This is a genomic window from Paenarthrobacter sp. R1 (assembly GCF_030264015.1).
Lineage (GTDB): Bacteria > Actinomycetota > Actinomycetes > Actinomycetales > Micrococcaceae > Arthrobacter > Arthrobacter ureafaciens.
In genome coordinates this window covers 171,625-228,964 of the sequence record NZ_CP127115.1, presented here as the reverse complement: position 1 = coordinate 228,964, position 57,340 = coordinate 171,625, and the positions used below count along the sequence as shown (strand labels likewise).

53 protein-coding genes, 1 tRNA gene and 1 pseudogene (2 of these 55 running past the window's edge) are annotated in these 57,340 nt (G+C 63.8%); 43 read left to right on the top strand and 12 right to left on the bottom strand.

What is annotated here, in order from left to right; all coding sequences use genetic code 11:
- Positions 1–215 carry the 3' portion of an NlpC/P60 family protein gene (locus QN084_RS01095; RefSeq protein WP_069694923.1) on the top strand. Its footprint begins 553 nt before the window's first position, so 215 of the gene's 768 nt are visible here — the last part of the coding sequence; its start codon lies off the left edge, out of view; its stop codon occupies positions 213–215.
- A gap of 77 nt (positions 216–292) precedes the next feature.
- Here QN084_RS01095 and QN084_RS01090 read toward each other — a convergent pair whose 3' ends face one another.
- Genes QN084_RS01090 through QN084_RS01080 form a run of 3 tightly spaced genes read right to left on the bottom strand, consistent with a single transcriptional unit; the run spans position 293 to position 3,151 of the window.
- Positions 293–2,515, bottom strand: coding sequence for a heavy metal translocating P-type ATPase (locus QN084_RS01090; RefSeq protein ID WP_083261895.1), 2,223 nt, complete (start codon positions 2,513–2,515; stop codon positions 293–295).
- A 59-nt stretch (positions 2,516–2,574) separates the two neighbouring features.
- Positions 2,575–2,802: a heavy-metal-associated domain-containing protein gene (locus tag QN084_RS01085; protein ID WP_069694921.1), complete on the bottom strand. Its 228-nt coding sequence runs from the start codon at positions 2,800–2,802 to the stop codon at positions 2,575–2,577.
- Positions 2,803–2,818: 16 nt separating this feature from the next.
- Positions 2,819–3,151 (bottom strand): metal-sensitive transcriptional regulator, encoded by a 333-nt coding sequence (locus QN084_RS01080; RefSeq protein ID WP_069694920.1) that lies wholly within the window; start codon positions 3,149–3,151, stop codon positions 2,819–2,821.
- A 217-nt stretch (positions 3,152–3,368) separates the two neighbouring features.
- Between QN084_RS01080 and QN084_RS01075 the strand changes: the two genes are divergently transcribed.
- The 6 genes from QN084_RS01075 (at position 3,369) to QN084_RS01050 (ending at position 7,201) form a co-directional block, all read left to right on the top strand.
- Positions 3,369–3,638: a metal-sensitive transcriptional regulator gene (locus QN084_RS01075; RefSeq protein WP_210731156.1), complete on the top strand. Its 270-nt coding sequence runs from the start codon at positions 3,369–3,371 to the stop codon at positions 3,636–3,638.
- A gap of 183 nt (positions 3,639–3,821) precedes the next feature.
- Positions 3,822–4,094, top strand: coding sequence for an SHOCT domain-containing protein (locus tag QN084_RS01070; protein WP_210731157.1), 273 nt, complete (start codon positions 3,822–3,824; stop codon positions 4,092–4,094).
- On the top strand, positions 4,094–5,572 hold the full coding sequence (locus tag QN084_RS01065) for a multicopper oxidase family protein (protein WP_069694917.1): 1,479 nt from the start codon (positions 4,094–4,096) through the stop codon (positions 5,570–5,572). Before QN084_RS01070 ends, QN084_RS01065 begins: the two co-directional genes overlap by 1 nt.
- Before the next feature lie 56 nt (positions 5,573–5,628).
- Positions 5,629–6,039, top strand: coding sequence for a DUF302 domain-containing protein (locus tag QN084_RS01060; RefSeq protein ID WP_069694916.1), 411 nt, complete (start codon positions 5,629–5,631; stop codon positions 6,037–6,039).
- Positions 6,040–6,264: 225 nt separating this feature from the next.
- Entirely contained in the window at positions 6,265–6,711 is a 447-nt protein-coding gene (locus QN084_RS01055; protein WP_069694915.1) for a universal stress protein, read from the top strand.
- A 49-nt stretch (positions 6,712–6,760) separates the two neighbouring features.
- Positions 6,761–7,201, top strand: a complete 441-nt coding sequence (locus QN084_RS01050; protein ID WP_069695208.1) for a hypothetical protein — start codon at positions 6,761–6,763, stop codon at positions 7,199–7,201.
- Between the two features lie 72 nt (positions 7,202–7,273).
- Here QN084_RS01050 and QN084_RS01045 read toward each other — a convergent pair whose 3' ends face one another.
- Positions 7,274–7,618, bottom strand: coding sequence for a heavy-metal-associated domain-containing protein (locus QN084_RS01045; protein ID WP_069694914.1), 345 nt, complete (start codon positions 7,616–7,618; stop codon positions 7,274–7,276).
- Between the two features lie 157 nt (positions 7,619–7,775).
- On the opposite strand from QN084_RS01045, the gene QN084_RS23970 reads away from it, so the two are divergent.
- The 22 genes from QN084_RS23970 (at position 7,776) to QN084_RS00940 (ending at position 35,108) form a co-directional block, all read left to right on the top strand.
- Complete coding sequence (locus tag QN084_RS23970; RefSeq protein WP_083261866.1) at positions 7,776–8,156, top strand: DUF2933 domain-containing protein; 381 nt, start codon at positions 7,776–7,778, stop codon at positions 8,154–8,156.
- A complete protein-coding gene (locus QN084_RS01040; protein WP_259362393.1) occupies positions 8,044–8,817 on the top strand; it encodes a methyltransferase family protein in 774 nt (257 codons plus the stop codon). The genes QN084_RS23970 and QN084_RS01040 overlap by 113 nt, the downstream gene beginning before the upstream one ends.
- Positions 8,818–8,860: 43 nt before the next feature.
- On the top strand, positions 8,861–9,967 hold the full coding sequence (locus QN084_RS01035; RefSeq protein ID WP_069694913.1) for an ABC transporter permease: 1,107 nt from the start codon (positions 8,861–8,863) through the stop codon (positions 9,965–9,967).
- Positions 9,964–10,692 (top strand): ABC transporter ATP-binding protein, encoded by a 729-nt coding sequence (locus tag QN084_RS01030; RefSeq protein ID WP_069694912.1) that lies wholly within the window; start codon positions 9,964–9,966, stop codon positions 10,690–10,692. The genes QN084_RS01035 and QN084_RS01030 overlap by 4 nt, the downstream gene beginning before the upstream one ends.
- Positions 10,689–11,366 carry an LOG family protein gene (locus QN084_RS01025; protein WP_069694911.1) on the top strand — a complete coding sequence of 226 codons (678 nt, stop codon included), beginning with the start codon at positions 10,689–10,691 and terminating at the stop codon, positions 11,364–11,366. Before QN084_RS01030 ends, QN084_RS01025 begins: the two co-directional genes overlap by 4 nt.
- 386 nt (positions 11,367–11,752) lie before the next feature.
- Positions 11,753–12,013 carry an SHOCT domain-containing protein gene (locus QN084_RS01020; protein WP_069694910.1) on the top strand — a complete coding sequence of 87 codons (261 nt, stop codon included), beginning with the start codon at positions 11,753–11,755 and terminating at the stop codon, positions 12,011–12,013.
- 143 nt (positions 12,014–12,156) lie between these two features.
- Positions 12,157–13,515, top strand: coding sequence for a phenylacetate--CoA ligase family protein (locus QN084_RS01015; protein WP_069694909.1), 1,359 nt, complete (start codon positions 12,157–12,159; stop codon positions 13,513–13,515).
- 510 nt (positions 13,516–14,025) lie between these two features.
- Complete coding sequence (glgX, locus tag QN084_RS01010) at positions 14,026–16,173, top strand: glycogen debranching protein GlgX (protein WP_069694908.1); 2,148 nt, start codon at positions 14,026–14,028, stop codon at positions 16,171–16,173.
- Positions 16,174–16,281: 108 nt separating this feature from the next.
- Positions 16,282–16,734 carry a hypothetical protein gene (locus tag QN084_RS01005; protein WP_069694907.1) on the top strand — a complete coding sequence of 151 codons (453 nt, stop codon included), beginning with the start codon at positions 16,282–16,284 and terminating at the stop codon, positions 16,732–16,734.
- 220 nt (positions 16,735–16,954) lie between these two features.
- The gene (locus QN084_RS01000) at positions 16,955–19,450 is read left to right on the top strand and encodes a heavy metal translocating P-type ATPase (protein WP_069694906.1); all 2,496 of its coding nucleotides are present in this window, start codon (positions 16,955–16,957) and stop codon (positions 19,448–19,450) included.
- A 54-nt stretch (positions 19,451–19,504) separates the two neighbouring features.
- Entirely contained in the window at positions 19,505–21,934 is a 2,430-nt protein-coding gene (locus QN084_RS00995) for a phosphoketolase family protein (protein WP_069694905.1), read from the top strand.
- Between the two features lies 1 nt (position 21,935).
- Entirely contained in the window at positions 21,936–25,196 is a 3,261-nt protein-coding gene (locus QN084_RS00990; protein ID WP_069694904.1) for a beta-phosphoglucomutase family hydrolase, read from the top strand.
- Positions 25,189–26,253 carry a type II glyceraldehyde-3-phosphate dehydrogenase gene (locus QN084_RS00985; RefSeq protein WP_069694903.1) on the top strand — a complete coding sequence of 355 codons (1,065 nt, stop codon included), beginning with the start codon at positions 25,189–25,191 and terminating at the stop codon, positions 26,251–26,253. The genes QN084_RS00990 and QN084_RS00985 overlap by 8 nt, the downstream gene beginning before the upstream one ends.
- Positions 26,250–26,546: a DUF2933 domain-containing protein gene (locus tag QN084_RS00980; RefSeq protein WP_083261865.1), complete on the top strand. Its 297-nt coding sequence runs from the start codon at positions 26,250–26,252 to the stop codon at positions 26,544–26,546. Before QN084_RS00985 ends, QN084_RS00980 begins: the two co-directional genes overlap by 4 nt.
- On the top strand, positions 26,536–27,213 hold the full coding sequence (locus QN084_RS00975) for a methyltransferase family protein (RefSeq protein ID WP_069694902.1): 678 nt from the start codon (positions 26,536–26,538) through the stop codon (positions 27,211–27,213). The genes QN084_RS00980 and QN084_RS00975 overlap by 11 nt, the downstream gene beginning before the upstream one ends.
- Before the next feature lie 257 nt (positions 27,214–27,470).
- Positions 27,471–27,929 (top strand): hypothetical protein, encoded by a 459-nt coding sequence (locus tag QN084_RS00970; RefSeq protein ID WP_069694901.1) that lies wholly within the window; start codon positions 27,471–27,473, stop codon positions 27,927–27,929.
- A 7-nt stretch (positions 27,930–27,936) separates the two neighbouring features.
- On the top strand, positions 27,937–28,542 hold the full coding sequence (locus QN084_RS00965) for a cytochrome b N-terminal domain-containing protein (protein WP_206599671.1): 606 nt from the start codon (positions 27,937–27,939) through the stop codon (positions 28,540–28,542).
- Positions 28,543–28,658: 116 nt separating this feature from the next.
- Complete coding sequence (locus QN084_RS00960; RefSeq protein WP_352231309.1) at positions 28,659–29,045, top strand: hypothetical protein; 387 nt, start codon at positions 28,659–28,661, stop codon at positions 29,043–29,045.
- A 480-nt stretch (positions 29,046–29,525) separates the two neighbouring features.
- Entirely contained in the window at positions 29,526–30,383 is an 858-nt protein-coding gene (locus QN084_RS00955) for a DMT family transporter (RefSeq protein WP_069694899.1), read from the top strand.
- Positions 30,384–30,485: 102 nt separating this feature from the next.
- Positions 30,486–32,150 carry an ABC1 kinase family protein gene (locus tag QN084_RS00950; protein ID WP_069694898.1) on the top strand — a complete coding sequence of 555 codons (1,665 nt, stop codon included), beginning with the start codon at positions 30,486–30,488 and terminating at the stop codon, positions 32,148–32,150.
- Positions 32,151–32,286: 136 nt separating this feature from the next.
- Positions 32,287–34,428, top strand: coding sequence for an NUDIX domain-containing protein (locus tag QN084_RS00945; protein ID WP_069694897.1), 2,142 nt, complete (start codon positions 32,287–32,289; stop codon positions 34,426–34,428).
- 185 nt (positions 34,429–34,613) lie between these two features.
- Positions 34,614–35,108 carry a universal stress protein gene (locus tag QN084_RS00940; RefSeq protein ID WP_259362372.1) on the top strand — a complete coding sequence of 165 codons (495 nt, stop codon included), beginning with the start codon at positions 34,614–34,616 and terminating at the stop codon, positions 35,106–35,108.
- Between the two features lie 596 nt (positions 35,109–35,704).
- On the opposite strand, the gene QN084_RS00935 is transcribed toward QN084_RS00940, so the two are convergent.
- A complete protein-coding gene (locus tag QN084_RS00935; RefSeq protein ID WP_170828543.1) occupies positions 35,705–36,055 on the bottom strand; it encodes a transposase in 351 nt (116 codons plus the stop codon).
- 208 nt (positions 36,056–36,263) lie between these two features.
- Here QN084_RS00935 and QN084_RS00930 point away from each other — a divergent pair, with 208 nt between their 5' ends.
- From QN084_RS00930 to QN084_RS00910, 5 genes and pseudogenes are all read left to right on the top strand, one after another.
- Positions 36,264–36,581, top strand: coding sequence for a hypothetical protein (locus tag QN084_RS00930; RefSeq protein ID WP_069694895.1), 318 nt, complete (start codon positions 36,264–36,266; stop codon positions 36,579–36,581).
- Positions 36,582–36,887: 306 nt separating this feature from the next.
- A pseudogene (locus QN084_RS00925) lies at positions 36,888–37,757 on the top strand (YifB family Mg chelatase-like AAA ATPase); the annotation flags it as partial.
- Positions 37,754–38,983 carry a DNA-processing protein DprA gene (gene dprA, locus QN084_RS00920; RefSeq protein WP_069694894.1) on the top strand — a complete coding sequence of 410 codons (1,230 nt, stop codon included), beginning with the start codon at positions 37,754–37,756 and terminating at the stop codon, positions 38,981–38,983. The pseudogene QN084_RS00925 and the gene dprA, both read left to right, overlap by 4 nt.
- Positions 38,984–39,045: 62 nt before the next feature.
- The gene (locus tag QN084_RS00915; protein ID WP_062097027.1) at positions 39,046–39,972 is read left to right on the top strand and encodes a tyrosine recombinase XerC; all 927 of its coding nucleotides are present in this window, start codon (positions 39,046–39,048) and stop codon (positions 39,970–39,972) included.
- 290 nt (positions 39,973–40,262) lie between these two features.
- Complete coding sequence (locus tag QN084_RS00910) at positions 40,263–40,766, top strand: DUF3145 domain-containing protein (RefSeq protein ID WP_021474391.1); 504 nt, start codon at positions 40,263–40,265, stop codon at positions 40,764–40,766.
- A 99-nt stretch (positions 40,767–40,865) separates the two neighbouring features.
- Here QN084_RS00910 and QN084_RS00905 read toward each other — a convergent pair whose 3' ends face one another.
- The 6 genes from QN084_RS00905 to aceE form a co-directional block, all read right to left on the bottom strand.
- On the bottom strand, positions 40,866–42,101 hold the full coding sequence (locus QN084_RS00905) for a beta-ketoacyl-[acyl-carrier-protein] synthase family protein (protein ID WP_062097025.1): 1,236 nt from the start codon (positions 42,099–42,101) through the stop codon (positions 40,866–40,868).
- Between the two features lie 133 nt (positions 42,102–42,234).
- The gene (locus QN084_RS00900; protein WP_011692310.1) at positions 42,235–42,480 is read right to left on the bottom strand and encodes an acyl carrier protein; all 246 of its coding nucleotides are present in this window, start codon (positions 42,478–42,480) and stop codon (positions 42,235–42,237) included.
- A 107-nt stretch (positions 42,481–42,587) separates the two neighbouring features.
- Positions 42,588–43,649, bottom strand: coding sequence for a beta-ketoacyl-ACP synthase III (locus QN084_RS00895; RefSeq protein ID WP_021474394.1), 1,062 nt, complete (start codon positions 43,647–43,649; stop codon positions 42,588–42,590).
- A complete protein-coding gene (locus QN084_RS00890) occupies positions 43,646–44,575 on the bottom strand; it encodes an ACP S-malonyltransferase (protein ID WP_021474395.1) in 930 nt (309 codons plus the stop codon). Before QN084_RS00890 ends, QN084_RS00895 begins: the two co-directional genes overlap by 4 nt.
- An 88-nt stretch (positions 44,576–44,663) precedes the next feature.
- Positions 44,664–45,908, bottom strand: a complete 1,245-nt coding sequence (locus QN084_RS00885; protein ID WP_021474396.1) for a PucR family transcriptional regulator — start codon at positions 45,906–45,908, stop codon at positions 44,664–44,666.
- Between the two features lie 201 nt (positions 45,909–46,109).
- The gene (gene aceE / locus QN084_RS00880) at positions 46,110–48,908 is read right to left on the bottom strand and encodes a pyruvate dehydrogenase (acetyl-transferring), homodimeric type (RefSeq protein WP_285751750.1); all 2,799 of its coding nucleotides are present in this window, start codon (positions 48,906–48,908) and stop codon (positions 46,110–46,112) included.
- Between the two features lie 383 nt (positions 48,909–49,291).
- Here aceE and QN084_RS00875 point away from each other — a divergent pair, with 383 nt between their 5' ends.
- The 7 genes from QN084_RS00875 (at position 49,292) to QN084_RS00845 (ending at position 54,243) form a co-directional block, all read left to right on the top strand.
- Positions 49,292–49,711: a DUF3052 domain-containing protein gene (locus QN084_RS00875; RefSeq protein ID WP_021474829.1), complete on the top strand. Its 420-nt coding sequence runs from the start codon at positions 49,292–49,294 to the stop codon at positions 49,709–49,711.
- Positions 49,708–50,202: a peroxiredoxin gene (locus tag QN084_RS00870; RefSeq protein WP_062097019.1), complete on the top strand. Its 495-nt coding sequence runs from the start codon at positions 49,708–49,710 to the stop codon at positions 50,200–50,202. The genes QN084_RS00875 and QN084_RS00870 overlap by 4 nt, the downstream gene beginning before the upstream one ends.
- Positions 50,203–50,284: 82 nt before the next feature.
- Positions 50,285–51,181, top strand: coding sequence for an NAD-dependent protein deacetylase (locus QN084_RS00865; RefSeq protein WP_256869849.1), 897 nt, complete (start codon positions 50,285–50,287; stop codon positions 51,179–51,181).
- Between the two features lie 54 nt (positions 51,182–51,235).
- Positions 51,236–51,311, top strand: a tRNA-Val gene (locus tag QN084_RS00860).
- 93 nt (positions 51,312–51,404) lie between these two features.
- Positions 51,405–51,695 carry a hypothetical protein gene (locus QN084_RS00855; RefSeq protein ID WP_062099226.1) on the top strand — a complete coding sequence of 97 codons (291 nt, stop codon included), beginning with the start codon at positions 51,405–51,407 and terminating at the stop codon, positions 51,693–51,695.
- A 252-nt stretch (positions 51,696–51,947) separates the two neighbouring features.
- A complete protein-coding gene (locus QN084_RS00850) occupies positions 51,948–52,742 on the top strand; it encodes an IclR family transcriptional regulator (RefSeq protein ID WP_021470736.1) in 795 nt (264 codons plus the stop codon).
- A gap of 142 nt (positions 52,743–52,884) precedes the next feature.
- Positions 52,885–54,243: an MFS transporter gene (locus tag QN084_RS00845; RefSeq protein WP_069696364.1), complete on the top strand. Its 1,359-nt coding sequence runs from the start codon at positions 52,885–52,887 to the stop codon at positions 54,241–54,243.
- A 271-nt stretch (positions 54,244–54,514) separates the two neighbouring features.
- Here QN084_RS00845 and QN084_RS00840 read toward each other — a convergent pair whose 3' ends face one another.
- A complete protein-coding gene (locus QN084_RS00840) occupies positions 54,515–55,582 on the bottom strand; it encodes a D-2-hydroxyacid dehydrogenase (RefSeq protein WP_062097015.1) in 1,068 nt (355 codons plus the stop codon).
- A gap of 67 nt (positions 55,583–55,649) precedes the next feature.
- Here QN084_RS00840 and QN084_RS00835 point away from each other — a divergent pair, with 67 nt between their 5' ends.
- Positions 55,650–56,609 carry an NAD(P)-dependent oxidoreductase gene (locus QN084_RS00835; protein WP_069696365.1) on the top strand — a complete coding sequence of 320 codons (960 nt, stop codon included), beginning with the start codon at positions 55,650–55,652 and terminating at the stop codon, positions 56,607–56,609.
- Positions 56,610–56,676: 67 nt separating this feature from the next.
- Positions 56,677–57,340, top strand: the 5' portion of a protein-coding gene (locus QN084_RS00830; protein ID WP_021470732.1) for an SDR family oxidoreductase. The gene runs 107 nt beyond the window's last position; only the first 664 of its 771 coding nucleotides appear in the window; its start codon is at positions 56,677–56,679; its stop codon lies beyond the right edge, outside the window.

Here is a 57,340-nt window from a genome sequence, read left to right as displayed (position 1 = left end):
GAGACCTCGGCCCGATGCAGTTCATGAACTACGGCACCGTTGTTGCCGATCCCCAGCCCGGCGACATGGTGATGCAACCCGGGCACGTGGGAATTTATGTTGGCAACGGCCAGGTCCTCAGCTCCGGCCTGAACGGCAAGAACGAAACCGCCGTCCACCCGCTGACCTGGATGACCTCCAAGGGCGCCGTCACCTTCGTCCGGGCCGGCAAGTAAAGCGCTGAGGGGCCTGTGAGTCACTGCCTTGGGGCGGTGACTCACAGGCCTTCAGCATCCCTTGCTGACACCGGGGACTACACCTTGTGACGCCGCCCGAAACGGCGCAGCCGCAGTGAGTTGCAGACCACCAGAACTGAACTGGCTGCCATCGCGGCCCCCGCAATCATCGGGTTGAGCAGCCCCAGGGCGGCGACCGGGATGCCGACGGCATTGTAGAAAAATGCCCAAAACAGGTTGGTCTTGATCGTCCCCAAGGTTCGACGGGACAGTTTGATGGCCTGCGCGACCTGGCCCAGGTCACTTCCCATGACCGTAAGATCCGCGGCAGCGATGGCGACATCCGTCCCGCTGCCCATGGCAATGCCAAGGTCGGCCTGGGCCAGCGCCGCCGCATCATTCACCCCGTCCCCGGCCATGGCAACAGTGGCCCCGCTGGCCTGCAGCCCGCGGATAGCCTCAACCTTGCCTTCGGGAAGCACGCCGGCGAGCACGTCTTCTGCGGGGATGCCCACTTGCGCTGCCACTGCCGAGGCAGCCGAGGCGTTGTCGCCGGTCAGCAGTATCGGCCTAAGTCCCAGCTCCTTGAGTTGCGCGATCGCGGCGGCAGAGCCGGGCTTGAGGGTGTCCTTCAGCGCAATGAGGCCTGTTGGCTCCCCGTCTACGCCGACCCAGATGACAGTCGCTCCGGACTGCTCCTGGGCGGACAGAGCTTCGTAGTGGTCCGGCGCCGGGTTAATACCGTTCTCCACCAGCCAGGCCGCCCGGCCGGCAACGACCGACCGGCCGTTGACGGTTCCTCGGACGCCCCCGCCGGGTGCACTGTAAAACCCTGCGACAGGCAGCAGAGGCGCCTTCTCAGTCGCTGCGCGTGCGATGGCATGAGCAATGGGGTGTTCGCTGGCAACCTCGACTGCTCCGGCCAAGGAAAGGATCTCTTCTTCGGTGGCCGAAGTAAAGGAGTGCACTCCGGAAACGGAGAGCTGGCCTGTGGTTACGGTGCCGGTCTTATCCAGCACGATGGTGTCTACGGTCCGAGTGTCTTCCAGGACCTGTGGGCTCTTAATGAGTATGCCCAACTGAGCGCCACGGCCGGTCCCCGTGAGCAATGCGGTCGGCGTGGCCAGCCCTAACGCGCAGGGGCACGCAATCACCAGAACCGCCACCGCAGCAGTAAAGGAGTGCTGCAGATCAGTAGTGGAAAAGAACCATGCGCCGAAGGTCACTGCGGCGAGAACCAGCACGACGGGGACAAAAACAGAGCTGATCCGGTCCGCCAGCCGGGCAATCGGGGCCTTTCCGCTCTGGGCCTGGCTTACCAGCCGCCCCATCTGCGCGAGAGTCGTTTCACTGCCCACCCGGGTTGCCTTGACCAGCAACCGCCCGTTGGCATTGATCGTTGCGCCGATCACGGTGTCATCAACACCTACATCGACCGGCAATGATTCTCCGGTGATCAGGGATGTATCCACCACACTTTGGCCTTCGACAACGAAACCATCGGTGGGTATTTTCTCGCCGGGGCGGACGACGAACACGTCACCGGGCTCGAGACGGTCCGCCGGAATCCGGGACTCGACGCCGTCCCGGAGGACCGTAGCCTCCTTCGCCCCGAGGTCCAGCAAGGCATGAAGTGCGCTTCCTGCCCGCGACTTCGCGTTTGCTTCCAAAAAGCGGCCGAGCAGCAGGAAAGTGGTCACGACGGCCGCGACTTCGAAGTACAGGGCATGGGCATCCATCGCCATTCCCGTGTGCGCGGTCAGGTTTGGGTCAGCGAACAGCTGCCATGCAGAGAATAGAAAAGCAGCACTGACCCCGATGGAAACCAGCGTATCCATCGTTGACGCAAAGTGGCGCGCGTTGACAGCCGCAGCATGGTGGAACGGCCATGCAGCCCAGCTGACGACGGGAAGGCTCAGTGCGAAGACGGCCCATCCCCAATGCGGAAACTGTACTGCCGGGACCATCGAGATGACGACGACCGGTAATGTGAGGGCCGCAGCGAGCAGCAGCCGCGGAAGCAGCACCGACCCGGCCGACCTGGTTTCCCGGTCTCCTTCGAGCAGTCCCTCCGCCATGGTCGTCCCGGCGTCGGCGTCCTGTACATCCCGGGAGCCTCCTGATGCCTTCAGCGCCGCCGAATAACCGGTTGCCGTTACGGTGTCCAGGATTTGCTGGTCCGTGATGGAGTCCGGGACAGTGACCTGCGCGGACTCCAGCGGAAGGTTCACGCTCGCCTCGACGCCGTCAAGTTTTCCCAGCTTGCGTTCCACCCGGGCAACGCAAGAGGCGCAGGTCATGCCCTGGATGTCCAGTTCAATGACCCGGGTGCCGGTAGCTAGAGTTTCCGTAGCCACGCTCAGACCCTGTCGGGGACGACAGCGTAGCCGGCTTCAGCGATGGCCTCTTGGACTTGCCGTGTGTCCAGCTCCGCTCTCGAAGTGATGACGGCGCGGGAAATGCTGTCTTTGTTCAGGTCGATAGCCACTCCCTCGACACCTTCAAGCTCCTGGAGCTCTTCGGTGACTGAAGCAATGCAATGGTTGCAGTGCATGCCTGAGATGTTGACGTTCGTGGTGACGCTCATGGCAGTCTCCTCTTTTCTAGCGCAGCAGGCGTCCGATGGCCTCTGTCGCTTCTTTCACTTTGGCTTCGCCGGCCGCATCTGATTCGGCGGCGGCATTTACCACGCAGTGGCCTATATGCTCCTCGAGCAGCCCAAGGCTGACCGCGTGCAACGCCTTATTCACTGCTGCGACCTGAGTCAGGATGTCAATACAGTACGAATCCTCATCGACCATACGGGCGATACCGCGTACCTGGCCTTCGATACGCTTCAGCCTGCGCAGGTACGCTTCTTTGCCACCGCTGTATCCGTGGCCGCCGGCCGGCTGGATGGCGTCGATGTTATCCCTTACTACGGCTTCTTCCTGCATATCCCAAATTTATACCCCGGAGGGGTATAAATCAAACGACGTTCGGGGCATCCGTCGCGGGCGCCAGGGACGTGGGCGTAGCCGCGCGGCCTAGATAAGGGGTGCCGCTCAATAAGCATTGGGTTTCCCCCTGCAACTGGTTCAGCCGCCGGTGCAGGCACCCAGACACTGGCCCTTATACCCGCACGGGTATATTGTGGGCAGTATTCGCCCAGCTATGGAGAACGCCGTGCAACTTGATTCAACTAAACTCGCACCCGTTATCAACCGCCTCAAGCGAGCCCATGGGCAACTCGCCGCCGTCACCCGGATGCTGGAAGATGGCCGCGATTGCAAAGACGTCGTCACCCAGCTCGCAGCGGTTTCGAAGGCCTTGGACCGGGCAGGGTTCGCCATTATCGCCACTGGTCTGGAGCAGTGCATCACCCGGGAAGATGCCAGCATGGACAAGAAAGACCTGGAAAAACTCTTCCTGTCTCTCGCCTGAGCCGCGACGACCGAAAATCCAACCCATGGAGGGAGCCGGCGCGGGCCGCTCCGGTTGTGGACTGGGCCCCGGAGTCCCAGGGGCGCATTATTCGCCATCGCTGCACCGAAGGACACGAACTGCCGCGGCTCCCGGGGCCGACCGCCGGTACCGAAGCCGATGCCATAGGAACGGAGAAGGAAAATGATGGGCGGATATGGTTCGATGATGGGCTTGACGTGGCTGTTCTGGGCGCTTCTGATTCTCGGTATCGTGCTGCTGGCGGTCCTTGCCGTACGGTTTTTCTCCGGCGGTATGAACCATGGTGGAACCGGGCGCGGGCAGGGCCCCGGCGCGGACGGTCCCGCTTCGGGCGCCGGTGCCGCCCGGCGGATCCTGGATGAACGGTACGCCAGGGGAGAATTGAGCACGGAAGAATACCGTGAGCGGCTCAAGGTCCTAGGGGACGATACCTGATGCAGCCTTTGAGCCGTCGTACTGCCCTGCTCCTGGGCGGTGCAGGGGCGGTGGCCACCGTGACCGGCGCGGCCGGCCTGCTGTGGGGCCAGGGCACGGGCGCCGGATTTCAGGCCACCGGTGGGCAGGAACTCAGTGAGCCGCAGGCCCTGCACAGTGCCGATGGTCGCCTTCAGGTGAAATTGTCAGCAGCCCGGGGCCGGGTGCGTGTGGCCGGCAGGGACGCCGACGTTTTCTCCTATAACGGGTCCCTGCCCGGCCCCACCCTGTTCCTGCGGCCCGGGGACCGGTTGAACGTGGCCCTGGAGAACCGGCTGACGGGCCCGACCAACCTGCACGTCCATGGCCTGCACGTCTCCCCGGAGGGCAACGGCGACAATCCGCTGGTCGCGGTGGACCCGGGAACGTCTTTTGATTATGAGTACCGTCTGCCAGCACACCATCCGCCGGGAGTGTACTGGTACCACCCACACCGCCACGGCAGCGTGGCCGACCAGATCTTCGGCGGCCTGTACGGGGCGATCATCGTCCGGGACCCCCAGCCCATACCGGTCAGCAGGGAACGTGTACTGGTTATCTCTGACATTTCCCTCACCGGCGACGGTTCCATCGCCGCCGTCTCGGCGATGGAGAAAATGATGGGCCGGGAAGGGAACCTGATCCTGGTCAACGGGCAGCCGAACCCGGCACTGGCCGCCAGGCCCGGAGATCGCGAACGGTGGAGGATCATCAATGCCTGCACCGCCCGCTACCTGAAACTGCGCCTGGACGGCCAATCCCTGCAGTTGCTGGGCCTGGATTCGGGCCGCTACCAGGAACCCCGGAACGTCGAGGAAGTGCTGCTGGCCCCCGGCAACCGGGCGGACCTGCTGGTCACCGCCGCGAAGGGTGCGGCCGCACTGCGCACCCTGCCCGCGGACAGGGGCAGCATGGGATTCATGATGGGCGGCAGCAACGGAGGCGGACCATCCCTGCCCGGTCCGGACGGGACGGTGCTGGCCACCTTTACTGTCAACGGCGCACCGACTGCCACATTGGGGCCGGTTCCCGCCCAGCCGGCACCGCGGGACCTCCGCGCCGTGCCGGTGACCGCGCACCGGGAACTGGTCTTCGCCATGGGCATGGGTATGGGCGGCGGGACGGGGTCGGGGATGATGAGCTTCAGCATCAACGGCAGGCCGTTCGACCCCGCCCGGGTCGACACCACCGTCCCCGCGGGCGCCGTCGAGGAATGGACCCTTCGGAACACGAGCCCGATGGACCACCCGATGCATCTGCACGTGTGGCCAATGCAGATCATTGACCAGGCCGGCCAGCCCGTGGAAACTCCCATATGGCAGGACGTGGTCAACATCCCGGCCCGCAGCAGCGTCCGGGTCCGGATCGCTTTCGATGACTTCACCGGCAAAACCGTCTATCACTGCCACATCCTGGACCACGAGGACAGCGGCATGATGGGCCTGATCGAAGCCCGGTAGCACAGTCACCCCGAAGCCCTTTGCACGCCTGAGAAAACCGATGAAGGAGCACAACCATGAGCTACGCACACACCATCACCGTCGGCCTGCCCTACCCCGAAGCGGTAACCCGGACCCGTGAAGCCCTTGCCGGGCAGGGGTTCGGCGTGTTGTCCGAAATCGATGTCCGCGCCACCTTCGAGGCCAAGCTCGGGTCCGACGCCGGGCAGACCCTGGGCGACTACCTCATCCTGGGCGTCTGCAACCCGGCCCTGGCGCAGAAAGCCCTCGCCGCGGACCCGGACATGGGATTGCTGCTGCCCTGCAACGTCGTCATGAGGCGCGGTCCGGACACCGGCACTACTATCATCCAGACCATCGACCCGCAGACCATGGTGCAACTCAGCGATGCCCCGGCCGTCGCCGAAGTCGCCTCGGACGCCGACCGCAGGCTCCTCGCAGCCCTGAAGGAACTAGTAAATGCCTGATACGGGCCAACCCGCCGAGGAGAGTGGGACCGTGGTTGGGTCCGCCCGGTCAGCGTGGCCCGGCGGGCATTCTGGCCCTCACTACCGGCCGGCGAGGCGACCCTCGCCGCAGGAAGTCGGAGTATCGCCGAAAGTGGTGCCGGGAACTTTGGCCCTTGCGGTGCCAATCGCACGGGGGACACACTGAGGGCATTATTGTGAAGAACCTGGTGGAGGGCGGTGCTCATGGGCGGCGATGAGGTGTTCAGGATCGTGGTGGGGGTGGACGGTTCTGCCCCATCGCGCCTCGCGCTGGAATGGGCGGTCGCTGAGGCGCGGCTGCGCCACGGCGATGTAAAGGCCGTGACTGCCTGGCAGTTCCCGCCCGTGACGGTCGGGATGGAAGGCCTGGTCCATGACCCGGAGATCTTTCCTCAGGCCGCCCGCCGTCTTCAGGACGAGGCCTTGAGGCGGGTGGACTGCGGGGACGTGAATGTGAGCGGTGATGTTGTCCAGGGTAGCGCGGCCGGCGTGCTCCTGAAGGCGGCCGGGAACGCCGACCTGGTGGTGGTGGGTTCCCGCGGCCTCGGGGGATTTACCGGGTTGCTGCTCGGCTCTGTGTCCACGCAGGTCGTTCATCATTCGACTTGCCCGGTGCTCGTTGTCCGGTCGCGCACCGGTGATGAGGCATGAGCAACCCAGTGACCAGTCGGTGGCCTCGCACTGCCGGGAAGCAGTGACCGTGACAGCTGACCATTCCTCCCACCTTCATCCGGCCGCCAGCACCAGTCACGGAGAGGCGGTTCCGACAGGGCGCACCTTTAGGGGCAGGCTCCACGCACTGTGGCACACTCTCGTCGGCACGGTCGGCCTGATCATGGGGCTCCTGCCGCACGTCCTGCATCACATCGGGCTTCTCGCCGGGACCGCGCTGGTCGCGGGATCCGGCGGCACCATACTGTTCGGGGCACTGGGGCTTTTGGCGTCCATTCCCATGCTGGTCCGTCTTTACCGGCGTTTCGGGAGCTGGATGGCCCCGGCGCTTGGACTACTGGTCTTCGTCGCCATGTTCTCGCTGTCCGCGTTCGTCATTGGCCCGGCCATCAGCGGTACCGGAGGGGATGTGAACCCCGGCCCGGTACCCACGGTGAACCATACCGGTGACCACACCGCCGGCCACTGACACACAGCAGATAAGCCAAAGCGCAGGGAGGCCCGGGAAGCCGGGCCCCCCTTGGCCGTAACCGTTGGAAGGCTACTTCAGTCCGGCGAGGGCATAGCCGGAAGACCGGACTGCCTCAGCCAGAGCCTCCTGGTCGGCAGTGCCCGTGACGATCAGCCGGGACGTGCCGCCCGGGACGAGATCGACTGTTACGGCTTGGACCCCTGATACGCCGGACACAGCCTTCTCAACGGTCTGGACGCAATGTCCACAGGTCAACCCGTCCACGCCGTACTGCGCGCCGGAATCCTGGACCTCCGGCTTTTCCATTACCGAGGCCTTTGCCTGCGTGTCGGCGGCAGGGGAGCAGCAGCTGCAACCGTGCTGTGCAGTGGAGGCGAGGGGGAGCTGGGTTCGTGATTCGGTGGTTCCGCACATGTCAGTTTTCCTTCGAGAGGGTGAATGCAAAGGGGGACTGTTGGGGATGAACGGCTGTAACGGCCTTGGGCCTGGACAAACCACGTCACTGACAACACAAGAAATATACCCCATGGGGGTATAAAATACAAGCGTTCTTAGAGCTCTCGGTCCACCCATGGTGCACCCTCGGCCGCCGGGACGTTGGGCCCTATGCCGCCCGCGCCAGTGGGTTGAGAATCAGAGTATGAGCAGTGTTCCTGATCCGCGCCTTGCGCAAGCACCGCGGCCGTCCCGCGGCCCATATCAGCCCTGGACGCAGACCCTGCTGATAGTGCTCATCGCTGCAGCGGCGGTCTACCTCATCACCAACCACTGGCTCCACGTTCTGGATGCACTGCCGTATCTGGGTGTGGTGCTAGTGATGAGCTTTTGTATGTTCGGGCATGGAAGCCACGGCGGACACGGCGACTCCCGCCATCAGGGGCACGGCGGGCAGGAAGCTCGGGGAGGGCCTGCCCGCCCAGGGCCCGGGGAAGCTGGCGGGCATGTCCACTGACTACGGCTATGACCTGTGGTGGCTGGTGATCCTCAATTCGGCCGTGTTCATTATCTTCGCCTTCAGTTTCGTCCGGCCCAGGACGAAACTGGACTGGCGGGCGTTGGGTGGTTTTTCGGCGTTTATCGTGGCGCTATTTACCGAGATGTACGGGTTTCCGCTGACGATTTATCTACTCTCGGGATGGCTGGGAAACAGCGTTCCCGGGCTGGACCTCCTGAATCACAACTCCGGTCACTTGTGGCAGGACCTCACTGGCTGGCAAGGGGATCCGCATCTGAGCCCCCTGCACCTTCTGAGCAACGTGCTGATCGCCGCAGGCTTCATCCTGCTCTACCTTTCCTGGCAGGTGCTGTTCGCCGCGCAGCGGGATCACCGGCTGGCAACCACGGGCCCTTACGCCAGGGTGCGGCATCCGCAGTACGTGGGGTTCCTGATCATCATGGCCGGGTTTCTGCTGCAGTGGCCCACGTTGCTGACACTGGTGATGTTCCCGGTCCTGGTCATCGTGTACCTGCGCCTTGCCCGGCAGGAGGAACGGGTGATGGTCGCCGAGTTTGGCGAAACCTACGCAGCGTACCGCCGGCAGGTTCCCGGATTCGTCCCCCGTTTCGGTCGCCAGTCAACGGACGCGGGGCACAAGCTGCAGAAGGGCCCGTGATGGAGCGGCGGCCGGGTATTGATGGGGAGGCCGGGTTGCCGCCATGCTGTTCCTGGCGGTAAAGAACCTGGTTCAGGAAAAGACCCGGCTGCTGATCAGCGTCGGCGGGGTCGCGTTCAGCGTGCTGCTGATCATGAGCATCCAGGGCCTCTACCAGGGCTGGAGCAACAAGATCGGCGAATACATCCGCACCGTCCCGGCTGACTACTGGATCACCCAGACCGGCGCGACGGACATGTTCCACACCCCGTCCGTGCTGCCCCTGACCGTCAGGGATTTCCTTACCGGTGTTCCCGGGGTCGCCAGCGCCAAACCGTTCAGCGGCCGCCGCGTCGCGTTCGCACACAACGGCAAGGACATCAACCTTTACGTCATCGCCGACGACACGGAGAATAACGTCGGGGCCCCCGCGCGGGTGGTCGAAGGCAAAGCAGTCCCCGAGAGCGGCGAGATCATCATCGACCGGGTGGTCGGGCGCAGCCAGGACATTCGGATCGGGGACACCATCCCTGTCGCGGGCAGGGAGCTGAAAGTGGCCGGCTATTCCGAGGGCGGATACATCCTCAGTTTTTCATTCGCATTCGCGACGAAAGAGGACGCCGAGAGCATCCTCCAGCTGCCCGGAGCGACCAATTTCTTCCTCGTAACGGTCCAGGACGGCACCGACGCCGGGGCCGTCGCGTCCCGGATCGAAGCCAACCCGGCGGTGGATGCCATCACCAAGGACAGGTTCGTGGAGAACAACACGAACATCGTCCGGGACACCTTCCTGCCCATCATCCTGGTCCTGCTGCTGATCGGGATCGCCGTCGGCATGACCGTCATCGGCTTGACCATCTTCACCTCGACCATCGAAAAAGCCCGCGAATACGGCGTCCTGAAGGCCATCGGAGTGAGCAACCGCCAGCTCTACACCGTCGTGGTGGAACAGGCCGTCACCGCCGCCGTGCTCGGATACCTCCTAGGGGCGGGTCTGGCACTTGCCACCAGCGCCGCTGCGGGAAGCCTCGTCCCGGAGTTCATCACGGAAATCCGCTGGCTCGATGCGGCCTGGATTTTCGCCGTCACCCTGGGCATGGCGGTGGTGTCCTCGCTGTTGCCGGTCCGCCGGTTGGCCCGCATCGACCCGGCAGAAGTGTTCCGGGCATGAGCGTCGTCTCCGTCCGGGACGTGTCCAAGACCTTCGGGTCCGGGCACACCGCCGTGACTGCCGTGGACCACGTATCCCTGTCTGTCGACGCCGGGGACATCGTGCTCGTCATGGGCCCGTCCGGGTCCGGAAAAACAACCCTGCTGTCCATGACCGGCACCCTCATGTCCCCCACGACGGGGCGGATCCTGATCTCCGGGCAGGACACCTCCGCGCTGGACCCGGCACAGCTGTCCCGGTTGCGGCTGCGCGAATTCGGTTTCGTCTTCCAGACCTTTAACCTGCTCTCGGCACTGACCGCGGAGGAAAACGTCATGCTGCCTTTGCTCACGGCAGGAGTGCCCCGGAAACATGCCCGGGCCAAGGCGCGGGCGGCGCTGGAACAGCTCCAGCTCGGGCACCGTCTGAGGAACCTTCCCCGGGATCTTTCCGGTGGGGAAAAGCAACGCGTGGCCATCGCCCGGTCCCTGGCGAATGATCCCCGGTTGATCCTCGCCGACGAGCCCACCGCCAATCTGGATGCGAAGACCGGCCAGGACGTGACCCTGCTGCTGTGTGAAACGGCGTGCCGGGAAAACAGGGCCGTCATCATCGTCAGCCATGACCAGCGGCTGCGGACCGCGGCCAAACGGGTCATCACCATCGAGGACGGACGGCTCACAGCGGAAGAACCCGGGGAACACGACCGGAACTGCCGCATGCACCCGGAAGCGGCACCGGCATGAAGATGACCGACGAAGAACTGCTCGCAGCCCTTGCCGACCCTGGCGAAGACGCTGCCCGGATGCAGCGGATTGCCACGGAGATAGGCTCCGGATTCCGGCTTCTTTCGGGCCGGCTCGGCAAAGCAGTCGCTGTCTTCGGATCCGCACGCCCTGGGCTGGAGGATCCCCGCTACGCGGCCGCCCGCATGCTGGGCTCCCGCCTCGCCGACGCCGGTTTTGCGGTCATCACCGGCGGAGGCCCCGGGTTGATGGAGGCTGCCAACCGCGGCGCGGTTGAAGCCGGAGGCACCACTGTTGGTCTGGGCATCGAACTCCCGCATGAACAGGCACTGAACCCCTACCTGGATGTGTCCATGTCTTTCCGGTACTTCTTCGCCCGCAAGCTCATGTTCATCCGCTACGCCTCGGCATTCATCGTCCTTCCCGGGGGCTTCGGCACCCTTGACGAACTCTTTGAAGCCCTCACACTCGTTCAGACCGGAAAGATCCACGAGTTCCCCGTGGTCCTGATTGGAACCGAGCACTGGTCAGGGCTCATGGCCTGGATCCGGGACCGCCTCCAGGATCAGGGCTTTATCGAATCGGATGACATCCAGCTGCTGCGGGTGACCGATGACATCGACGAAGCGATCGAGCTGATCCAGCAGTGCCATTTGCGTCAGCTCGCGCTCTGATCCGGAGGACGGACGATGAGAGGCCCGGGCGACGGACCTGTGCGGAGAAAGCTCCCGGCAAGAAAGCGCCCGGACGCCGGCCGCGACGCGGTCCATGTCGCCAAGGCCGGGGAGGCAGCATGGTCCGGATGCGTCCTGCAGGCCAAGCCTGGAAGACCGGGACAGTCCCGGCAAGGCGCAGGAAAGCATTCCTTCCCGGGAAACGTCCACGCCGGGGCCGGTACTCGGCATCCAGACTGGTTTTGGCATCGCTCAGGCTTGTGCTCCGAGGATCCTGCAGTAGGACCGGCCAGGACAAGGGGACTAAAGACTCTGACGGCCGAAGTTGGCGGGAACGAGAGTGGACATCAGGGCAATGAGCCCAGGTGGCAGGGAGGAAAGCAGTGATGATGTTTTGGGACGGGAACATGGGCGTCTGGGGGTACATCCTGATGGGCGTGAGCTTTATACTCTTCTGGGGCGCCATCATCACAGGCATCATCCTTCTGGCCCGTTTCACGGGAGCCGGGAACCGCCGGCGTGAAGATGACGGGCCCCGTGCAGGCGTCGCAGAGAATCTGCTCGCAGAACGTTTCGCCCGCGGTGAAATCGACGAGAGCGAATACACAAACCGCCTCACAGTGCTCCGCCGCGGCGGCGGAGCATAACCGCCTCTGGACGCCTCTGCGGAAGGGCACACCATGCCTGTTGATCTGAGTCCCTCACACGGACCCGGTTACCAACCGGCGCAGGCCTGGCAACCGCGACCGGATGCACCCGGGGCCCCGGCAGGGAACCGCTAGGCAACACGATGGACCTCCGGCTCATCTCCCGCGTGCTGTTCCTCCGCGCCGCGTGGCGGAGACGGGACCACTGGGACGCCGCCAGGATCACCGCCCACCAGGACCACGCACTGCAAGAGCTGCGCCGTGCCGCCTACGCCGGCTCGGAGTTCTACCGGCGCCATCACGCCGGCCTGCACGATGCCCCCCTGGACCAGCTCCCGTCCGTGACCAAAGCCGACCTGATGGACCACTTCGACGAGGCCGTCACGACACCGGACCTGAGGCTGGCAGACCTGGAAAAGCATCTGCGGTCCCTGACGCAAAGCGGCGGAGACCCCGGGGTTCCGTGGCAGGGCAGGTGGTGGGCAGCCGCGACGGCCGGCACCACCGGCCGGCGCGGAACCTTCATCTGGAACCGTAAAGAATGGGGCATCATCCTGGCGTCCTACGCCCGGGCAAACGACTGGGCCGGGATCTCCGCCGGACTCACCCGTCCCCTGAAAATGGCATTGGTGAGCTCCCGCGTCCCCACGCACCAGTCGGCCGTGGTCGGTGCCTCGTTGCGCTCCCGGCTCGTCCCCACCCTCCGCCTGGACGTAACGGCACCCATGGACGAGACAGTGGCCGCGCTGAACCGGTTCCAGCCCAGGGTCCTCGTCGGCTACGCCTCAGCACTGAAACCGCTGGCGGCAGAGCAGCGTGCCGGACGCCTGCACATCTCGCCCCAGGGCGTGATGTCCGCCTCCGAAGTACTTACCCCGCACACCGCCTCGGAACTGGAGGGCGCCTGGGGAGGCGCCCCCTTCGATGTCTACGCCGCCACCGAAACGGCCGGTATCGCCTCTCCCTGCATGTATCGGAACCGGCACGTCTACGAGGACCTGCTGATCATCGAAGCCGTGGACCAGAACGGAAACCCCGTGCCGCCGGGAACAACCGGGGTAAAGCTCCTCGTCACTGTCCTGTTCTCCCGCACCCTTCCACTGATCCGCTACGAAATGTCCGACACCATCAGACTGGGCGGCCGGGGCTGCCCCTGTGGGCGCTCCTTCGCCGTTCTGGAGGATATCGAAGGGCGCATCGAAGACGTCCTGCAGCTCCCAGGCCAAGCAGGCCATGTGAACATCCATCCGATCCTGTTCCACCACGTTCTCGATCAGACGGCTGCTTCGGGGTGGCAGGTCATTCAGGAGGCCTCCGGGCTCCGTGTCCTCATGGCGGGCCTCGCTCCCGGAGCCTCCATCCAAGGGGTTTCGACTGCCGTCACCGGCGCGCTCAAGGAAGCCGGTGTAGTAGACACCCCGGTGGACGTAAACGTCGTTGAACACATTGAACGAACCGCCTTGGGGAAAGCACCCTTCGTGCGAGGGTTGATGCGCCGGTGATGACAAGTCGGTCCTCCTGAAGGAAACCCCTCAGACACCGCCGGCGCGGTCAAGAGCAGGGGGCTGACCATTCCGTCACGCCATCCGGGAGCGAGGCAGGGGAGCGCCTGGGCCGTGGGCCGGACATCCCGTCAGAGATGTGGATGCGCCGAACCGGGCGCTGGCGCTGTTTGGCCCACAGCGACCGCGGGCTACTGGTGGTCGATCAGCTCGGCAGCCGATGCCTCGTCGGGTCCGCCGAAGTCCGCCGCTGTGCTTTTCTATTTCGGTGTCTCCGCGCTCATCATCATGAGCAGCGGCGGTTTCGCCGGGGTGATAATAAGGATGATCAGACGCCGTCGCACGCCCTGACTTACGGCAGTTTCCGCCGAACAAGGGGATCATGCTGGAGTGTCGTCGGCTTTCGTACCGATACGATACGGCTTGGGAGCGCCTGCCATCCGGCCACGGGATCAGGATTCGGGCGAAGCATGGGCATGTTCCTAGATCCTTGAGAGCGGGAGGGCAAAGATGCAGGTCTGGCCGGGAGCCGCCTATCCATTGGGCGCAACTTTTGACGGCAGAGGCACCAACTTCGCCCTGTTCACCGAATCCGCAACGGCGGTGACATTGTGCCTTGTGGAGGACTCCCGCGTCGAGGTTCGCGTGCCGCTGACCGAGGTCGATGGATACATCTGGCACGGCTACCTGCCCGGGATTGCTCCGGGTCAGCGCTACGGATACCGTGTGGTCGGCCCGTACAAGCCCTCCGCCGGACACCGCTTTAATCCCAATAAGTTCCTGCTCGATCCTTATGCCAAGACGGTGGAAGGCAGCATTGAATGGGGGCAGGCGCTTTTTTCGTACAGTCTGGAGGACCCCCGGCGGCGCGATGACTCGGATTCTTTCCCTGGAATGATGTCCGCAGTGGTCATCGACCCTACCTTCGACTGGCAGGACGACCGGCCGCCCAAAACCCCCTACCACGACACCGTGATTTACGAGGCCCACGTCAAAGGGCTCACCATGCTGCACCCCGACGTCCCTGAACAGCTGCGGGGAACATACGCGGGCCTGGGTCATCCCTCAATCGTGGCCCACCTGCAGAAACTCGGCGTCACGGCCGTCGAACTGATGCCGGTGCAGCAGTTCATTCACGACGGCCAGCTCCGGGAGCGGGGGCTAAGCAATTACTGGGGATACAGCACTGTCGGTTTCTTCGCCCCGCACAACGCCTACGCATCGGCACCTGACGCCGTCAGTGCGGTCACGGAATTCAAGACAATGGTCCGGACTCTCCACAAGGCCGGGATCGAAGTTATCCTGGATGTCGTTTACAACCACACAGGGGAGGGGAACCATCTCGGTCCCACCATCTCCTTCCGGGGCATCGACAATGCCTCATATTATCGGCTCGACGAATTCCGGCCGGAGTTTTATGTGGACTACACGGGCACCGGAAACTCCCTGAATGTCCGTACCCCGCATGTTCTGCAGCTCATCATGGATTCCCTGCGGTACTGGGTAACGGAAATGCACGTGGACGGATTCCGATTTGATCTTGCCGCTGCCTTGGCCCGCCAATTTTACGAGGTGGACAGGCTCTCGGGTTTCTTTGATCTCGTCCAGCAGGACCCCATCGTCTCCCAGGTCAAACTCATTGCTGAACCCTGGGATCTGGGACCCGGCGGATACCAGGTGGGTAATTTCCCGCCCGGCTGGAGTGAATGGAACGGCAAATACAGGGACACCATCCGGGACTTCTGGCGCGGGGAACCGTCCACCCTTGGTGAGTTCGCATCCCGGTTGACCGGCTCATCTGATCTTTACGAACATTCCGGTCGCCGCCCCATGGCCTCGATCAATTTCCTCACCGCCCATGACGGCTTCACGCTGGCTGACCTCGTGGCATACAACCGCAAACACAACGAGGCCAATGGAGAGAGTAACGCGGACGGCGAAAGCAACAACAGGTCCTGGAACGGCGGAGTTGAGGGCGCCACTGACGACCCGGCCATCCTGCGGCTCCGATCCAGGCGGCAGCGCAGCCTCATCGCAACGCTCCTGCTGTCCCAGGGAATTCCCATGATTCTGCATGGCGATGAACTGGGGCGGACCCAGCATGGCAATAACAATGCCTATGCCCAGGACTCCGAACTGAGCTGGGTCAACTGGGAAAGTGCGGACAATGACCTTCTGGACTTTACCGCGGCTGTCAGCCGGTTGCGGGCCGCTCATCCCACGTTTCACCGCCGCCGGTTCTTTAGCGGGCGGCCGGTCCAACAACCGGATGGAGGCCAAGTACCCGACGTTGTCTGGCTGAAGCCCTATGGCACGCCGATGGAACCTGTGGACTGGACCCAGGGGACGGAACTGGCGCTGGGGATGTACCTGAACGGCAGCGGCATCCGCTGCTCGGATCTCACCGGCAGCCAGATGACCGACTCAGATTTCATCCTCTGCTTCAATGCCGGTGCCGAGCCCCGGAAGTTCACCTTGCCGCCGAACCGGTATGCTCCCCGCTGGGAACTGGCTCTCGACACCTCCATGGAAGTGACAGCAACTGGCGCAATCGCCGGTGGGGCCCTCGAGGTTCCTTCACACACTCTCCTCGTCCTCCGGGAACCGGGCACGGTGGTGCATGCCGAAGATCACAACGATGAACCGCTTCTTTTGTGACAAGGCCTTGCCGTTCCCCTCACCCGGCTCGATAGGATCACTGCAGAGGGTGAAACTAACCAGCATGATTCGCGATTGACACGGGGGTGGGGAAGCGTGCGTTATTCCATGCGATTGCATGAGCGTTCTTCCAGCCTGGCCGCAATCACCGCGGTCCTCTCGTTCCTCCTCGCCATAACGGGATTTCTGGACCTACCGACGACGTCTGCCCAAGTGACCGGACCGGGCGCTATTTCGCACGCCATCGCGTTGTCCGGGGAAGATTCCGACTTTGTCGGCAACCGTCCCGCCCCTTCCGCTGAAACCGGTGTGGCTGCCGATAGTGACCAGGTGGGACACCCCCTCCCGTCCCGGAGCAAACACTGCCCGCTGAACCTGGGCTTGTCGGTAGCGTGCCCTGATGTGCTGTCTTCAGCGGTCGCTCCCTCATCTGTCCCGGAAGAGCCCGGCAGCGCCTATGCCGGTGGTACGCGGGAACAGCCGGCAGGGGCGATTCCCGAGGTTCCCGGGGCACCCCTCCATCCTGTATCGCTCATCCGGCTTTCCATCAGCCGCGTTTAGGAGACGTCTGCCCTCCACCGGACCTTGATCCGGGGGCATCGACGGCCCGCCGCTGCGTCCCTGAGCGCGTTTGTACGCGAGCGACGCCCCTAGGCCGTCCTTCGGGCGAACCTCATGTCCAAGCCCGGCCACTGCCGCCGGTGGCGCTCTGCCTGCCAGCCGTGAGAGCGGCAGCCAGATACACATCTTCAAAGAACGAGCCCAGAGAGGAATTTCTGTAATGAGTAGTAGGACACAAACCGTCGTCATGGAGGTGGCAGGAGTCCACTGGGCCTCGTCCAAGAGCATCGCTGAAGCCACGCTCTCCCGCCGGCCAGGGGTACTCAGCGTGGAAGCAAATCCGGTCTCTCAGACCGCGAATGTCACGTTCGACCCGGACAAAACCTCCGTCGCCGACCTCCGGAGCTGGGTGCAGGACTGCGGCTACCACTGTTCGGGCCAGTCAGTGCCGGAGCACATCTGTGATCCGATGCACGAAACCGGTTCCGCCCCGTCGGCACATGCCGGGCACGGTACAGTCGACCACCACGCCTCTGCCCATGAAGGGCACACCGCAGCTCCCCCTGAATCGCACGCCGCCCACGAAGCTCATACCGGACAAGAAGCGCACGCAGGCCACCCTGAGCAGACAACCCTAGATGCCCAGGACGTGATGGGTCACGGGGGTCACGGCGGCCACGGCATGTCGATGGAAGCGATGATCCGGGACATGCGCAACCGCTTCCTGATCGCACTGCTCCTTTCCGCGCCCATCACGCTGTGGTCGCCCATCGGACGCAAGGTCATCGGGTTCGAAGTCCCGGCCCCGTTCGAATTACGGGACGATGTCTTTGCCTTGATCCTGTCCCTGCCGGTAATTTTTTACTCGGCCTGGATTTTCTTCGACGGCGCTTACCGGGCGCTGAAGGCCAGGACACTGGACATGATGGTGCTGGTCGCTGTTGGCGTGGGGGCGGGCTGGCTCTACAGCCTTATTGTCACCCTGACCGGCGGTGGTGACGTCTTCTACGAAGCAGCCACCGTCCTGGCCACCTTCGTGCTGCTTGGGCATTGGTTCGAGATGCGGGCTAGGGGCGGTGCTAACGATGCCATCCGCACACTGCTGGAGCTGGCGCCGTCCAAGGCCCTGGTGATCAGAAACGGTGAACCCGTGGAGGTAGCGACTTCTGAGGTCCTGCCCGGTGATTTGATGCTGGTGCGCCCGGGGGCGAAAGTTCCCACGGACGGCATGGTCGAAGACGGCGAATCCGACATTGACGAGTCCATGGTCACCGGTGAAAGCCTGCCCGTGGCCAAGTCCCCGGGCTCGGAGGTGATCGGGGCCACCGTCAACACGACGGGGACATTGCGTGTCCGCGCCACCAAGGTCGGCGCAGACACAGCCCTGGCGCAGATTGTCGCACTCGTGCAGGAAGCCCAGAACTCCAAAGCCCCCGGTCAACGTCTTGCAGACCGGGCCGCGTTCTGGCTGGTCCTGGTTGCCCTGATCGGCGGGTCCGCCACCTTTCTGGCCTGGTGGCTGGCCGGAGCAACCGTTCCTCAGGCGATCCTCTTTGCCATCACGGTTGTTGTCATCACCTGCCCTGATGCCCTGGGTCTGGCAACCCCGACGGCGATCATGGTCGGCACCGGCCTTGGCGCCAAGCGCGGCGTCCTGTTCAAGAACGCCACAGCGCTGGAAACGGCAGCACGCATCGACACCGTTGTGATGGACAAGACCGGAACCCTGACCAAGGGTGAACCCGAAGTCACCGACTTCATTGCCCATGAATTCGATGAGGCTGAACTGCTGGCCCTCGTGGCCGCCGTTGAACGCGAATCCGAACACCCCCTCGCCGGCGCCGTCGTCAACTACGCCGTCGGTCGGGGCGTTCCGTCAGCAAACGCCGAAGCATTCCGGAACGTCCCGGGCCACGGTGCCGGCGCCACGGTAAACGGGCGTAAGGTCTTCGTCGGGAACCGGAAGCTGATGGTGTCCGAGGGCATTGATATCGGGCCGGTAGCCGACCAGCGCGAGGCCCTCGCTTCGACCGGCCGCACGGCAGTTCTGGTGGCCGTGGACGGCAGGGCCGCCGGCATCATCGCACTGGCTGATGCCGCCCGTGAGACCGCCGCCTCCGCGGTGGCGGCCCTGCACGAAAGCGGTGTGGAAGTCGTCATGCTCACGGGAGACAACGAGGCCACCGCGAAGCGGATTGCTGCCCAGCTGGGCATCGACACGGTCATCGCCGAGGTTCTTCCCGAGGACAAGTCCGCGAAGGTGGCCCAATTGCAGAAAGCCGGGAAGCGGGTCGCCATGGTCGGTGACGGCGTCAACGATGCCCCCGCACTGGCCCAGGCCGATCTAGGCATCGCCATCGGAGCCGGGACCGACGTGGCCATCGAAACCGCCGACGTGGTCCTGATGCGCTCGGACCCGCTGGATGTTCCCATCGCCCTGCGCATCGGAAAAGGCACGTTGCGCAAGATGCGGCAAAACCTGGGCTGGGCCATCGGCTACAACGTCCTCGCCCTGCCGATCGCCGCCGGCGTCTTCTACCCTGCGTTTGGTCTCATGCTCAGCCCGGAAATCGCTGCGATCTCCATGTCCGGCTCCAGCATCATTGTCGCCGTCAACGCCCTGCTCCTCAAGCGCCTGCGCCTTCCGGAGCCCGGCGAGGCCACCGGCCGCGCGCTCAAGACTGAACCTGCCCCGGAACCAAGCGGTGTTCGCTAAAGGCCGTCCCCTCGGCCCCGACCCAAGTACTCGCTCAGACAGACAGGATCTGCCATGACAGACCATCAACAGCCGAAAGCTCCGGTAGCCGTTCTCAGCCCGGACCGGCTGGACCGCATCCATGCCTGGTGGCGGGCCGCAAACTACCTCTCCGTCGGACAGATCTACCTCTTGGACAACCCGCTGCTGCGCGAACCGCTGCGCCCCGAGCACATCAAGCCGCGGCTGCTGGGGCACTGGGGCACCACCCCCGGCCTGAATTTCATTTACGCCCACCTGAACCGGGCCATCATGGACCGGGACCTGGACATGATCTACATCATGGGCCCCGGGCACGGCGGACCGGGCCCGGTGGCGTCGGCCTGGCTGGAAGGCACCTACAGCGAAACGTACCCGGATATTTCCCGGGACCTGGCAGGGATGAAGCGGCTGTTCCGCCAGTTCTCTTTTCCCGGCGGCATCCCCAGCCATGTGGCCCCGGAGACACCGGGGTCCATCCACGAGGGCGGGGAACTCGGATACGCGCTCTCGCACGCCTACGGCGCAGCGTTCGATAACCCGGACCTCATCGTGGCGGCAGTCATCGGTGACGGGGAAGCAGAGACGGGCCCGCTGGCCGCGAGCTGGCACTCGAACAAGTTCGTGAACCCGGCACGGGACGGCACTGTCCTGCCGATCCTGCACCTGAACGGTTACAAAATCGCCAACCCCACCGTCCTGGACCGGATCAGCCACGACGAACTGGACTCGCTGCTGCGCGGATACGGCCACACACCGTATTACGTGGAAGGCTCGGATCCGGAACAAATGCATCAGGACTTCGCCCGGACCCTGGACGCCTGCCTGAACGAGATTCTTGAGATTAAGCGCGCCGCCCGGGAGGACGGCCGGACGGAACGGCCCCGCTGGCCCATGATCGTCCTGCGCTCTCCCAAGGGCTGGACAGGCCCGGCGGAAGTGGACGGGCTGAAGGTCGAGGGAAGCTGGCGTTCGCACCAGGTGCCCTTCACCCAGGCCCGCGAAAACGACAGCCATCGTGCCGTCCTGGAGCAGTGGCTGCGCAGTTACCGCCCCGAGGAGCTCTTCGACGACGCGGGTGCTCCGGTGGCGGCGGTCGGCGGGTTGCACCCGGTGGGGGAGCGGCGCATGAGCGCAAACCCGCACGCCAACGGAGGGCTGCTGCTTCGCGACCTGCGCATGCCAGACTTCGCCGACTATGCCGTACCCGTGGCCCACCCCGGCACCGGGGCGGTGGAATCCACCCGGGTCCTGGGCACGTTCCTGCGGGACATCATGGCAGCGAACATGGACAATTTCCGGGTCTTCGCCCCGGACGAAAACAACTCCAACCGGCTCGGCGCCATATTCGACGCGACCGAGCGGGCCTGGAATGCCCGGACTGTTCCCGAGGATGACCATCTCGCCCGCGACGGGCGGGTTATGGAAATCCTTTCCGAACACACCTGCCAGGGCTGGCTGGAAGGTTACCTGCTCTCGGGCCGGCATGGGTTCTTTTCCTGCTACGAGGCGTTTATCCACATCGTCGACTCGATGTTCAACCAGCACGCCAAGTGGCTGACCACGACCAACGACATCCCGTGGCGCCGGCCTGTCGCTTCCCTGAACTACCTGCTGACCTCCCATGTGTGGCGGCAGGACAACAACGGGTTCTCGCACCAGGACCCCGGGTTCATTGACCATGTGATCAACAAGAAGACCGACGTCATCCGCGTCTACCTGCCACCGGACGCCAACACTCTCCTGTCCGTGGCAGACCACTGCCTGCGCAGCCACCAGTACGTCAACGTCATTGTCGCCGGCAAGCAGCCCCAACTGCAGTACCTTGACATGCATCAGGCGATCGTGCACTGCACCAAAGGCATCGGCATCTGGGACTGGGCGAGTTCGGACGCGGACGGGGAACCCGACGTCGTCATGGGCTGCGCTGGGGACGTGCCAACGATGGAAACCCTCGCCGCCGTCGACATCCTCCGTGGCCGGTTCCCGGATCTGAAGATCCGCGTGGTCAACGTTGTTGACCTCATGCGTTTGCAGGATGACACGGAACATCCCCATGGCCTCACCGGTCGGGACTTCGATGCCTTGTTCACCACCGACAAACCGGTGATCTTCGCCTACCACGGCTACCCATGGCTGATCCACCGGCTCACGTACCGCCGGACGAACCACGACAACATCCATGTCCGCGGCTACAAGGAGGAGGGCACCACCACGACCCCGTTCGATATGTGCGTGCTCAACCAACTCGACCGGTTCAACCTGGCCATCGACGTCATCGACCGGGTGCCCAGGCTAAAAGACGTTTCGGCGCACGTGCGCGAGGAACTCAAGAACAGGCTCATCGAGCACCGTCAGTACATCCGCACCCATGGTGAAGACATGCCGGAAGTCCGGAACTGGGAGTGGACGTCCGCGCCGGGCCCCGTGACCAGCCACGCTGATGAAGTAGCGGAACCGGAATAGCATGACGCAGGTCCACTCGGGCGGCCGCCCGCGCCCCTCCACTGCATCCGGACATGGCCCGGCATTGCCGTATCAGGCGGTGCTGTTCGACATGGACGGGGTTGTTACCCAGACCGCCGTCATCCACGCGGCGGCCTGGAAGCAGCTCTTCGACTCCGTTCTTCAGGACCCCAGGCTCACCGGGAGCCCCAGGAGGGATCCGTTCGACGAGAATACGGACTACAGGCAGTATGTCGACGGCCGGCAGCGCGAGGACGGAGTCACTGCCTTCCTCGCCTCCCGCGGCGCCGGGCTGCCGGCCGGCAGCCCGGCCGACGGGCCCGACGTCTGGTCCGTCCATGGGCTCGGCGCCCGCAAAAACGACCTGTTCCTCCAGGCCGTGACGCGCGATGGCGTCCAGGCCTACCCTGGAACCACGGCCCTGCTGGCCCGCCTGCGTGCCGCAGGCATCCCCGTGGGCCTGGTCACCGCCAGCCGAAACGCCCGGGCCTTGTTGGCCGCTGCCGGCGTTGACACCGCATTCGACGTCATCATCGACGGAGAAGTCGTTGCCGGACAGGGCCTGCCCTGCAAACCCGACCCCGCCATGTTCCTCGAGGCGCTGCGCCGGCTTGGCGTGGCACCGCACCACGCAGCGGTTATCGAGGATGCCGCCGCCGGTGTCCAGGCAGGACGCCGCGGCGGCTTCGGACTGGTCGTCGGCATCGACCGCGCCGGGCATCGGGAACAGCTGGAACTCGCCGGCGCTGACATTGTCCTCGGCGATGTCTCTGAGCTTGATCTGGGGGCTTCACGCACCGATCCGTGGGCGCTGGTCTACGAAGGGTTCGACCCTGCCCACGAAGGCCACCGGGAAGCGTTGACCGCTCTTGGCAACGGGTACATGGCAACACGCGGCACCCGGCCGGAACGCGCTGACGACGGCGTCCACTATCCCGGGACCTATCTGGCCGGCGTCTATAACCGGACGACAAGCACCATCCACGGCCGCGAGCTGGAAGAAGAGCATCTGGTCAACGTCCCCAACTGGCTGCCCTTGGATGTACGCATCGGCGACGGGCCGTGGTGGTCCACCGGGGATATTCAGGTCAGCGATGAGCGAAGCGAGCTCGACCTGCGGCGGGGCCTGTTGATTCGCCACGCAACCCTGAATGGCCCGCACGGGGAAAGACTTACCGTCGAGCAGCGTCGGCTGGTCTCCATGCACGATCCCCATCTGGCGGCACTGGAGACTACTCTGACAGCCCACGGTTTTAACGGGACCGTGGGCATCCGGGAAGGAATAGATGCCCTGGTGGCCAACACGAATGTCCGCGACTATGCCGGCACCGGGCAACGGCACCTGACCGATCCTGAATTCACGGAAACGGACAGCAGCACCGTCCTGTGCGCCGTCCAGACCAGCCAGAGCAGGATACGCATCGCCCTGGCCGTCCGGACGGTGTTCGACGGCACGGCAACACCCCGGGACGCCGGGAGCGACGGCGGACGCTACCAGCGACAGTTCGACCTGCGACTGACCGACGGAGAACCCGCGACCATAACCAGGACCGCGTCGCTGGCAACCTCCCGCGACGGAGCCATTTCCTCGCCCGAGGCCGCGGCCCTGACAGCGCTTTCCCGCGCTGACGGCGGCTTCACCGCACTGCTCAAAGACCACGAAGCGGCCTGGCGGCGACTGTGGGAGCTGTTCGGAACCAGCGTCGACGGCGACCGGCAGTCCCGGCTGGTTCTCAACCTGCATGTGTTCCACCTGCTGCAGACCATCTCGGTGCATACTGCAGCCCTCGATGCCGGCGTGCCTGCCCGTGGCCTGCACGGGGAAGGGTACCGCGGGCACGTCTTCTGGGACGAACTGTTCGTCTTCCCCGTGATCGGCCTCCGGCTCCCGGACGTCAGCCGGGCCCTGCTGGAGTACCGCTGGCGCCGACTGGATGCTGCCCGTGACGCTGCACGCACCCAGGGACTCCGGGGGGCGCTCTTCCCCTGGCAGAGCGGCAGCGACGGTCGGGAGGAGACGCCCCGCCAGCTCTACAACGCCCGATCCGCCCGCTGGATGCCGGACAACTCCAGCCGCCAGCGGCACGTCGGACTCGCCGTAGCGTACAACGCGTGGCAGCATTTCCAGGCCACGGGGGACCGGGACTGGCTGGCTGCCCGCGGCGGGGAACTGATCATCGAAGTGACCAGGATGTTCGCCTCGCTGGCCGACTATGATCCGGCAGGGGACAGGTTCCACATTTCAGGGGTGATGGGACCTGACGAGTATCACGACGGGTACCCGGAGACGCCCGGGACCGGCCTGCGTGACAACGCGTACACCAATGTGCTGCTCTCCTGGCTGTGTGAACGCGCCGCCGATGTGCTGGCAGAACTCGCAGGCCATCCCGGCGATGACCTCACCGGACGGCTGCAGGTCACGGCGGAGGAGATCAGCCGCTGGTCCCGGCTCAGCCGCCGGCTCGCCGTGCCGTTCCATCCCGACGGAGTCCTCAGCCAGTTCGACGGTTATGAAGACCTGGCAGAGCTTGATTGGGGGCGGTATCGCACAAAATACGGCAATGTCGGGCGGCTCGATCTGATCCTCGAAGCCGAAAACGACGCCACCAACCGGTACAAACTCGCCAAGCAGGCCGACGTCCTGATGCTGATCTACCTGTTGGGGCCAGCGGGGGTGATCGGGCAGCTGCACCGGCTCGGCTATCCGTTCGCGGAGCCGGATCTGGAGCGCACCGTGGAGTACTACCTGGCCCGGACCGCCAACGGATCAACCCTCAGCCGGGTGGTGCACGCCTCGGTACTGGCACGGATTGACGAATCCCGGGCCTGGCAGGTCTTCCGTGAAGCCCTGGTCGCCGATCTGGACGACACTCAAGGTGGAACCACCCGGGAAGGGATCCATCTCGGCGCGATGTCCGGGACCGTCGACATCATCAGCAGGGCTTTCGCCGGCCTTCAGACAGAGGCCCACGCGCTAACCTTTTCTCCCCGGCTCCCGGCCCGGCTGGGAAGTGCCGGGTTCCAGGTCCTCTACAGGGGCCACCGCATCGATGTGTCCCTGAACGCGGAAACGCTGCGGGTTCATCTGCAGCCCTGCAGCGCACCCCCTGTGCGGATAGGCGTCGAAGGACTCTATCAACAGCTCTCCGGCGGGGATGAAATGGACTTCCCCTGGCACCGAAGAAAACAGGAACCCTCGGGGCTGAGAACCGCCGTCGACAAAACACCGCAACCGCAAGTGGGAAGGCATACCAATGAATAAGACCAAAGTGGCCGTCAACGGATACGGAGTCATCGGCAAACGGGTAGCCGACGCCGTCCAGCTGCAGCCGGACATGGAATTGATCGGCGTCGCCGACATCATCACCGACTGGCGGATCCGCTCAGCCGCGGGACGCTTTCCCCTGTTCGCAGCCACCGCCGAAGCCCGGGACGCCATGGGCCAGGCAGGCCTGAGTATTTCCGGAGGCCTGGATGATCTGCTGGCCCAAGCGGACGTCGTCGTCGATGCGACCCCCAAACATGTGGCGGCCGGCAACCTGCCCCGCTACCGGGCGGCAGGGGTGAAAGTCATCCTGCAGGGCGGTGAATCCCACGACACCACAGGGCATTCTTTCGTAGCGCAGGCCAACTACGACAGCGCACTGGGCCGGGACATGACCCGTGTCGTCTCCTGCAACACGACCAGCATCGTCAGGGTACTCGGGGCCCTACGGGATGCAGGCCTGCTGGCCAAGGCCCGCGGAGTCCTCATCCGCCGGGCCACCGACCCCTGGGAATCACATCTTGGCGGGATCATGAACACCATGGTCCCGGAACCGAAAATTCCTTCCCACCAGGGCCCGGACGCCCGGACCGTCCTGCCCGATCTGGACGTCGTCACGATCGCAGCCAAGGGCGCCCACACCCAGACCCATAACCATTACTGGACACTCCAGCTCACCCGGGCCGCCAGCCGGGAGGAGGTACTCGCTGCGCTTCGTGCCGCACCCCGGATAGCCTTCATCCGGATGGCTGACGGACTGGTCGCGCTGAACTCGACCATCGAACTGATGAAGGATCTTGGCCGGCCCCGCGGAGACATGTGGGAAGTCGCTGTCTGGGAGGAACTGGTCACCGTCGACGGGGATGAGGCCTACCTGACGTACCAGGTCTACAACGAGGCCATCGTCGTACCCGAAACCATCGACGCCATCCGCGCCCTGACCGGATCCGCCCCGGACGCAGTGACATCGATGACGATGACCGATTCAACGCTGGGCATGAGGCAGGACTTCCTCGCCGAACATCTGCCCGTCATGCCGGGAGGCCAGCCATGAACCACGACCACCAACATCCGGCCAGCGGCCAGCCCGGGACGCCGCCTCCCGTGCAGCCCGTTCAGGACCGCAGGGCCCTGTATGTGCGTGGCGGGCTGACTGTCCTGATCATCATCGCCGTGTTCTACCTGCTGACCAATCACTGGCTGCACGTGCTGGACGCACTGCCCTACGTGTTCGTGGTGGGGATGATGGCGATGCACCTGTTCGGCCACGGAGGCCACGGCGGACACGGCGGACACGGAGGCAGCCCCGACGGAACTGCAGGACGGAGTTCGGGCAATGTCAACTGACTTCGGGTACAACCTGTGGTTCCTGGTAATTCTGAACTCCGCAATATTCATTATTTTCGCGTTCAGCTTCGTCAAACCCAAGACGAAACTCGACTGGCGGGCTTTCGGCGGCTTCGCCGCGTTCATCGTTGCGCTGTTCACTGAGATGTACGGCTTCCCGCTGACCATCTACTTCCTCTCCGGCTGGCTGGGCAGCCAGTTCCCGAATCTGAACCTCCTGACCCATAACTCAGGCCATCTCTGGCAGGACCTCATGGGGTGGCAGTGGGACCCCCATCTGAATCCCCTGCACCTGCTGAGCAACGTGCTCATAGCAGCCGGTTTCATCCTGCTTTACCGCGCGTGGCAGGTTCTTTATGCCGCCCAACGGGAGCACCGGCTGGCGGTCACTGGTATCTATGCCCGCCTCCGCCACCCGCAGTACCTGGGGTTCCTGACCATCATGTTTGGTTTCCTGCTCCAATGGCCGACCCTCCTGACCCTGATCATGTTCCCGATTCTGGTAGTTGTTTACCATCGGCTCGCCCGCCGGGAGGAAAAAACAATGGTGGCCGAATTCGGCGAGGAATATCTCGCCTACGCCCGCCTGGTTCCAGGTTTCATCCCCCGGTCGAACAAGAACAAAGGCGTACCGCGTACTCAGGGCGGCACTGACCAACCTCAGTAGCCATGGCTGAGGCTTGCGGGGACCCGGCCAGGCGCACTCAATGCAGGAATCATCCATCTTGGGAGCCATCCATGCGAACGAAACCCGGATCTGGAAGGTCCGGCGAGCACGGCACGCGGCATTCAGTGTCATGGCCGCTCCGTGCCGCAAGAACATGCGCAGCTGTCCTTCTGGCCTGCTTCTTCCTCGTCGGAGGAATTGTCGCGGCCCCCCTGGCATCCGCCCATGAGGGAGACCCTTCCTCAGAGGGGTATCTATTGGTTCAACAGGCGCTGGGGCACCTCGTCCACGATCCGGGCAACATCGGCCCCGCCCTGGAGAAAATCGACGCGGCCCTCGCCGCGCCGGACCAGGACGGGGTATCCGTGGCTGAACTCGAGCAGGCCAAGGCCGCCCTCCAGACGGGAAATTCAACCCAGGGACGTGTCCTGCTGCAGGAGTCCATATCGGTGGCCCTCAGCACGTTGAGGCCCGCGACCGGCGAGGAGACCGGGACAACAGTTCTCCTTGACCCGCTCCCGCCCCGGAGTGGCCTGACCGGCGCGGACTGGGGGATTCTGACTGTTTCCATGCTGGCGGTTCTCACGGGGCTGGTGCTGGCATACATGTTCCGCCCGGCCGAAAACGTCCATGAGCTCCGGTTGCTGCTGGCCTGGAAGCACAGACGCCAGGAGGTGCCACCAAAACATGAGCGGTCACGGCGAAAGGAGCGGTGAATCTGACATGAACGATGAGACGGCCCGCATCGGCGGCCAAACCCCGGCACAGGCCCCGCGCCCTGGTCGCGCCCGGCGCCTGATGGATGTGATCGACGAACGCCTCGGCATCGGCGCCCTGGGGTACGCCGTCCCCGAACACGCCAACTCCCTGGCCTGGAGCCTGGGGGGTGTGACGGCAGCAGCCTTCGGAATCCTGGTGCTGAGCGGCATTCTGCTGGTCCAGTTCTACAGCCCCACACCGGAAACGGCTAACCAATCGGTCCGCGGCATCGTCAACGACGTCTGGGGCGGAAGCGTTCTGAGGGGGGTGCACTTTTGGGCCTCCCAGGCGATGTATGTCACCGCGGCCCTGCACCTGATCAGGGTCTTCGTTACTGGCTCATTCAAACGCCCGCGCGAAGGAAACTGGCTTATCGGCGTCGCACTTTTCGCACTAATCACCCTCGCCCTGTTCACGGGAACGGTCCTGAAGTGGGATCAAGAGGGCTTTGAAGCGCTGGGCCACAACGTTGAGATCGGGAATCTGCTCGGCGGGGCCGGGTTCTGGTTTTCCGCCGAGTTCGCCAATCAAGTCTCAATCCTCTGCGGATCTACGGCGCGCACGTGGTGATCCTTCCAGGGACCATCCTCGTCCTCATGACTCTGCACGGGCTCCTGGTAAAGCGCCACAAAATCTCTCCGCACCCTTCGCTTCCTGCCGATGTCTCGGGGGAACAGGCCGCGGCTGTGGAACCGACCGAACCCTTCACCCATCACCTGCGCCGCATCGGCGCGTTCGGTCTGGTGCTGGCCGGTGTGCTAGGGATCCTGGCGGTTTTCCTTCCACCTCCGGTGGGTGCGACACCGGTCGCCGGAATCGAAGTGACCAGGCCTCCATGGAATTTTTGGTGGCTCTACACACTGGAGGACTGGTTTGGTCTGCCCGCCATCCTTTTTGCTGAGATCGCGTTTTTCCTCTTCCTGGCCGCGGTTCCCTTTGTGGACCGGAGCCGGAACCGGCTGTGGCGACGACGCCCCGTTTCGATCGCCGCCGGTCTTCTGCTGTTGCTGAGCATCTTGACGCTCACACTTCTCATACTGGTCCTCCCAGTCAAAGAACATCTGGGGGCATAAGCATGCGCACGCCACCAACATTTCCTCTCGCGGGCCGACGGGCACGTCGGGCATTTTGGATGCTGGTCACTGCCGCGGTTTTGTCGGCAGGTTCATTGACGGGCGCTCTCGCTGCGGCCCCTGCCCCTGCCACTGGCTTATGGACGGCCGCCAGCGGAACCATCCTGGCCGTTTCGCTGAGCCTCGCTGTGCGCATTCTCAACTTCCAGGACCGGGCACGCGGTGCACCGGATCAGCCGCCCGAGAGGCTTTCTCCCGGCGCCGTTCAGGACAACTCATGAGCGCTGGCCGCCTTGTCGAACCAACAGCCTTAACCACTTGGCCAGATCTGCCTAATAAACAGGAAGAGGCTAAGCCGATGGCTGTGCCTGCCGAAAGATTCTCCGGTGTCCCGCCGATGAAGGAGCTGCTGTGCGCCTACCTCCGACAGTTGTAAGTGCCGGACAGGTCGGAGACCTCCGGCGACCCAACCCCATACGGATGCTGTGGATTACCTTTGCCTGGGGCTCGTGCTTTCTGGCGATCAGTATCGGTCTGAAGGACGCCCCGCTCCTGTGGTTTGCCGCGTTGCGTGCGCTCATAGCCGGCGCAGTGCTTCTCGCAGTTGCGGTATTCCGGCGGGAACCGACGCCGCGCGGGGCACGGACCTGGGCCCTGATAGCGGTGATGGGAATTGTCAATGTCACCCTGGCTTTCAGTGCCATGTTCGGCGGTCTGGCCGGTCTATCCACTGGAGCCGCCTCCGTCCTGGCCAATGCACAGCCCCTGCTCATAGTGCTTCCGGCCTGGTGGATATACAAGGAGCGCGTGTCGGCGCGAACGCTGGCAGCAATGGGGACAGGCTTCGCCGGGCTATTGGCAGTTGCCCTGCCCAGTGGGACTGGCACCGGTGCGTGGCTGTCAATCACGGCGGCTCTTGCGGTCACCGCCGGGACGTTGATTTCAAGGCAGGTGAAAGCCGATGTCCTGCAGGTGATTGCGTGGCATTTCCTGATCGGAGGCGCAATTCTTGCCGTCATCGCCGTGCTGACAGAGGGGGCGCCGGTCATCAACTGGGGTGTGCGCTTCATCGGCATTCTCCTGTACGTTTCCCTCGTGGGTACCGCTGCGGCCTTTCTCGGCTGGTTCACAGAAGTCCGGCAGTGCCGCCTGGACGCGGTCACGGCATGGACCTTCCTGGTTCCGGTCTTCGGCATCCTGTTGTCCATGGTTGTGTTGGGCGAACGCCAGAGCAGTTGGAGCTTGGTCGGCATGGGCCTGGTTATCGTGTCCATGGTCGTCCTTGTGCTGCCGCGAAGACGGGCCGCCCTGCAAAGGCGTGAAAACTTCCGTGCATAGTAGACCGCGGACACGGTGCATGGAATGGCAAGGCGTGCAGGAACACGCGGGACTTCCTTCCACTTCGAAGACTCCCAGATCACGCAGAAACCAGAACGGACAATGACAATCAACATACGTATGCACCGCTATCAGGAAATCAGCGAGCTTCTGGCCCGGCACGGGCTGGGCTTCCTCGTGGGTATCACTGGACTCGAGCGGTGGGTACCGTTCCATCAGGGGCTCATGGGCCATGAACGAAGGGCCGAGCCCTACACGAATCCGGAGCACTTGCGGTTGGCCTTCGAGGATTTGGGACCAACGTTCATCAAGCTCGGCCAACTCCTCTCCACCCGCTCTGACCTCTTGCCACCTCAGTATCAGTCGGAGCTGGCCAAACTCCAGGACGCCGCTCCGCCCGTGCCAGGCCCAAGGATCCGTCAGCTTATCCGCGACGAGCTCGGGGCCGAGCCGGAAGAGGTGTTTGCGGACTTCACCCTCGAACCCCTGGCGAGTGCGTCTATCGGCCAAGCCCATGCAGCAACTCTTCACGACGGAACACCCGTCGTGGTAAAAGTCCGGCGGCCCGACGTCATTCCCACGATCGAGGCGGACCTGGATATTCTGCAGAACCTCGCGGTCCAGATCAGCCGCCGGTGGGAAGCGGCGGCGGACTACAATCTCCCCGGCATAGCCGCGGAGTTTGCACAGACTCTGAGGGCAGAACTCGACTATCTGCAGGAAGGGCGGAATGCGGACCGATTCGCCCACAACTTTGCCGCCGATCCCGAAGTTCACATTCCGCGCGTTTTTTGGGAGACAACTACATCCCGGGTGCTGACGCTGGAGCGGATCGTGGGGATGAAAGTCAATGATCTCGCGGCCCTGGACCGCGCAGGGATCGACCGTGCTGCGCTGGCTGTCCGTTCCGCGGGCACAGCAGTTAAAATGGTCTTCGAAGACGGGTTTTTCCATGCCGATCCGCATCCAGGCAACCTGTTCATTGAATCTGACGGTCGCATAGGTCTCATCGACTTCGGCATGGTCGGCGAGGTCAACGATAAGCTGCGCGACCAACTCGGCGTTCTGCTGACCGCATTGACCCGCAGAGACCCGGACCGTGTCGGCTCCGCTTTGCTGAACCTTTCCGTAACCCGGCAGCCCGTGGACCGAAGCCGGCTGCGCTCGGACGTCACGCGGTTTATTGCCCTCTACGAAGGCCGCCAACTACGTCAGATCGAAATCCGGCCGCTGATCACCCAAGCGGTCGCGCTGATGCGCATGTACCATCTGCAGATGCCGCAGGAGCTGGCGAAGCTCCTGAAGATGATGATCATGGCCGAAGGCATCGGAGTTGAATTGGATCCCGGCTTTAATCTTGGCGTGGTGCTGGCGCCCTACGCGAGGAAGCTGATGTTCAGACGTTTTGCGCCGCACGCGTTGGCCACGCGCATGGCCGCAGCCGGTGTTGACGCAGCGGAACTGGCCGAGGACTTACCGGACTTACTTCGTCGAGTTGTGGATACCCTCGACACGGGCTTGGAAGTACATCTACGGGCTGCTGAGCTCGAACCCCTGGTCGGACGGGTGGAACGCATCGGCAACCGCCTGGTAGCAGGCATGATTGCTGCGGCGCTGATCGGAGGTGTCGGGGCGCTGACGGCGGGGGATAAGGAACGTTGGGGCAGTTGGGAGAGACCATTAATGCGCGCCGGGCTGGGCGCCGGCGGCGCGCTTGGCGCCTATCTGGTCTGGACTTCACGGCGCCCGGGGGGATCACCTCGATGACGAGTCAAGATTCCGCCCGCCAGACCGGATCCTGCTGCGCATCCTTACTCCTGGCGGGTTCGGCCCGAATGCCTCCACCGCCAATCCATGCCGGTCAGTCCCAGCCACATGAAACTGCAACAGCAAAGGATGCATCGTGAAGGATCGAGGCTGGGATGGGGAAGCGAAGGACACCGGAAGAACCGCCCTCGTGACGCAGAGCGATCCCGGGGCGGCCAACGTCCAAGGGAGGACTACATCTGCAACCATGACGGATTGTGCCGCCTGCGTTGCCCGGCCATCGTCGCTGCCACAACGGGTGGCGTCCATCCAGGCAGCCATCGCCGCCGAGAGAGAGCCACTGGTCGCCCTCACACATCTGCTGCAGCTGTGCCGGGACGAGCATCCCATACTGCAGGAGCGGATCCAGGATGCCGGCTGCCGCGCTAAGGCCGATCTGATCACAGCCGGCGTCAGGGCCCTGATGCCCGCCACATCAACCGAATCCGAGCTGCGCCCTCAGGTTGCCGCTGCCCTGGCGGCGGCGCTGACCGCAGACGAGGGCCTGCCCGCCGTTGTTGTCGCACGGCTACTGGCTGAACTTTTGGATGAACAGTACTGCCATAGCTTCCGCGAGTCCTTTCGGCGACGGAGCCCTTACCAGCCAGGCGTTGGTGATCCTGTCCCCCTGGACAGTCCGGACCTCCGGCACGTGACCGCGCTGACCGCGACCGCCCCACCGTGGCGGCTGGCCAACCGCCTGGACGAGACCCGTCACGTCCGGCTTGCCGGGGAATGGGCCACACAATTCCAAGTCATCTTCGATTACAGCCTTGCCCGCGAGCTCACCGGGATCATAGATCGCAACACCGTCGTGGCAACCTGCCATCCCAACCGCACTCTGGCTGATTTTCACTTTCCGGCCGACGCCAGCGGGCGGACATTCCCGGTCGGTCCGAAAGATGAAGACAAACAGCACCAGGAGATCGACCGGCTGATCGACGCAGCAGTCGCAAACGGCGCGAGCATTGTTGTCCTGCCCGAACTCTGCGTCACCGAGTCACTCGCCGCCCGCCTGCAGAGCTGGACAAGCCGGACCGGCGGCCCCAGAATGCTCGTTGCCGGAAGCTACCATCACGACGACGAGCATCTTGGGACGCCGCGGCGGCGTAACACGGCCATCGCCTACCTCCGCGGCGTCCCTGCTCCGTTGACCCAGGACAAGCACTCCCCGGCCGACCGGCCGGTCAACGAAGATATCCAACCCCAAGGCTGGCCCCAGCTACGGGTCCATGTCAGCGACGATGGATGGCATCTGGTACTGGCAATCTGCCGGGACCTGCTCAATCCCCACGCCGTGCACGCTCTGGCCGAGTCGGGCGCGAACCTCCTGCTGGTACCGGCGATGAGCGATACCCTCGTTGCCTTTGGCGGCCCGGTGGCGAACCTCGTAGGATCCGGCCAGGCCTTCGTGGCGGTAGCAAACAACCCAGCAGATTTCTCCGGACCAGCCGACCTGACGGTCCACCGTCCTGCCCGGGCGTTGTTCGGTCATCCGGGTTTCGGGCAGTTGGTCCGGCTGATGCAACCGGCCAACTCCGCTCCCGGAGTGGGGCTGCTGCGCGTCCAAACCGGACAACTTCAATGGCTCGACTCCGACTCCGACTCCGACTCCGACCGGACTATGCCGAGCCACGGCCCGTCCGTGCGGCCGCCATGGGCCGACACGTTGGCCCGACTGACCGGACATGATCGTCCAGAACCGGACCGCCAGCCAAACCCGGTCACACTTAACCAGGCTGCAGTGCTTGTGCTTCTAACAGACAGCCCGCACGGCCCGTCCGTGCTCCTCACTGAACGGGCCTCCGATCTAACCAACTACCCGGGACAACTGGTCTTCCCGGGCGGCGCTGCCGACGACGGCGACCACGGTCCGGCCGCTACGGCGCTCCGCGAGGCCCGTGAGGAAACCGCATTGGACCCGGCCAGTGTGCACATCCTGGGCACTCTGCCCGCGATCGCCCTTTTCGAAAGCGGGTTCCTGCTGACGCCCGTCATCGCATGGTCTGCGGGGCCGGTCTTCACCGGTACGGTCAACATAGCCGAGGTCAGCCGTATCACCACAATTCCGTTGTACCAGCGGAAAGGCACCGGACAACAGAGCCAGGACCCTACGCAGGACGAAGAACCCGCGGCGGAACGCGAGTCCTCGACGTTTGGAGCTGGCACAAGCGCGATACTTGACATGCTCAGAGGCATGCTTTGGGGCCCGATGAGCGCCGGGACAACAGGGCACTGACAGGGCCGACGAAGCACTCGCCGATAACGCCGGCCATGCTTCAGTCCGCGGCACGGAAGAGGCTGGCCCTGACCGCGAAACCCCTCACATCACCCGTCACCGGGATCCTGGCCTGCGGCCTGGCATCTTTCCTTAACTGCAATTTTCATCAGGTACCTTGCCGCTGAAGCCTGTATGGGAGACTGATGGCAACCAGTCAGGCGGGACCTCAACGGACGGCGGAGATCATGGGCGACGGAGAGGGATTCAGGATCGTGGTCGGGGTGGACGGCTCTGCGGAATCACGGTTCGCTGTCGAATGGGCCGTCACCGAGGCCCGTCTCCGCCACGGACTGGTACGGGCAGTAACCGCTTGGGAGTATCCTCCCGAGGCGGCCGGTATGGAAGCGATGATCTGGGATAGCAACATTCTCGAGCCGACCGCCCGGGGAATGCAGACGGACACATTGAAGGGGGCAGACACCGAAGGTGTCGACGTCACCGGTGACGTCGTCCAAGGGCCCACAGTCGCCGTCCTTATAAATGCTTCTATGGACGCCGACCTGCTGGTCGTTGGTTCCCGAGGGCACGGAGGATTCACCGGGCTGCTGCTCGGATCCGTGTCCACGCAGGTACTCCACCACGCCGCCTGTCCCGTGCTCGTAGTCAGGACCAGGCCGAGAGCGCACGGAGATGGATAGGTCTTCGGACAGCGGAGGCACAGCGGGTAATCCGGCGTCCTGCGGATGCCCCGATGAAGCCATCACACTGGCAGCATCGCGACGGTAAGCGTCGTGGTCTTGGGCGCCGGTTCATCGCATAGAAGTAGCTGCTGGCGAGTTTGGTTGGGAAGATTCAGCTGAATCGATGGCTGACAGAGCCGAGGTTCGATGGCAGAGACCACATTCGGGCACGGATCGGCAGGAGGCATCTTCAAGGTCGGCCGTCGGTTCCTGTATATGATCACTACGAGTGAGCCTTTGGCCCACCGCCAGGGCACAGTAGCACCGACCGCTAGGAGCGGGAACGTCGTCCCGATAGTCGCATGACTGAGGGTTATTTTTGGGGGCAGTTGAAGTGATGTTCGGGGAAGGGTTGTTCGCCAACGGCCGGCCTGATGGCTGTGACAGGGTGGGAATCAAGCGGTCGTCGCAACACATCGACGGTAAGAAAAGCTGGTGCCCCCGGTGCGGCGCCGTGGGTCCGGTCTCGAGGCCCCGGCCTCAGATGTGCATGTCGTACTCCGGCTCTGCTGAGACTCCCACTCTCCAGAACATCTCGTCCGTATGTCCGCGAGTCAGACCTCCATCGCGTGCCAGAGGCCGCTGTCCGGATTGACTTGGATCTCCTGGTCCCTGCGGCCGCAGAAGAGCGCGTGCCGCGAGTCCCATAGGGTGGTGGCATTCCCACCAGGCGCTTCGAGGAGGCTTCGTGTGACGTAGCGGGTGAAGTGGCCGAAGCCCGGAGCGATACCGCGTAGGTGCTCGTGACGACCGTTGATCGCTTCGACCGGACCGTTCGATGCGCCTCCACGCTTGTAGAACGCCGGCACCTGAGCCCGTCCGGGCCACAGCGTCCCGCCCAGCCGGCCAAGCTCTTCAAGCCCTTCCGGCAGGCCCCTGCGCAACTGCTCATTCACTTTCTGCATGCCACGCTTGCTGGTCCACCCTTCGGTATGCTGAAAGGGCGTCGATGGAGTCCTGGTACGCCAGTAAGTGACGTCCAAAGCAATGTGGTCATCGTGGTCGGCCCGCTGGCGTTCCAGCCAGGCGGAGCCCGGCCGGGTGCATCCTGACGGTCTCAGATCGAGAATCCTCACAGCCGAGTGACAGTCCCAAAACCAAGGAGAAGCATCCATGAACAATAACGAGCTGGCCCAGTTGGGCCTCGACACGGATGGCCTTACGCCGGACGCCGACTACGTCCCGAACCCCTTCACCGCTGATGACGGTGTGCACGTCGACATCGTGTACCGCGCGTACCTGCAGCTCGAGCAGATCAACGCGCTGGGCGGTATCAGCCTGCTCGGCGGCTCGCGCGAGCGGCTGGAGGACATCTATGGCGGACTTGAGGATGGCATGGATCTGATGACGGCGGTGGCGCGCTTTGGCGACGATGAGCAGCAGCATCGCGCCCAGCAGCTCATCGCGGCAGGGAAGATCAGCGGCTCCTGACAGGCCTCGACGGAACCCCGACAGCCCAGGCTGTCGGGGTTCTTTCTTTTCGTCATACAGACCGGGCTGGCGCGAACCCCTGGGTTTGCCGGTGCCCGGCGTACACCGCGCGGACATCAACTGAACCAGGCGAGCGCCGATCAGCGGGCTCACGCTGGTGGTCGACTCTCTGATACGTGTCTCGCTCGTCTCGTCTGAGACGTGATTCCTAGTGCACTCGATGATGAACCATCATGCAGTGATCACACTATCTGGTGACGGGTTGTGCTAGAACTGCATTAGGTCACCTGTAACATGTTAATGCCCTCTTCGCCGGGGGCCGGTAAGACAATGCTCGCAGAACGTCTCCCGGGCCTTCTTCCGGACCTTGGGGACACAGCTGCCATGGAAGTGACGGCAATCCATTCCCTTGCGGCTGTGCGGTCTTCACCCGTGACGTTGATTCGGCGGCCGCCCTTCGAGAGTCCACACCACAGCGCTACAGCAGCCGCGATCATCGGCGGCGGATCGGGCCTGCCCCGCCCCGGGGCGGCTTCGCGGGCACACAGGGGCGTGCTGTTCCTTGACGAAACACCCGAGTTTGAACGCAGGGTCCTCGATGCCCTTCGCCAACCGTTGGAGAACGGGGCCCTCGTCATTCATCGCTCCGCCGGGACAGCTGCCTATCCTGCGCGGTTTCAGCTGGTCTTGGCGGCCAACCCCTGTCCCTGTGGCAATGCTTCCGGCAAGGGCAAAGACTGCACGTGTACGCCGTTGATGCGCAGGAGGTACTTTGGCCGGATGTCCGGCCCCCTGTTGGACCGGGTGGACATCCAGTTGCAGGTGGACCGTGTCTCGATGGCCGATTTCGGGCACAGCGGTACCGAGGAGAGCACATCCGATGTGGCCCTCCGGGTCATGGCGGCCAGGCAGCGTCAGGTGGACCGGCTCCGGGAGTACGGCTTCGAGACCAACGCGCAGGTGCCGGGGCGTGTGCTGCGCGGCGGACTGCGCCTTCAGCCAGGGACCACCAGGATTCTGGACACGGCGCTGGAACGGGGGATCCTGACGGCCCGGGGGTATGACCGCGTCCTCCGTTTGGCATGGACTTTGGCCGACTTGGACCACGCGGATGCGCCGGCACCGGACCACGTCGGGCAAGCCTTGGGCTTGCGCCAAGCGAACGCAATGCCATGAACGGAACATCGAAGGGAGCAACGGAGTTGGCGGAACTGACCGTGCAGGAGAAGGAGCGCATCGCCAGGGCGGCGCTGTCGCGTTTGATGGAACCGCAGGACATCGTCGGGCTGGCGCTGGTGAGGGCTGTAGGCGCCCTTGATGCTCTTGGCATCGCTACCGGAGAGCTCTCAGCGGGTGCCTCAGTGGAGCGGGAAATTACGGCACTCCTCTCGCAGGATGGCACCACCCCAACGTGGACTGGCATGGCCACAAGCCAACGACGCTGGGCGCCGCGCGTCCGTGATCTGGCGCCCGAGCGTGACCTTGCGACGATGAGGAGACTGGGCGGGCGACTGGTCATTCCCGGAGACGAACTGTGGCCTGGACAGCTGGCGGACCTGGGACTTCAGGAACCGTTGTGCCTGTGGTGGCGCGGCCCCGAGCGCCCGATTCCTTCGCCCCGGCGGATCATTGCTGTGGTGGGTTCCCGTGACAGCACCAGCTACGGTGCTTCTGTGGCCGGGGACTTCGCCCATGGCCTGGCCCAGCGCGGCTACTCGGTTGTGTCAGGTGGTGCCTACGGCATCGACGCCCATGCGCATCGGGGTGCTTTGAGCGGCGGCGCCTCCGACATGCCGACCATTGCCGTGATGGCCGGGGGAGTGGACCGCTTCTATCCGGCGGGCAACGAAGATCTGCTGCGGACTGTCACCCATCAGGGAGCGCTGATCGCCGAGGTGCCACCCGGTTCAGCCCCCACCAGATACAGGTTCCTCCAGCGCAACCGTCTGATCGCAGCATTGGCTTCGGTGACGGTCGTGGTCGAGGCCAGATGGCGTTCGGGGGCCCTGAACACCGCCCATCATGCCGAATCCATCGGAAGGATCGTCGCCACCGTTCCCGGTTCCATCCATAGTGCCAACTCCGCCGGATGCCACAGGCTCCTGAGGGACGGCGGAGCGGTGTGCGTCACCGACGTGGGAGAGGTTGCCGAACTGTCCGGCAGGAGCGGCGAATGGATGGCTGCCGACAAAGAGACTCCGGCGGAGCCGCAGGACGGGCTGTCACTTGAGGACCTTATCCTTTTGGATGCGCTGCCACTGCGCTCAGCCAGCTCCGTGGACAAGCTTGCCACCGTGGCAGGGCTGAGCCCCGATGCAGTTCGGGCGGGTTTGGGGCGCTTGGGACTTCTTGGGCTCGCGTCCTCGGAAAGGGGGGCGTGGAAACGGAGCGGGAACGCTTGATGGTCAGAGGCTAGTGCCACGTCCTGCAGCGATCCCGCACCGGACAGTGGCAAAGTGGAAAGGTGGATGGACAATCACTGCCCCCGGAGTTTGGAAGAGCGGCCGAGGGCTTCAGGCGTTATCTGGAAGCGGAGCGGGCCAGGTCGGCCCACACGGTACGGGCTTACATGTCGGATGTTGAGAGCCTTCTTGGCTTCGCGGCACAGGAGGGGACCACTGATCTTCGCTCGGTGGACCTTGGAACGCTCCGCCGTTGGTTGGGTGCGCAAAGCGAATCGGGCATGGCGCGGTCCACCTTGGCCCGCCGGGCCGCGACTGCCAGGTCCTTCACGAAGTGGGCTCTTCGCGAAGAACTGATCCAGAGTGATCCCGCCCTGCGCCTGCAGGCTCCAAAACGCAGCAAGTCATTGCCCGGGGTCCTTCATCAGCGGCAAATCAGCAGGGTGGTCGATGAACTCGATGCCGCCGCCGCGGAGGGGGACCCGCTATCGCTGAGGAACCGTGCCATGGTGGAGTTGCTTTACGCCACTGGCATCCGTGTGGGTGAGCTGACCGGCTTGGACGTCGACGATGTAGACCCTGACCGGCGGACCTTGCGGGTGCTGGGCAAAGGCAATAAGGAGCGCACGGTTCCTTTCGGGGTCCCCGCTGCCGTTGCCCTGGACGACTGGTTGCGACGCGGACGCCCGGACCTGGTTGTCCCCCTGAGCGGTCCCGCGCTTTTCCTGGGGCAGCGCGGCAAGCGCGTGGACCCGCGGCAAGTCAGGAGCGTCGTGGGCAATCTTCTCGAAGCCCTCGGCGACACCGCCGCTACCGGTCCGCACGCCCTGCGCCACAGCGCGGCCACCCATTTGCTGGACGGCGGCGCCGATCTCAGGGCAGTGCAGGAGATCCTCGGTCACAGCAGCCTTGCCACTACCCAGATCTACACACATGTCTCCGTGGAAAGATTGCGCAACAGTTACCGGCAAGCGCACCCGAGAGCCTAGCGCCCGGCAAATGTTGCACTGGCGGAAAAGTGACGTGTACGGCAAAATGTAAGCACCACTGCGGAACCTTCAATTTCAAGTTGAGGGTTCCTTGTTTGCCACAATGAACTCGTGTGCCACAATCGAGCAAAGCGATTCCATTGTGGAAGACTGGTTCTTAATAGCGGCGACCATCGGGTTTGGATCGTCTTCAAATAACTGAATATCCCGCAGGGTTCACGGCATAAGTCAGTGATGTCGTCCATGCAGAGGTCGTTGGGGAAGACGTACCTACAGCTATGGAGGATGGAATGTCTATTGCAACAACCCGCGGTGTCCTGTTCGTGCACTCGGCTCCGACTGCCTTGTGCCCGCACGTGGAATGGGCCATTGGATCGGTCGTGGATAAGCGAACCGATCTTGAGTGGACCCCGCAACCAGCTGCGCCCGGAATGTTCCGGGCCGAATTGTCGTGGGTTGGCCAGCCGGGCACTGGTGCCCAACTGGCCTCTGCGCTCAGGGGCTGGGCACACCTGCGGTACGAAGTGACCGAGGAGCCGAGTCCCGGGGTGGACGGTGCCCGATGGTCCCACACGCCCGAACTCGGAATCTTCCACGCCGTCACCGATGTCCACGGCAACGTCATGGTCAGCGAAGACCGCATTCGTTACGCCTACGAGTCCGGTGCCGGCGATCCTTCGGCGGTCTATCATGAGCTTTCCCTTGCCCTCGGCGAAGCGTGGGACGAAGAGCTCGAACCGTTCCGCCATGCCGGCGAAGGCGCACCTGTTCGCTGGCTGCACCAGGTGGGCTGACTACCTCAAGCCTCCAACGTTCCCATAGCAACCAGCAGGGCCCCCACCATATGCGGTGGGGGCCCTGCTGGTTCTGCGCGTCCTGTTCAAGGACCCGCTTTAGACGTTACGGACCGCGATGACTGCGTTGTGTCCGCCGAATCCGAAGGAGTTGCTCAAGGCCACGATGTCCCCGGCAGGGAGGTCCCGCACCGACGTCACGACGTCAAGGGGGATTTCCGGATCCTGGTTCTCAAGGTTGATGGTTACCGGTGCCTTGCGTTCGTAGACAGCCAGGACCGTGAGGACAGCTTCGACGGCGCCGGATGCACCCAGGAGGTGGCCCATCTGGGACTTCGTGGCCGATACTGCGACGTTGTCCACGTGGGTACCCAGGGCAGCGCGGAGCGCCGTGTACTCCGGCTTGTCGCCCACAGGAGTGGATGTGGCGTGGGCGTTGACGTGAACCACGTCCTCGGCCTGGATGCGGCCGTCGAACATGGCTGCTTTCAGCGCACGGGTAGCACCGAGGCCCTCAGGGTCCGGAGCCGTGATGTGGTAGGCGTCTGCCGTGACCGACGTTCCGGCCAACTCGGCGTAGATGCGTGCGCCACGGGCGATCGCGTGCTCTTCGGCTTCAAGCACCAATGCTCCGGCGCCTTCACCCATCACAAAGCCGTCGCGGTCGATGTCGTAGGGCCTGGAGGCGCGCTCCGGCTCATCGTTACGACGGGAAAGGGCCTGCATGGAGGAGAAGGCAGCCAACGGCATCGGGTGGATAGCCGCTTCGGCACCGCCGCACATGACCACATCGGCCTTGCCCGAACGGATCAGCTCCAAGCCAAGGTGGAGTGCTTCCGTGCCGGAGGCGCAGGCCGAGACGGGCGTGTGGGCTCCGGCGCGGGCCCCCAGGTCGAGGCTCACTGCGGCGGCAACGCCGTTCGGCATCAGCATGGGAACGGTCATGGGCAGGACCCTGCGGGGTCCCTTTTCCTTGAGGGTGTCCCAGGCGTCCAGAAGCGTCCAGACGCCGCCGATGCCGGTGGCGAAGGCCACTGCAAGGCGGTCGTGGTCAATTCCTTCGATTCCTGCGTCTGCCCAGGCCTCGCGAGCGGCGATGACGCCGAACTGGGTTGAGGGGTCCATGCGCTTGGCTTCAACGCGCGTCAGGACGTCCAGTGCGGGTGTCGAGCACCTGGCAGCAAAGTGCACGGGGAGGTCGTACTTGGAAACCCACTCGTCTTCGAGGGTGTGGGCTCCTGAGACCCCTTTCAGCGCGTTCTGCCACATTGTGGGAACATCGCCGCCGATGGGAGTGGTGGCCCCCAGACCGGTTATGACTACTTTGCGTGCCATGCGATCACTCTCTGTCGGATGTGCCGTCCCGCCTGCAGTTCATGCAGGGGCGGCAGAAAAAAACTTTGGGCGGTAATGCGGCTGTGCCGGGCGCAGGATCAGCAACCCCGGCCCGGCACAGCTGGTGCCAGGACTAGGCCTGTGCGTTTGCGATGAAGCTGACGGCGTCGCCCACGGTCTTGAGGTTCTTGACCTCTTCATCCGGGATGCGGACGCCGAACTTCTCTTCGGCGTTGACCACGATGGTCATCATGGAGATGGAGTCGATGTCCAGGTCCTCGGTGAAGGACTTGTCCAGTTCCACGGCTTCGGTGGCAAGGCCGGTCTCTTCGTTGACGATTTCAGCCAGGCCGGCCAGGATTTCTTCGTTGCTAGCCATGATTGGCTCCTTTTCTTGTTCTGCCGGCTGCTGCCGGAAAGGGGGCAAACCGCGATTACGGTTTGGGTTTTGACTGCGTATTCAGTTGGCTGGAGACACGGCTCCGGTTACGGCAGCACGATCACTTGGGCGCCGAAGACCAAGCCGGCGCCGAAACCGATCTGCAACGCCAGGCCTCCGCTCAGGCCCGGGTTCTCCTGAAGGAGCCGGTGGGTGGCCAAGGGGATGGAAGCCGCGGACGTGTTGCCTGCTTGGGCGATGTCACGTGCAACGACCACCGACTCGGGCAGCTTCAGCTTCTTGACCATCTCGTCGATGATGCGCATGTTCGCTTGGTGGGGGACAAAAGCAGCCAGGTCGCTTGCTTCGATGCCAGCGGCATCCAGCGCCTGCTGGGCTACCTTCGCCATTTCCCAGACTGCCCAGCGGAAGACGGTCTGGCCGTCCTGGCGCAGGGTGGGCCACACGTCCTGGGTGGCGGAGAGGATGGCGGGATCGTCTGTCTCGTCCGAGTGGCGGGCTGATTCGCCCAGCTTCCTGACTTCGTCCAGCGAGTGGGTCATGCCGATGGCGTTCCACTTGCTGCCGTCCGATCCCCAGACAGACGGGCCAATGCCCGGAGTGTCCGAAGGTCCCACCACGACGGCGCCGGCGCCGTCGCCGAGGAGGAACGAGATGGTGCGTTCATGGTTGTCGATGACGTCCGAAAGTTTCTCGGCACCAACCACCAGGACGTAGTCGGCGGCTCCGGACCGCACCAGCGCATCCGCCTGGGCAACCCCGTAGCAGTAACCCGCACAGGCGGCGGAGATGTCAAAGGCAGGTGCCGGCGTCGCGCCTAAACGGTCGGTGAGTGCAGCAGCCGCCGACGGCGTTGCGTACGGGTGGGTGACCGTGGAGACAATGACGGCGCCCAACTGGGATGCCTCAATGCCCGCCTGCTGGAGGGCGTCGCGGGCGGCGCCCTCGGCCATGTCGATCACGCTGACATCGGCAGCGGCGCGATGGCGGGTGATGATGCCGGTGCGCTGGCGGATCCATTCGTCCGAAGAATCAATCCACTGGCAGACGTCGTCATTGGTGACGATGACGTCGGGCCGGTAGGCGCCGATCCCGAGGATACGGCTGTTTTCGTGAACCGGAGCCTTCTTCAATACGGGCGTGCTCATGCTTCTCCCTCCAGTTCGGCAAACAGGGCAAGGGCGGCAGACAGGTCCTCGGGCGTCTTGACTGCCACGGTCTTGACGCCCGGCATGCCGCGCTTTGCGAGACCGGCGAGGGTTCCCGCGGGGGCCAGTTCGATGACGCCGGTAACACCGCGCTCAACCAGGTTCTCCATGCAGAGGTCCCAACGGACCGGCCGGGAGACCTGGGCGATCAGGCTGTCGACGACGGCGGAACCCGCCTTCACTTCCTTGCCGTCGTAGTTGGATAGCAGGGGAACCGTAGGGTCCTGGGGCGAAAGCGAGGGCTTGAGTGCCTCAAGTGCGTCCACTGCCGGTGCCATGTGGGAGGTATGGAAAGCGCCGGCGACCTTGAGCGGGATGACGCGGGCCTTGGCAGGCGGGTTGTCCGCAAGGGCCTTCAACTGCTCGAAGGTGCCGGCAGCGACGGTCTGGCCTGCGCCGTTGACGTTGGCCGGAGTAGCGCCGGAAGCCTCGATGGCTGCGAGGACGTCAGCCGGGTCCCCGCCCACCACGGCACTCATGCCCGTGGGAGTGACGGCCGCAGCGGCTGCCATGCTGTTGGCGCGTTCGCGCACGAACGTCATGGCTTCCTCGTCCGTAAGGACGCCCGCTAGTGCGGAAGCGGTGATTTCACCTACCGAGTGCCCCGCAAGAATAACGGGAAGGGTATTGAGTTCAACGTCGAACAAGGATTTGGCGGCGACGAGGCCCGCGGCCACAATCAGCGGCTGTGCCACGGCAGTGTCCTTGATGGTTTCTTCGTCAGAGGTGGTGCCGTGGGCCTTGAGGTCGATGCCTGCGATCTCGCTCAGCTTGGCCAATTGGCCTTCGACGGAGGGGAGTTCCAGCCAAGGGGCCAGAAAACCTGGGGTCTGGGAGCCCTGTCCAGGGCAGACGATTGCAAGCACGTATCCAGCTTTCCAAATTGCCACGTGATCCACTGGTGTTTCGGTACACCAAGCTCACTGGGTCAGTTTGTAGGAAGTCTACAACGGTTCAGTTCTGTGAACGCGATGCGTGACGGTCGGCAGCGGCCTTCGGTTGGGCTGAAAGGCGCCCCACCACCAAGGCGGTTTGGAGCACGAAGGCTTCCCTCGGCAGCAGGGGATCCCAGCCCGTCACGTCGCAAACACGCTTCAAACGGTAGCGCACCGTGTTGGCATGGACGAACAATTCGCGCGCCGTGGCTTCCAGCGAATGTCCCAGCTCAAGGTAGGTGCCCAGGGTTTCAACCAGCCCGTTCGAGGCGGCCAGCAGGGGGCGGTAGATGTTCTTGATCAAGGACCTTCGCGCTGCGTCATCTCCGGAGACAACACGTTCAGGCAGCAGGTCGTCGGCGGCTACCGGCCGGGGAGCGGACGGCCATGCACGGGCCGCGGTCAGTCCCGCGAAGGCGGCCTGGGCGGAACTGCTGGCCTCGAGCAGGGAGCTGGCCTCGGGGCCGTACACCACCGCGCCGGGGGCAAAGAGTTCGCTCAGTTTTACATAGGCGGTGTCCCGGTCCTGGACTCCGCCGAGAATGAGGATCAAACGGTCGCCCTGGATTCCCACCAGGGCGTCCTCCGCGAAACGTCCGGCCGTGCGGCGGAGTTCGCTGACATAGCTGGCGCTCGGTTCTGAAGGGGAATTGCCCACCATCACCGTGAACCTCTCCTGGGCTTTCCAGCCCAGCGCCGCGATTCTGGAGCGCAGGGCGTCCGTGTTCTCGCCGCGGAGGATGGCGTCCACGATCAGCGCTTCCAGCCGAGTATCCCACGAACCGCGGGATTCGGCCGCGCGGGCATACACGTCGGCTGCAGCGAAAGCCACCTCGCGGGAGTACCTCAGCACTGCTTCGCGCAGGGAAGGCTGGTCGGACTCCGGTGCGATGACCGGAACCTGGTCCTCCACTACCTCCACCACTATCCGGATCAGCTGCAGCGCTTTCTGCAGGCTGATGGAGCGAGTCAGTTCGGTAGGCGCATTGCCGAAGACGTCGGTCAGGATCCAGGACGGGGAACTCGGCCGCTCATACCAGGTCACAAAAGCCGCGATGCCGTTTTGCGCAACAAGTCCCAGCGCGGAGCGTTCGTCCGAGCTCAACCGGCTGTACCAGGGCAGTGATTTCTCCAGCTGTCGCATGGTGCTGGTGGACAGTTGTCCCACGTTTGCGCGGAGCTGGCGCAAGGTCTCGGCCTTCTCCGGGGACACCGCCGGCGGGGCTGCTTTGCGCTTGGTAGTGGTCTTGGTGGGCTCGGCCATGGAATGAGCATACGGTGCATCAAGACCAAGCTCCATTTGTGCGAAGGCTACAACTTCGCATGGTGCGGCTCACGTCACCGCGTGGCGCTGCAAACGGCGTGCTTAAAGCCCGACGGCGGCCCCCACCTTCCGGTGGAAGCCGCCGTGCGGATTGTTGCCGGGCTTGGCCAGCCGGGGACTGGCCTGGGCCTTGGCGAAAGGTCAGGCCTCCCCGCCTGCGCCTCCGGTGGTGCCGGCGTTGACGTCAAGCAGCCGGTACTTCGCGATGGCCTTCTCCGTGGCGTCTTCTGCGACTTCGCCCTTGGCGGCGAGAAGTTGCAGGGTTTTGGTGACGATGGAGTGGGTGTCGTTTTTGAAGTAGCGGCGGGCGGCTTGGCGGGTGTCGGAGAAGCCGAAGCCGTCTGCTCCGAGGGAGGCGAAGTCGTTGGGGATGTATTGGCGGATTTGGTCGGGGATGGCTTTCATGTAGTCGGACACGGCGATGACGGGTCCGTTGTGGCCGTGGAGTTGTTTGGTGATGAAGGGGGTGGGTGTTTCCTGGCCGGGGTTGAGGAAGGCGTGTTCTTCGGCGGCGAGTCCGTCGCGTCGGAGTTCGTTCCAGGAGGTTACTGACCAGACGGCCGCGGCGACGCCCCAGTCCTCGTTGAGGATGCGGGCGGCTTCCAGGGCCCAGGGCACGGAGACGCCGGAGGCGAGGATTTGTGCGGTGGGCCGGTTGGTGTCCCCTTCGGGTGCGGGGGCGAGTTGGTAGATGCCTTTGAGGAGTCCGTTGATGTCCAGGTCGGCGGGTTCGGCCGGTTGGGTGATGGGCTCGTTGTAGACGGTGAGGTAGTACATGACGTTTTGATCTGACGCAGTTTTTATTCCTTGCGTGCTGTCATCGCCGTACATTTGTTCGAGTCCGTGGCGGATGATGTGGCCGATTTCGTAGCCGTAGGCGGGGTCGTAGGTGCGCACGGCGGGGTTGGTGGAGGCGAGCAGGGGGGAGTGTCCGTCGGCGTGTTGGAGTCCTTCGCCGGTGAGGGTGGTTCGTCCTGCGGTGGCGCCGATGATGAAGCCGCGGGTCATTTGGTCTGCTGCGGCCCAGAAGGAGTCTCCGGTGCGTTGGAAGCCGAACATGGAGTAGAAGACGTAGATCGGGACCAGGGGTTCGCCGTGGGTGGCGTAGGAGGTTCCGGCGGCGGTGAATGCTGCGACGGCTCCGGCTTCGTTGATGCCGGGGTGGATCAGTTGTCCGGCGGGGGATTCTTTGTAGGCCAGGACGAGGTCGCGGTCCACGGAGAGGTAGTTCTGGCCTTTGGGGTTGTAGATTTTCGCGGTCGGGAAGAACGCGTCCATGCCGAAGGTGCGTGATTCGTCCGGGACGACCGGGACGAGGCGGTGGCCGAAGTTTTTATCGCGCATGAGGTCTTTGAGCAGGCGCACGAAGGCCATGGTGGTCGCGGCTTGTTGTTTCCCGGATCCGCGTTTGGCGATGTCGTAGGATTTGGCTTCGGGCAGGGTCACGGGGGTGTGGCCGGGGCGGCGTTCGGGCAGGAATCCGCCCAGTGCTTTGCGGCGTTCCATGAGGTACTGGATTTCCGGGGCGTCCATGCCGGGGTGGTAGTACGGGGGCCGGTAGAGGTCCGCGTCGAGTTGTTCGTCGCTGATCGGGATGCGCAGGTGGTCACGGAAGGCTTTGAGGTCTTCCATGGTCAGTTTCTTCATTTGGTGGGTCGCGTTGCGGCCCTCGAAGTGCGGGCCCAGGCCGTAGCCCTTGACGGTTTTGGCCAGGATGACGGTGGGTTTGCCCTTGAACTCGGTCGCTGCCTTGTACGCGGCGTAGACCTTGCGGTAGTCATGGCCGCCGCGTTTGAGGTTCCAGATCTGTTCATCGCTCAGGTCCGCGACCATGTCCTTGGTCTGCGGGGTGCGGCCGAAGAAGTGTTCGCGGACGAACCCGCCGGATTCGGCCTTGTAGGTCTGGTAGTCCCCGTCGGCGGTTTCGTTCATGAGTTTGACCAGCGCACCGTCGTGGTCCGCTTCCAGGAGGGAGTCCCATTCCCGGCCCCAGACGACCTTGATCACGTTCCAGCCCGCGCCGCGGAAGAACGCTTCGAGTTCCTGCATGATCTTGCCGTTGCCGCGCACCGGCCCGTCCAGGCGCTGGAGGTTGCAGTTGATCACGAAGTTCAGGTTGTCCAGGTTCTCGTTCGCTGCCAGCTGCAGCAAACCCCGCGATTCGGGCTCGTCCATTTCCCCGTCACCAAGGAACGCCCAGACCTGCTGGTCGGAGGTGTCCTTGATCCCGCGGTTATGCAGGTACCGGTTGGACTGGGCCTGGTAGATCGCGTTCATCGGGCCGATACCCATCGACACGGTCGGGAATTCCCAGAACCCCGGCATCAGGCGCGGGTGCGGGTAGGAAGACAGGGCATGGCCTTCCTTGGACTTCTCCTGCCGGAACCCGTCCAGATCCTCCTCGCTCAACCGCCCTTCCATGAACGCACGCGCGTACATGCCCGGGGACGCGTGGCCCTGGAAGAACACCTGGTCCCCGCCCGAAGGATGGTCCTTGCCGCGGAAGAAGTGATTGAAACCCACCTCATACAACGTCGCCGCGCCCGCGTACGTGGAAATATGCCCGCCCACCCCGATATCGGAGCGCTGCGCCCGGTGAACCATCACCGCCGCGTTCCACCGCATATACGCCCGGTACCGGCGCTCGAACTCCTCATTACCCGGGAACTCAGCCTCCTGATCCACCGGAATCGTGTTCACGTAATCAGTAGTGGTCACCATCGGAACACCCACGCTCCGGGCACCGGCACGCTGGAGCAACGAACGCATAATGAACTGCGCACGCTCAGTACCCTGCTCAGCGATCAACGCATCAAGGGACTCAATCCACTCCGCAGTCTCTTCCGGATCACGATCAGGCAGCTGGGCAGTCAACCCGCTGAGGATGTGTGAGGTCTCTTCTCCTGCAGCCACGTCCAACCTTCCTTTAGGCGCATCCATCGGCGCCTCAGGTCCGGCAGGGTAACTGCCCGTCATGAACGCGTCGTGTGCGACATCTCGGTTTCAACAGCCCGGTCGGATGCGCCGGGCAGGTCTTGTGAGCGAATGGCTGTCCATAGTGGATTTCTTCGGGGCGGTCGCCCTGCAGCCAAAGCGCTCATGGCCACTCTAGCTTTCGCGGCGCCGGTATGCGTAGCCGCACCCGTTCACAGGCGTTGTATGTCACACCCGGACGTGTGGCATGGCCGGATACATGGAGTTTCCGCGCGGGCAAAAGCCCTCGGAGTAAGGTGGAAAGTGGCCGCCCGCAGCTGCGACGGCTTGAAGCGGGCGCCCAAAGGGTGTTGGCTTTAGTAATGGAAGTCACTTCAAAAGGAGGAAACGTGAGCGAGGCCGACGCCGCCACATCGGTAAATGTGGCGGAAAGATTGGGTTTCAAAGATGGGGATCTGATTCAGGAACGCGGCTATGACGACGACGTCGACTTCGACTTGCGTGACGATATCGAGGATTTCACCGGATCAGAACTCTTGGATGAAGACGATCATGACGTCGTCGATGCCGTGATTTTCTGGTGGCGCGACGGCGACGGTGACCTGGTGGATGCCCTGATGGACTCGCTCACCACTTTGAAGGAGGGCGGAGTGGTTTGGGTCCTGACGCCCAAGTCCGGCCGTCCCAATTACGTCTCCCCGGCCGATATCCAGGATGCAGCGCCCACGTCCGGGCTCCACCTGACAACCTCGGCCGGAGTTTCCAAGGACTGGAGTGCCACCCGGCTCGTGGCAAAGAAGAACAAGTGACGGAAGTACGCGAATCCCTCCCGGCGACCGTACCTGCGGCCGGGGAACCGGCGCCGGACTTCGAGTTGTCCAACCAATACGGCGAGCCCATCCGGTTGTCGGACTTCAGGGGCCGGAACGTGGTCCTGGTTTTCTATCCCTTTGCTTTCTCAGGAATCTGCACCGGTGAACTCTGTGAGCTCCGGGACAATATCGGGGCCTTTGACGACGCTGACGCTGCAGTGCTCGCCATCTCCGTGGACAGTAAGTTTTCCTTGCGCGCCTACGCCGAAAAAGAGGGCTACGGGTTTGATCTTCTGGCCGACTTCTGGCCCCACGGGGAAGTAGCCCGTCAGTATGGCGTTTTCGACGAAGACAGCGGGATGGCTCTTCGGGGAACGTTCATCATCGATGCAGATGGCATCGTCCGCTACGTGGTAGTCAACCCCCGGGGGCAAGCACGCGACCTCGAAGAATACCGTGCCGCGCTGTCTGCCTTGGCGGAGCAGTAGCAGTGCACCTCCCGGGCCGGCTGTGAGCAACGTGACGCCCGGCGTGGGCATGACAGGCTTCGCCAGCCAGGACCCCGCACTCATGGAAGCTTTGGAACCAGCCGAGGTTGCCGGGCTGCAAGAAGCGCATGGGGTCCTGGCAGGCAAGCGACTGGCTGTCCTCACCGGCGCAGGCCTCAGTACGGATTCCGGAATACCTGATTACAGGGGACCGGGATCGGCGCCAAGAAAGCCCATGACCTACCAGGAGTTCGTCCGCAGCGCGGCAAACCGCCGGCGGTACTGGGCCCGCAACCACATCGGATGGTCGCATCTGCGCCGCGCCAATCCGAACGTGGGCCATGCCGCTGTGGCAGCCATGGAACAGCGCGGCCTCCTGAGCGGACTCATTACGCAGAACGTCGACAGGCTCCACGAAGACGCAGGCAGCGTCAACGTGGTGGACCTCCATGGACGCTTCGACCAAGTCATCTGCCTGGAGCAGGGCCACACCTTTTCCAGGAAGTTGCTCGCCGCCATCCTCGAGGAGCTGAACCCGGGCTTTGTCCAGAAAGCCGTCGAGGCCGGCGTGGTGGAGATGGCTCCTGATGCGGATGCGACCGTGGAAGATCCGGAACTCATCACGTCCTTTGTGGTGGCCGTCTGTCCCGTCTGCGGGGCAACCCTCAAACCTGACTTTGTCTATTTCGGTGAAAACGTCCCCAAGGATCGTGTTCAGCGGGCTTATGGCATGGTTGACGACGCCGGCGCCCTTTTGGTGGCCGGATCGTCTCTAACCGTCATGAGCGGGCTGAGGTTCGTCCGCCATGCTGCCAAGGCGGGGAAGCCGGTGGTCATCATCAACAGGGGCATCACCCGTGGCGATGAGTTCGCAACGCTGAAGCTGGACCTGGGCGTCAGCGGAGCGTTGAGCTATTTGGCGGGGCACTTGCCCGATCTGGATCAAGCGGAACGTTCGATTGGTCATTCTGCCGGATGATCATGTAGAGTCGTTGTTCGTTGGTTGACGTGCTGAACGTACGGAACCAAGCAAGGGTCTTTAGCTCAGCTGGTAGAGCGCCACGTTTACACCGTGGATGTCATCGGTTCGATCCCGGTAGGACCCACCACATAAAACCCCCGGCATCTTCCCATTGGAAGAAGCCGGGGGTTTGTTTTTGCCGGCAGCAATCCTGTCAGTACCTGCCCCTAGTGTCCTCGGTATGGAGCACGTCTATATACGTAACACAGCTGACGGCACCCCCGAGTCGGTGGTGCGGGGAGCCAGGGAATGGCAGATAGCGGTCGAGCCCGTTCGCTGGTTTGAACGGGTGGCCTGGTGGGAGACCGCCAAGCGCATGCCTCGCGGGCAGGGCAGGGTGGACATTGAAGTGTGCCAGGTCCAGGTCCGCCTCGGTGGCAACCCGGGTTCGGCCCTGGCCACATGGGAACTCGTGCGCGACGGCGCCGGCGGAGGGTGGTGCATCAGGGAAGAAATGCACGCTGTCGCCTAAGGCAGGACCCGCTGTTTCCCTGGAAATGGCTGAGCTCTCCACCGCGACTATTGGGGGATGCCGCGGTGGAGAGCTCGAAAAAGAATATACAGCGAACTCCGGATGAATGGAAAGCAATCACGGCAATGGGCAGTTCTGTGTCTTTTGCCGGAACCGCCGGGACGGGAATCGTAGGTTCTCACTCTCCAAAACCCACTATGATGGGATCTGTTCAGCAGACTGAACAGCAGGATCCAACGACGAAGGAGAATCATGGCTGATTCCCGAACCGCCCGTTCAGAAGGGTTGGGAGCATCGTCGCCGGCTCCGGCCGTGACCCGGGCTGCCGCAGTGCTGGACGCCCTCGCCGGGTCCCCTTCGGGGAGACTGACCTTGAGTGACCTCGCCAGGGAGCTGGGGATTCCCAAATCTTCCACCTCGAATCTGCTGCTTGCCCTGGAAGAGGCGCGGCTTATCACCCGCCAAGGAGCCGATTTCGCGTTGGGGCGCAAGCTCGTTGAACTCGGCGCTGCGTATCTGAGCCGTCTTGATGAGGTCCAGGAGTTCTACAAGTACTGCGAGCAAGCGCCCACCCTCTCCGGGGAGACCGTGCGCATCGCCATGCTCGACGGTGACCACGTCATCTATCTGGCCCGCTATGAGGGCCACCCCGCTGTCCGGCTGACATCCAACATCGGCGACAAAATGCCCGTGTCCCTGTGCGGCGTGGGCAAGGCGCTGATTGCCCAACTCCACGACCACGACATTGAGGCCATGTTCCCGGACGGCATGGCACTGCCGGTCATGACGGCAAATTCCCTCAGGACGGCCGAGGAGCTAAAGGCCCAGATTGCGACCATACGGAAGCAAGGCTTCGCCTTCGAGGATGAGGAGTCGACCGTCGGCGTCGTTTGCCTGGCCGTGCCGGTGCCCACTCACGGCGCCCATGGACCCAGCCTTGGACTGTCGGTGACAGCACTGAAGGCCACTTATTCCGAAGAGCAGGGCGCGCTCATGGTCAAAGAGCTGAAAGAATTGGCCCGATCCCTGGGCAACCCTATGGGCTGACAAGCTCCGACCTGCAAATAAATCTGATTTCAATATTGGCATGTGATTCAACTCGCTGTACGCTGTTCAGTATAGTGACCTTGGCGGTTGAAGCCATCACTATCTCGCCGGGCCAACGGGGGCCTCGCGTGATGTTGAGGGAGTGCTTGTGATTACTCAAACCAATGCAAAGCTCGCAGCGGAGGCTGACGACGCGGTTGTAGAACCGGACCAGCTTCGAAGGGCAACGCTGGCCAGTTCCGTAGGTTCCGCTCTGGAGTACTACGACTTCTACATCTACGGCTTGGCTTCGGCCTTGATCTTCGGGCCGTTGTTCTTTGCTCCTCTGGGGCCGGACGGCGCCCTCATCGCGTCCTTCGCGACGTACGGCGTCGGATTCGCGGCGCGTCCCTTCGGCGGGCTGATCTTCGGCTTCATCGGTGACCGGTTCGGCCGGAAGATGGTACTGATCCTGACCATCGCCTTGATGGGCACCGCCAGCTTCGCCATCGGATTGCTCCCCACGTTCGAACAGGCGGGCATGCTGGGCGCAGTTCTGCTGGTGACCCTCCGGATCATCCAAGGCCTCGGTGCCGGCGCGGAGCAGGCCGGCGCAACGACGCTGATCTCGAAAGTGGCCCCGCGCCGCCGTCGTGGGTTCTTCGCTTCCCTGCCGTTCGTGGGTATCCAGCTCGGCACGCTCCTGGGCGCCGGCACGTTTGCCCTGATTGCCATGGCGGACACCTCGGTCCTTCAAGGCTGGCTGTGGCGCGTTCCCTTCCTGGCCAGCTTCATCCTGATCATCGTTGCGGTCTTCATTCGCCTTAAGCTCAAGGAAACTCCGGCTTTCCAGGAACTTGAGAAGCACAAGAACGTCGTCAAGAACCCCATCGGTGCGCTGTGGAAGCATTCCAAGAAGAACGTCCTGGTGGGCATCGGGCTCCGTATGGGAGAAAACGGCAACTCTTCCATCTACTCGGCCCTGCTGGTGTCGTTCATGAGCATGCCGGCCGGTGTTTTCGCGGGCAATAACTCCATTGGCCCTGTCGGCCTGCTGATTGCCGCAGGTTTCGCAGCCATCCTGGTGGTTACCTTCGGTGCTTTGTCCGACAGGTTCGGCCGTGTTCCGGTCTACCGTTACGGTGCCCTCTTCCAGGCGATCATTGCTGTTCCGGCCTTCTACCTGGTCACCCTGGGCAACGTCACGTTGGTATGGATTGTCATGGCAGTGGGCATCGCGATCGGCGTACAGTCCATGCTCGGCCCGCAGTGCCCCTTGCTTCCTGAGCTCTTTGGTTCGCAGTACCGGTTTACCGGCGTGGCCATGAGCCGGGAAATTTCCGCAGTCATCGCCGGCGGCATCGCCCCGCTGCTTGGAGCAGTATTGCTGGCGGCCACCAACCATTCGTGGCTGGTCCTTGCCATCTACTCGCTTGTCCTGGCGCTGATCTCCTTCGTCACCACCTTCTTCACCCCGGAGACGGTGGGACGCGACCTCGTCAGCACGGAGGACGCCAAGTAGGGCTGTAAACCCCTGAAAGGGCGGCTTCGCACGGCGAAGCCGCCCTTTCGCGTGTGCCATTGCTTTCCACGGGAGCCGGCCCACGCGTTCGCGGGAAAGCTGGCGTTCGCGGGCCCACGTGTTCGCCGGAAAGCTGCCGTGCGGCGCGAAGTTTCCCTGGGTGCCCGCAGAATTCCCGCGAACCCGCCGCGGGTGGGCCACACAGCAAAAGGCCCCAACCCCCGGCGGCCGGTTCAGTCCGGGGGTTGGAGCCTTTGTTGGTGGCGCGGGTTTAGTAGAAGTGCACCGGATCCACGAGGTGCGGGAGATCCTCCCCGTCGATGAACTTGCGGAGGTTGCTGCAGAAGCGTTCTGCAATGAGGCGGTTCTCGGCGGCGCTGAGTGCTGAGGTGTGCGGGGACACCAGCACCTTGGGGTGGCTCCAGAGCGGGCTGTCCCGGGGGAGCGGCTCAACAGCAAAAACGTCGAGGCAAGCATAGGAGACCTGCCCGTTGTTGAGGGCTTCGAGCAGCGCGTCCTCGTCCACTACCGTGCCGCGCCCAACGTTGACGAACACTGTCCCGGGCTTCATTGCGGAGAAGATCCCGGTGCTGAAAAGCTTCTCCGTGTAGGGGGTGCCGGGCAGGGTGTTGACCACGGCGTCGGCGTCGGCAACCAGGCCGGCGAGTCCGTCGTTGGTGGTGACCTCGTCGATTCCTTCAATGGCTTCGACATTGCGCTTGGTGCCGCTGACCTTCATGCCAAGGGCCCGTGCGATCCGTGCCGTCTCCATGCCGATCTCGCCGAGGCCTGCAATGACAACCTTGGAGCCATTGGCAAGCCTGGTGGGGGTCCGCAGCTCAGGCCACACCTTGGCAGCCTGGTCCTGGGCCAACTCAGCACTGCGCTTGAACCCGTTCAGGATGCCGAAAGCGGAGAATTCAGCGAGGGGGAGCGCGTGCACGCCCGCTGAGGTGGTGACGTGGAACTTCCGGAGGGTTTCGGGATCGAGGCCCGATGCCTTGACGGCGCCGCCTGCTCCCGCGGCCATGGCGTGGATCCATTGCAGGCGGGGGTTGCTTTCGGCGATCCTGGCCAGGCCCGCCGGGCTCTCGTTCGGGAAGCCGTACAGAACCTGGGCTTTGTTCAGCATCGACCAGTAGCGCTCGTCCTGCTCAGGGGTGCGCTCGAAGCGGGGGTCGCCGGCGTGGTCGGCCGGGAAACGCTCGGGGGGCAGCAGGTCCGGCTCGTAGAGGACGGTCACGGAAGGGTCAACAGCACGGATCTGCTCTACGTACTCAGCTTCGAGGGGCACAGCGATCGCGATGGTAAGTTCATCAGTCGTCATAGTGTTCATCATACTGAATGACGGCTAGGATATTGAACAGATTTCTCCGATATGACCACGAAGAAGTGAGGGCGAACCCATGAACAGCACCGGATCGGCTCCCGGCAGGCGGGCAGGCTTCATAGGCCTGGGCCTGATGGGGGCTCCGATGGCCGCGAACCTGGCTGCGGGCGGCTGGGACGTGACGGGATGGAACAGGTCCGAAGGCGCCTTCGACGCGGTTCCGGCCATTAAGCGCGCGGCCAGCGTCGGCGATCTGCGGGATGAGCCGGTCATCGTGTTCATGCTGCCTGACCTGCCCTTCATCGAGGACGCAGCCACTGGCCTGCTGTCCGCGTGGCGGGCCGTGCCCCCGGCAGCAGGTACCGCCGTCGTCATCATGAGCAGTGTCTCCCCGATCGAAGTCCGACGGTTCGGTGACACCGTGGCCGAGGCCAGTGCCGGGAAAGCCGTAGTGGTGGATGCGCCGGTCAGCGGCGGCACGGTGGGCTCGCAGCAGGGGACGCTCGCCATCATGGTGGGCGCATCCGAGGCGGACTTCGAGCGGCTTCACCCGCTTTTTTCGACCATGGGTTCCACGGTCCGGCGCATGGGCGGACTGGGATCCGGGTCGCTCGCCAAGGCGTGCAACCAGTTGATCGTGGGAAGTACGACGGCGGCACTCGCCGAGGCGGCGGAACTCGCCGAACACTCGGGCATGGATGTGGAAGCCCTGTTTGACGTCCTGTCCGGCGGCTTGGCGGGAAGCCGTGTCCTGGAGGTCGTTGGACCCCGCCTCGCAGCCAAGGACTACCACCCCACGGGTCCCGCTAAATTCATGCACAAGGACCTCGGCTTTGTCCTGGACAGCGCCCGGGCAGCCGGGACCGCTGTCCCTATCGCGACGGCCGCCACTGAGCTTTACGCCGAACTGAAGCGCCAAGGGCTGGGTGACCAGGACCTGGCCGTTGTCCGGCAAACCGTCGCCAACCTGGGCGCCATTCCCGCCTGGTCACCGCCGGCCGGGTCACCGGCCGCCGGGTCGCCGGCCAACAGCTAACAAATCCCATCCGACCGGCACGAACAAGCCCTTGCCGGACCCGAACACGAAGGAAATCAACATAACCATGAGTGGACTATTCGATCTGACCGGCCGCGTTGCGCTGGTCACCGGTTCAAGCCGGGGGATCGGCAACGCCCTCGCCCGGGGCCTTGCCGATGCCGGGGCGACGGTGGTGCTGAACGGAATCAACAGCGAGCGGCTTCAGGCTGCGCAGCAGGCAATGGCCGCCGATTACCCCGAAGGACGGGTCCAAAGCCGGGCTTTCGATGTCACCGACGCTGCCTCCGCCGCTGAGGGCGTGGACTGGGTCGAGAAGAACGTCGGCCCACTGGACATCCTGGTCAACAATGCCGGCATCCAGCACCGGGTTCCCATGCTCGACCTTGACGTCAAGGACTGGGAACGCGTCATCACCACCGACCTCACCAGCGCCTTCCTGGTGGGCCGTGAAGCTGCCCGGCACATGATCCCCAGGGGCAGCGGCAAGATCATCAACATCTGCTCGGTGCAGACCGACCTCGCCCGCCCCACCATCGCGCCCTATGTTGCGGCCAAAGGCGGCTTGCGGAACCTGACCCGCGCCATGACCGCGGAATGGGCAGCTTCCGGGCTGCAAATCAACGGCATTGCACCGGGATACATCCACACGGAAATGACCCAGAACCTGGTTGACGACCAAGACTTCAACTCGTGGATCCTGGGCAGGACGCCCGCCAACCGCTGGGGCA

What these genes read in the sequence shown, in the direction of transcription:
- QN084_RS01090 (WP_083261895.1), bottom strand. Translation starts at nt 2,515, where the DNA reads ATGACCTGCGCCTCTTGCGTTGCCCGGGTGGAACGCAAGCTGGGAAAA.
- QN084_RS01085 (WP_069694921.1), bottom strand. Translation starts at nt 2,802, where the DNA reads ATGAGCGTCACCACGAACGTCAACATCTCAGGCATGCACTGCAACCAT.
- QN084_RS01080 (WP_069694920.1), bottom strand. Translation starts at nt 3,151, where the DNA reads ATGCAGGAAGAAGCCGTAGTAAGGGATAACATCGACGCCATCCAGCCG.
- QN084_RS01075 (WP_210731156.1), top strand. Translation starts at nt 3,369, where the DNA reads ATGGAGAACGCCGTGCAACTTGATTCAACTAAACTCGCACCCGTTATC.
- QN084_RS01070 (WP_210731157.1), top strand. Translation starts at nt 3,822, where the DNA reads ATGATGGGCGGATATGGTTCGATGATGGGCTTGACGTGGCTGTTCTGG.
- QN084_RS01065 (WP_069694917.1), top strand. Translation starts at nt 4,094, where the DNA reads ATGCAGCCTTTGAGCCGTCGTACTGCCCTGCTCCTGGGCGGTGCAGGG.
- QN084_RS01060 (WP_069694916.1), top strand. Translation starts at nt 5,629, where the DNA reads ATGAGCTACGCACACACCATCACCGTCGGCCTGCCCTACCCCGAAGCG.
- QN084_RS01055 (WP_069694915.1), top strand. Translation starts at nt 6,265, where the DNA reads ATGGGCGGCGATGAGGTGTTCAGGATCGTGGTGGGGGTGGACGGTTCT.
- QN084_RS01045 (WP_069694914.1), bottom strand. Translation starts at nt 7,618, where the DNA reads ATGTGCGGAACCACCGAATCACGAACCCAGCTCCCCCTCGCCTCCACT.
- QN084_RS23970 (WP_083261866.1), top strand. Translation starts at nt 7,776, where the DNA reads ATGGTGCACCCTCGGCCGCCGGGACGTTGGGCCCTATGCCGCCCGCGC.
- QN084_RS01040 (WP_259362393.1), top strand. Translation starts at nt 8,044, where the DNA reads ATGGAAGCCACGGCGGACACGGCGACTCCCGCCATCAGGGGCACGGCG.
- QN084_RS01035 (WP_069694913.1), top strand. Translation starts at nt 8,861, where the DNA reads ATGCTGTTCCTGGCGGTAAAGAACCTGGTTCAGGAAAAGACCCGGCTG.
- QN084_RS01030 (WP_069694912.1), top strand. Translation starts at nt 9,964, where the DNA reads ATGAGCGTCGTCTCCGTCCGGGACGTGTCCAAGACCTTCGGGTCCGGG.
- QN084_RS01025 (WP_069694911.1), top strand. Translation starts at nt 10,689, where the DNA reads ATGAAGATGACCGACGAAGAACTGCTCGCAGCCCTTGCCGACCCTGGC.
- QN084_RS01020 (WP_069694910.1), top strand. Translation starts at nt 11,753, where the DNA reads ATGATGTTTTGGGACGGGAACATGGGCGTCTGGGGGTACATCCTGATG.
- QN084_RS01015 (WP_069694909.1), top strand. Translation starts at nt 12,157, where the DNA reads ATGGACCTCCGGCTCATCTCCCGCGTGCTGTTCCTCCGCGCCGCGTGG.
- glgX (WP_069694908.1), top strand. Translation starts at nt 14,026, where the DNA reads ATGCAGGTCTGGCCGGGAGCCGCCTATCCATTGGGCGCAACTTTTGAC.
- QN084_RS01005 (WP_069694907.1), top strand. Translation starts at nt 16,282, where the DNA reads ATGCGATTGCATGAGCGTTCTTCCAGCCTGGCCGCAATCACCGCGGTC.
- QN084_RS01000 (WP_069694906.1), top strand. Translation starts at nt 16,955, where the DNA reads ATGAGTAGTAGGACACAAACCGTCGTCATGGAGGTGGCAGGAGTCCAC.
- QN084_RS00995 (WP_069694905.1), top strand. Translation starts at nt 19,505, where the DNA reads ATGACAGACCATCAACAGCCGAAAGCTCCGGTAGCCGTTCTCAGCCCG.
- QN084_RS00990 (WP_069694904.1), top strand. Translation starts at nt 21,936, where the DNA reads ATGACGCAGGTCCACTCGGGCGGCCGCCCGCGCCCCTCCACTGCATCC.
- QN084_RS00985 (WP_069694903.1), top strand. Translation starts at nt 25,189, where the DNA reads ATGAATAAGACCAAAGTGGCCGTCAACGGATACGGAGTCATCGGCAAA.
- QN084_RS00980 (WP_083261865.1), top strand. Translation starts at nt 26,250, where the DNA reads ATGAACCACGACCACCAACATCCGGCCAGCGGCCAGCCCGGGACGCCG.
- QN084_RS00975 (WP_069694902.1), top strand. Translation starts at nt 26,536, where the DNA reads ATGTCAACTGACTTCGGGTACAACCTGTGGTTCCTGGTAATTCTGAAC.
- QN084_RS00965 (WP_206599671.1), top strand. Translation starts at nt 27,937, where the DNA reads ATGAACGATGAGACGGCCCGCATCGGCGGCCAAACCCCGGCACAGGCC.
- QN084_RS00955 (WP_069694899.1), top strand. Translation starts at nt 29,526, where the DNA reads ATGCTGTGGATTACCTTTGCCTGGGGCTCGTGCTTTCTGGCGATCAGT.
- QN084_RS00950 (WP_069694898.1), top strand. Translation starts at nt 30,486, where the DNA reads ATGACAATCAACATACGTATGCACCGCTATCAGGAAATCAGCGAGCTT.
- QN084_RS00940 (WP_259362372.1), top strand. Translation starts at nt 34,614, where the DNA reads ATGGCAACCAGTCAGGCGGGACCTCAACGGACGGCGGAGATCATGGGC.
- QN084_RS00935 (WP_170828543.1), bottom strand. Translation starts at nt 36,055, where the DNA reads ATGCAGAAAGTGAATGAGCAGTTGCGCAGGGGCCTGCCGGAAGGGCTT.
- QN084_RS00930 (WP_069694895.1), top strand. Translation starts at nt 36,264, where the DNA reads ATGAACAATAACGAGCTGGCCCAGTTGGGCCTCGACACGGATGGCCTT.
- dprA (WP_069694894.1), top strand. Translation starts at nt 37,754, where the DNA reads ATGAACGGAACATCGAAGGGAGCAACGGAGTTGGCGGAACTGACCGTG.
- QN084_RS00910 (WP_021474391.1), top strand. Translation starts at nt 40,263, where the DNA reads ATGTCTATTGCAACAACCCGCGGTGTCCTGTTCGTGCACTCGGCTCCG.
- QN084_RS00905 (WP_062097025.1), bottom strand. Translation starts at nt 42,101, where the DNA reads ATGGCACGCAAAGTAGTCATAACCGGTCTGGGGGCCACCACTCCCATC.
- QN084_RS00900 (WP_011692310.1), bottom strand. Translation starts at nt 42,480, where the DNA reads ATGGCTAGCAACGAAGAAATCCTGGCCGGCCTGGCTGAAATCGTCAAC.
- QN084_RS00895 (WP_021474394.1), bottom strand. Translation starts at nt 43,649, where the DNA reads ATGAGCACGCCCGTATTGAAGAAGGCTCCGGTTCACGAAAACAGCCGT.
- QN084_RS00885 (WP_021474396.1), bottom strand. Translation starts at nt 45,908, where the DNA reads ATGGCCGAGCCCACCAAGACCACTACCAAGCGCAAAGCAGCCCCGCCG.
- aceE (WP_285751750.1), bottom strand. Translation starts at nt 48,908, where the DNA reads ATGGATGCGCCTAAAGGAAGGTTGGACGTGGCTGCAGGAGAAGAGACC.
- QN084_RS00865 (WP_256869849.1), top strand. Translation starts at nt 50,285, where the DNA reads ATGGAAGCTTTGGAACCAGCCGAGGTTGCCGGGCTGCAAGAAGCGCAT.
- QN084_RS00855 (WP_062099226.1), top strand. Translation starts at nt 51,405, where the DNA reads ATGGAGCACGTCTATATACGTAACACAGCTGACGGCACCCCCGAGTCG.
- QN084_RS00850 (WP_021470736.1), top strand. Translation starts at nt 51,948, where the DNA reads ATGGCTGATTCCCGAACCGCCCGTTCAGAAGGGTTGGGAGCATCGTCG.
- QN084_RS00840 (WP_062097015.1), bottom strand. Translation starts at nt 55,582, where the DNA reads ATGATGAACACTATGACGACTGATGAACTTACCATCGCGATCGCTGTG.
- QN084_RS00835 (WP_069696365.1), top strand. Translation starts at nt 55,650, where the DNA reads ATGAACAGCACCGGATCGGCTCCCGGCAGGCGGGCAGGCTTCATAGGC.